The 57671-nt window shown below is 51.5% G+C and carries 55 protein-coding genes and 1 tRNA gene (1 of these 56 running past the window's edge); 36 read left to right on the top strand and 20 right to left on the bottom strand.

From position 1 onward, the window contains the following. The 4 genes from gnd to BLS94_RS07840 all read left to right on the top strand — a co-directional run. A protein-coding gene (gene gnd / locus BLS94_RS07855; protein WP_090959332.1) for a phosphogluconate dehydrogenase (NAD(+)-dependent, decarboxylating) crosses the window boundary here: on the top strand, positions 1–650 show its 3' portion. Its footprint begins 256 nt before the window's first position; the window shows 650 of its 906 coding nt (coding positions 257–906); the start codon falls outside the window, past its left edge; it ends in the stop codon at positions 648–650. 327 nt (positions 651–977) lie between these two features. Next, positions 978–1415 (top strand): hypothetical protein, encoded by a 438-nt coding sequence (locus tag BLS94_RS07850; RefSeq protein ID WP_090959330.1) that lies wholly within the window; start codon positions 978–980, stop codon positions 1413–1415. Positions 1416–2019: 604 nt separating this feature from the next. Continuing rightward, positions 2020–3558 (top strand): murein biosynthesis integral membrane protein MurJ, encoded by a 1539-nt coding sequence (murJ, locus tag BLS94_RS07845; protein ID WP_072767401.1) that lies wholly within the window; start codon positions 2020–2022, stop codon positions 3556–3558. 359 nt (positions 3559–3917) lie between these two features. Further along, the gene (locus tag BLS94_RS07840; RefSeq protein ID WP_256325336.1) at positions 3918–4841 is read left to right on the top strand and encodes an MlaA family lipoprotein; all 924 of its coding nucleotides are present in this window, start codon (positions 3918–3920) and stop codon (positions 4839–4841) included. 367 nt (positions 4842–5208) lie between these two features. Here BLS94_RS07840 and htpX read toward each other — a convergent pair whose 3' ends face one another. The 5 genes from htpX to xseA all read right to left on the bottom strand — a co-directional run bounded on the left by htpX (position 5209) and on the right by xseA (position 9909). Further along, positions 5209–6090: a protease HtpX gene (htpX, locus tag BLS94_RS07835; protein WP_090959327.1), complete on the bottom strand. Its 882-nt coding sequence runs from the start codon at positions 6088–6090 to the stop codon at positions 5209–5211. Between the two features lie 143 nt (positions 6091–6233). Continuing rightward, entirely contained in the window at positions 6234–6728 is a 495-nt protein-coding gene (locus BLS94_RS07830) for a disulfide bond formation protein B (RefSeq protein ID WP_072767399.1), read from the bottom strand. Between the two features lie 19 nt (positions 6729–6747). Further along, complete coding sequence (locus tag BLS94_RS07825) at positions 6748–7935, bottom strand: THUMP domain-containing class I SAM-dependent RNA methyltransferase (RefSeq protein WP_090959323.1); 1188 nt, start codon at positions 7933–7935, stop codon at positions 6748–6750. A gap of 45 nt (positions 7936–7980) precedes the next feature. After that, entirely contained in the window at positions 7981–8355 is a 375-nt protein-coding gene (locus tag BLS94_RS07820; RefSeq protein ID WP_072767397.1) for a DUF423 domain-containing protein, read from the bottom strand. Between the two features lie 210 nt (positions 8356–8565). Then, positions 8566–9909 carry an exodeoxyribonuclease VII large subunit gene (gene xseA, locus BLS94_RS07815; protein ID WP_090959319.1) on the bottom strand — a complete coding sequence of 448 codons (1344 nt, stop codon included), beginning with the start codon at positions 9907–9909 and terminating at the stop codon, positions 8566–8568. Between the two features lie 291 nt (positions 9910–10200). Between xseA and BLS94_RS07810 the strand changes: the two genes are divergently transcribed. From BLS94_RS07810 to BLS94_RS15230, 5 genes are all read left to right on the top strand, one after another. Then, positions 10201–10857 carry a MotA/TolQ/ExbB proton channel family protein gene (locus tag BLS94_RS07810; protein ID WP_090959316.1) on the top strand — a complete coding sequence of 219 codons (657 nt, stop codon included), beginning with the start codon at positions 10201–10203 and terminating at the stop codon, positions 10855–10857. A 150-nt stretch (positions 10858–11007) separates the two neighbouring features. Beyond that, complete coding sequence (locus tag BLS94_RS07805) at positions 11008–11424, top strand: ExbD/TolR family protein (protein WP_090959313.1); 417 nt, start codon at positions 11008–11010, stop codon at positions 11422–11424. 243 nt (positions 11425–11667) lie between these two features. Next, positions 11668–11847, top strand: coding sequence for a Trm112 family protein (locus BLS94_RS07800; RefSeq protein ID WP_072767393.1), 180 nt, complete (start codon positions 11668–11670; stop codon positions 11845–11847). 74 nt (positions 11848–11921) lie between these two features. Then, a complete protein-coding gene (locus tag BLS94_RS07795) occupies positions 11922–12689 on the top strand; it encodes an ADP-ribosylglycohydrolase family protein (RefSeq protein ID WP_256325335.1) in 768 nt (255 codons plus the stop codon). Next, on the top strand, positions 12637–12876 hold the full coding sequence (locus BLS94_RS15230) for an ADP-ribosylglycohydrolase family protein (protein WP_256325338.1): 240 nt from the start codon (positions 12637–12639) through the stop codon (positions 12874–12876). Before BLS94_RS07795 ends, BLS94_RS15230 begins: the two co-directional genes overlap by 53 nt. A 251-nt stretch (positions 12877–13127) precedes the next feature. Here the strand turns inward: BLS94_RS15230 and BLS94_RS07790 are convergent, their stop codons facing one another. Beyond that, positions 13128–13355, bottom strand: a complete 228-nt coding sequence (locus BLS94_RS07790) for a sulfurtransferase TusA family protein (RefSeq protein ID WP_072767391.1) — start codon at positions 13353–13355, stop codon at positions 13128–13130. Between the two features lie 339 nt (positions 13356–13694). Between BLS94_RS07790 and argJ the strand changes: the two genes are divergently transcribed. Further along, positions 13695–14939 carry a bifunctional glutamate N-acetyltransferase/amino-acid acetyltransferase ArgJ gene (gene argJ, locus BLS94_RS07785; RefSeq protein ID WP_090959310.1) on the top strand — a complete coding sequence of 415 codons (1245 nt, stop codon included), beginning with the start codon at positions 13695–13697 and terminating at the stop codon, positions 14937–14939. A 224-nt stretch (positions 14940–15163) separates the two neighbouring features. Here argJ and BLS94_RS07780 read toward each other — a convergent pair whose 3' ends face one another. Then, positions 15164–15754, bottom strand: coding sequence for a CREC-EF hand family protein (locus BLS94_RS07780; RefSeq protein WP_256325334.1), 591 nt, complete (start codon positions 15752–15754; stop codon positions 15164–15166). 416 nt (positions 15755–16170) lie between these two features. Here BLS94_RS07780 and BLS94_RS07775 point away from each other — a divergent pair, with 416 nt between their 5' ends. Further along, entirely contained in the window at positions 16171–17034 is an 864-nt protein-coding gene (locus tag BLS94_RS07775) for an ATP-binding protein (RefSeq protein WP_090959307.1), read from the top strand. A gap of 21 nt (positions 17035–17055) precedes the next feature. After that, entirely contained in the window at positions 17056–18006 is a 951-nt protein-coding gene (locus tag BLS94_RS07770) for a Nudix family hydrolase (protein WP_090959303.1), read from the top strand. 170 nt (positions 18007–18176) lie between these two features. Here the strand turns inward: BLS94_RS07770 and yacG are convergent, their stop codons facing one another. Beyond that, complete coding sequence (gene yacG / locus BLS94_RS07765; RefSeq protein WP_090959300.1) at positions 18177–18386, bottom strand: DNA gyrase inhibitor YacG; 210 nt, start codon at positions 18384–18386, stop codon at positions 18177–18179. Between the two features lie 408 nt (positions 18387–18794). Here yacG and petA point away from each other — a divergent pair, with 408 nt between their 5' ends. The 10 genes from petA (at position 18795) to BLS94_RS15220 (ending at position 26685) form a co-directional block, all read left to right on the top strand. Next, entirely contained in the window at positions 18795–19400 is a 606-nt protein-coding gene (gene petA / locus BLS94_RS07760; RefSeq protein ID WP_090959297.1) for a ubiquinol-cytochrome c reductase iron-sulfur subunit, read from the top strand. Further along, complete coding sequence (locus tag BLS94_RS07755; protein ID WP_090959294.1) at positions 19401–20648, top strand: cytochrome b; 1248 nt, start codon at positions 19401–19403, stop codon at positions 20646–20648. It begins immediately after the preceding gene. Then, positions 20645–21382 (top strand): cytochrome c1, encoded by a 738-nt coding sequence (locus BLS94_RS07750; RefSeq protein ID WP_090959291.1) that lies wholly within the window; start codon positions 20645–20647, stop codon positions 21380–21382. Before BLS94_RS07755 ends, BLS94_RS07750 begins: the two co-directional genes overlap by 4 nt. A 56-nt stretch (positions 21383–21438) precedes the next feature. Beyond that, positions 21439–22038, top strand: coding sequence for a glutathione S-transferase N-terminal domain-containing protein (locus BLS94_RS07745; RefSeq protein WP_072767381.1), 600 nt, complete (start codon positions 21439–21441; stop codon positions 22036–22038). Then, a complete protein-coding gene (locus tag BLS94_RS07740; RefSeq protein ID WP_090959288.1) occupies positions 22035–22460 on the top strand; it encodes a ClpXP protease specificity-enhancing factor in 426 nt (141 codons plus the stop codon). Before BLS94_RS07745 ends, BLS94_RS07740 begins: the two co-directional genes overlap by 4 nt. Before the next feature lie 65 nt (positions 22461–22525). Beyond that, positions 22526–22601 (top strand) — tRNA-Thr (locus tag BLS94_RS07735). Positions 22602–23023: 422 nt separating this feature from the next. After that, positions 23024–23446 (top strand): hypothetical protein, encoded by a 423-nt coding sequence (locus BLS94_RS07730; protein WP_090959285.1) that lies wholly within the window; start codon positions 23024–23026, stop codon positions 23444–23446. After that, positions 23439–24893 carry an ATPase domain-containing protein gene (locus tag BLS94_RS07725; protein ID WP_090959281.1) on the top strand — a complete coding sequence of 485 codons (1455 nt, stop codon included), beginning with the start codon at positions 23439–23441 and terminating at the stop codon, positions 24891–24893. Before BLS94_RS07730 ends, BLS94_RS07725 begins: the two co-directional genes overlap by 8 nt. A 23-nt stretch (positions 24894–24916) precedes the next feature. After that, on the top strand, positions 24917–25708 hold the full coding sequence (locus tag BLS94_RS15225) for a GGDEF domain-containing protein (RefSeq protein WP_256325333.1): 792 nt from the start codon (positions 24917–24919) through the stop codon (positions 25706–25708). Then, a complete protein-coding gene (locus BLS94_RS15220; RefSeq protein ID WP_256325332.1) occupies positions 25591–26685 on the top strand; it encodes a putative bifunctional diguanylate cyclase/phosphodiesterase in 1095 nt (364 codons plus the stop codon). The genes BLS94_RS15225 and BLS94_RS15220 overlap by 118 nt, the downstream gene beginning before the upstream one ends. A 457-nt stretch (positions 26686–27142) precedes the next feature. On the opposite strand, the gene BLS94_RS15215 is transcribed toward BLS94_RS15220, so the two are convergent. From BLS94_RS15215 to ppsA, 5 genes are all read right to left on the bottom strand, one after another. Then, entirely contained in the window at positions 27143–27760 is a 618-nt protein-coding gene (locus tag BLS94_RS15215) for a PEP-CTERM sorting domain-containing protein (protein WP_090959278.1), read from the bottom strand. 492 nt (positions 27761–28252) lie between these two features. Next, positions 28253–28660 (bottom strand): hypothetical protein, encoded by a 408-nt coding sequence (locus tag BLS94_RS07710; RefSeq protein WP_090959275.1) that lies wholly within the window; start codon positions 28658–28660, stop codon positions 28253–28255. Between the two features lie 295 nt (positions 28661–28955). Continuing rightward, a complete protein-coding gene (locus tag BLS94_RS07705; protein ID WP_072767372.1) occupies positions 28956–29135 on the bottom strand; it encodes a hypothetical protein in 180 nt (59 codons plus the stop codon). 59 nt (positions 29136–29194) lie between these two features. Next, positions 29195–29809, bottom strand: coding sequence for an undecaprenyl diphosphate synthase family protein (locus tag BLS94_RS07700; RefSeq protein WP_072767371.1), 615 nt, complete (start codon positions 29807–29809; stop codon positions 29195–29197). A 51-nt stretch (positions 29810–29860) separates the two neighbouring features. Then, on the bottom strand, positions 29861–32251 hold the full coding sequence (ppsA, locus tag BLS94_RS07695) for a phosphoenolpyruvate synthase (RefSeq protein WP_090959272.1): 2391 nt from the start codon (positions 32249–32251) through the stop codon (positions 29861–29863). 120 nt (positions 32252–32371) lie between these two features. On the opposite strand from ppsA, the gene BLS94_RS07690 reads away from it, so the two are divergent. After that, complete coding sequence (locus tag BLS94_RS07690) at positions 32372–33211, top strand: pyruvate, water dikinase regulatory protein (protein WP_090959269.1); 840 nt, start codon at positions 32372–32374, stop codon at positions 33209–33211. A gap of 397 nt (positions 33212–33608) precedes the next feature. Here the strand turns inward: BLS94_RS07690 and BLS94_RS07685 are convergent, their stop codons facing one another. The 4 genes from BLS94_RS07685 to BLS94_RS07670 form a co-directional block, all read right to left on the bottom strand. After that, on the bottom strand, positions 33609–34523 hold the full coding sequence (locus BLS94_RS07685) for a sensor histidine kinase (protein ID WP_256325331.1): 915 nt from the start codon (positions 34521–34523) through the stop codon (positions 33609–33611). 503 nt (positions 34524–35026) lie between these two features. Continuing rightward, complete coding sequence (locus BLS94_RS07680; protein WP_090959266.1) at positions 35027–35659, bottom strand: hypothetical protein; 633 nt, start codon at positions 35657–35659, stop codon at positions 35027–35029. Between the two features lie 85 nt (positions 35660–35744). Next, positions 35745–38135, bottom strand: coding sequence for a phosphoketolase family protein (locus BLS94_RS07675; RefSeq protein ID WP_072767367.1), 2391 nt, complete (start codon positions 38133–38135; stop codon positions 35745–35747). A gap of 149 nt (positions 38136–38284) precedes the next feature. Further along, a complete protein-coding gene (locus BLS94_RS07670) occupies positions 38285–39385 on the bottom strand; it encodes an acetate/propionate family kinase (RefSeq protein WP_090959263.1) in 1101 nt (366 codons plus the stop codon). A gap of 486 nt (positions 39386–39871) precedes the next feature. Here BLS94_RS07670 and BLS94_RS07665 point away from each other — a divergent pair, with 486 nt between their 5' ends. The 9 genes from BLS94_RS07665 (at position 39872) to BLS94_RS07625 (ending at position 48318) form a co-directional block, all read left to right on the top strand. Then, on the top strand, positions 39872–40750 hold the full coding sequence (locus BLS94_RS07665; protein ID WP_090959258.1) for a Tim44 domain-containing protein: 879 nt from the start codon (positions 39872–39874) through the stop codon (positions 40748–40750). 11 nt (positions 40751–40761) lie between these two features. After that, the gene (locus tag BLS94_RS07660; protein ID WP_090959255.1) at positions 40762–41334 is read left to right on the top strand and encodes a ubiquinone biosynthesis accessory factor UbiJ; all 573 of its coding nucleotides are present in this window, start codon (positions 40762–40764) and stop codon (positions 41332–41334) included. 63 nt (positions 41335–41397) lie between these two features. Continuing rightward, positions 41398–42912, top strand: coding sequence for a ubiquinone biosynthesis regulatory protein kinase UbiB (gene ubiB, locus BLS94_RS07655; protein ID WP_090959252.1), 1515 nt, complete (start codon positions 41398–41400; stop codon positions 42910–42912). Positions 42913–43169: 257 nt separating this feature from the next. Then, a complete protein-coding gene (locus tag BLS94_RS07650) occupies positions 43170–44255 on the top strand; it encodes an ABC transporter ATP-binding protein (RefSeq protein ID WP_072767362.1) in 1086 nt (361 codons plus the stop codon). Next, positions 44248–45162 carry an ABC transporter permease gene (locus BLS94_RS07645; RefSeq protein ID WP_072767361.1) on the top strand — a complete coding sequence of 305 codons (915 nt, stop codon included), beginning with the start codon at positions 44248–44250 and terminating at the stop codon, positions 45160–45162. The genes BLS94_RS07650 and BLS94_RS07645 overlap by 8 nt, the downstream gene beginning before the upstream one ends. A gap of 1 nt (position 45163) precedes the next feature. Then, complete coding sequence (locus BLS94_RS07640) at positions 45164–45964, top strand: ABC transporter permease (protein WP_072767360.1); 801 nt, start codon at positions 45164–45166, stop codon at positions 45962–45964. Then, positions 45961–47091 (top strand): ABC transporter substrate-binding protein, encoded by a 1131-nt coding sequence (locus BLS94_RS07635; RefSeq protein ID WP_371130248.1) that lies wholly within the window; start codon positions 45961–45963, stop codon positions 47089–47091. Before BLS94_RS07640 ends, BLS94_RS07635 begins: the two co-directional genes overlap by 4 nt. Before the next feature lie 202 nt (positions 47092–47293). After that, complete coding sequence (locus tag BLS94_RS07630) at positions 47294–47605, top strand: (2Fe-2S) ferredoxin domain-containing protein (protein WP_072767359.1); 312 nt, start codon at positions 47294–47296, stop codon at positions 47603–47605. 44 nt (positions 47606–47649) lie between these two features. Continuing rightward, positions 47650–48318: an alpha/beta hydrolase gene (locus BLS94_RS07625; RefSeq protein WP_090959383.1), complete on the top strand. Its 669-nt coding sequence runs from the start codon at positions 47650–47652 to the stop codon at positions 48316–48318. Between the two features lie 111 nt (positions 48319–48429). Here BLS94_RS07625 and BLS94_RS07620 read toward each other — a convergent pair whose 3' ends face one another. Further along, positions 48430–48960 (bottom strand): beta/gamma crystallin domain-containing protein, encoded by a 531-nt coding sequence (locus tag BLS94_RS07620; protein WP_090959246.1) that lies wholly within the window; start codon positions 48958–48960, stop codon positions 48430–48432. 405 nt (positions 48961–49365) lie between these two features. Next, the gene (locus BLS94_RS07615; protein ID WP_090959242.1) at positions 49366–50685 is read right to left on the bottom strand and encodes a glucoamylase family protein; all 1320 of its coding nucleotides are present in this window, start codon (positions 50683–50685) and stop codon (positions 49366–49368) included. A gap of 474 nt (positions 50686–51159) precedes the next feature. Here BLS94_RS07615 and BLS94_RS07605 point away from each other — a divergent pair, with 474 nt between their 5' ends. Further along, entirely contained in the window at positions 51160–51363 is a 204-nt protein-coding gene (locus BLS94_RS07605; RefSeq protein ID WP_072767355.1) for a DUF2905 domain-containing protein, read from the top strand. 180 nt (positions 51364–51543) lie between these two features. Here BLS94_RS07605 and BLS94_RS07600 read toward each other — a convergent pair whose 3' ends face one another. After that, positions 51544–54645, bottom strand: a complete 3102-nt coding sequence (locus BLS94_RS07600) for a transglycosylase domain-containing protein (RefSeq protein WP_256325330.1) — start codon at positions 54643–54645, stop codon at positions 51544–51546. Between the two features lie 604 nt (positions 54646–55249). Here BLS94_RS07600 and BLS94_RS07595 point away from each other — a divergent pair. The 3 genes from BLS94_RS07595 to BLS94_RS07585 all read left to right on the top strand — a co-directional run bounded on the left by BLS94_RS07595 (position 55250) and on the right by BLS94_RS07585 (position 57414). Continuing rightward, positions 55250–56068 carry a carotenoid biosynthesis protein gene (locus tag BLS94_RS07595; protein WP_090959379.1) on the top strand — a complete coding sequence of 273 codons (819 nt, stop codon included), beginning with the start codon at positions 55250–55252 and terminating at the stop codon, positions 56066–56068. Between the two features lie 321 nt (positions 56069–56389). Further along, the gene (locus BLS94_RS07590; protein ID WP_072767354.1) at positions 56390–56695 is read left to right on the top strand and encodes a c-type cytochrome; all 306 of its coding nucleotides are present in this window, start codon (positions 56390–56392) and stop codon (positions 56693–56695) included. A 230-nt stretch (positions 56696–56925) separates the two neighbouring features. Further along, positions 56926–57414 (top strand): DUF1499 domain-containing protein, encoded by a 489-nt coding sequence (locus BLS94_RS07585; protein ID WP_090959233.1) that lies wholly within the window; start codon positions 56926–56928, stop codon positions 57412–57414. Positions 57415–57671: the final 257 nt, after the last annotated feature.

Below are 57671 nucleotides of genomic sequence, written 5' to 3'. Positions count from 1 at the left end.
CCGATGACGTCATTATCGATGGTGGCAATTCGAATTATAAGGATACCCAACGCCGCGCCCGGATGCTGAAGACGAGCCGGATCCACTATGTGGATGTCGGCACCAGTGGCGGTGTATGGGGCCTGGAAAACGGCTACAGCATCATGGTAGGTGGCGATGACGAGGTCGTCGCCCAGTTGCGTCCTATTTTCGAGACGCTTGCTCCGGCACCTGATAAAGGCTGGGGGCACGTCGGCCCGAGTGGCGCCGGGCACTTCACCAAGATGGTTCACAACGGCATCGAGTATGGCCTGATGCAGGCCTATGGTGAAGGGTTTGCCCTTATGAACAGCAAGACAGAATTCAATCTGGACTTGCATCAGGTGGCGGAGATATGGCGCGACGGCAGCGTCGTCCGGTCATGGCTGCTCGACCTGACCGCCGCGGCGCTTGCAAAAAATCCGGATCTTGAAGGCATCGCCGCATATGTGCCTGACTCTGGCGAGGGACGCTGGACCGTCGCTGAGGCAATCGATCTCGATGTCGCTGCACCGGTAATCACGCTGGCATTATTGCAGCGGCTGCAGTCGCGCGATCCTGAATCGTTCTCCAACAAATTGCTGTCCGCGTTGCGCAACCAGTTCGGTGGACACGATATAAAAAAAGGATAATTGCGCAATCCTCAATGCGTCCCTGTTTGCGCCTCCATTGGCTTACGCTGCGCTAATCCAAGTAGGTCGGGCTCTGCCCGACGTTAACTTTACGATCGTTGGGCAAAGCCCGACCTACTTCTCAATTGTAAAAAGGCGGGCTTAAGCGCCCTGCGCGACTTTGGCCCCAAAGACTTTGCGCGTTATCAAGCTGGAAGTTGACAGGGATCAATCCTAATGTTACTTTTAACATAAATAAGTTGACAAAGACCTATTCCTCACATATTCTTCACACCATAAACGTGAAAAATTAGCACACGCTTTGCAACGCGAAGAATAGGAGGTGTAATGATGAATGCGAAACAAATTGTTACTACTTTATCGCTACTCAGCCTTTTTTCCCTGTTGAGCCCTGCCGCATCCGCCGTAGAGGATATTGATATCACTGCTGCTGCTCAAAATGCCACAACTCGAAGTGACCATGAGGCTGTGGCAGCCTATTACGAAGAATCAGCCCGGGAAATACAGGCAAAAGTGGAAGAACAAAAACAATTGCTTGAAGAATATGAAAGCAAAAGCTACCTATACGGTAGGCAGACCCAGGATCTGCAATCCCATGCCTATGCGCTGGTGCGCAAGTATGAGAAAGAAGCAAAAACCAATATAAAAGAAGCCGCCCTGCATCGGCAGATGGCAGCGAGTGCTGAAGAGAACGGGTACTCCGTCCCTCAATTGGAAAAATTTAGCATTGCGCACGGACTTCATCCGGCTACCGTTTCTGAATAATAGCGGTAAAAGTAATATATTAAAAACGTAGCAATATCAAATTACCGTCGTCTTAAATTGCATTTCGACTTTCTCGGCTTTTCATGGGGAGCTTTGCTACCGTAACGTAGTCTCGAAGCTGCCCCATAAACTCCTTCTTCCCGAAGCTCCCGCTACGATATCTGTATCTGTTGATCCCCACGCTATCGAGCTGCTCTACCGGCCTTCACACCGGCGCCCTTGTAACTGGGACGCCATGAGACTCGCCATACACTCCTGAACTTGTCAACTGGGACGCGACCGTTCCTACGAATCGTTGTGCTGCTTTACCCCATGGGTAGAGCTGGCCCTGTGGATTTGTTGCTCGATCGCGGCGGGTGAAACCCGCTCTGATGATCGTTGCTTCATCCTGAGCCGCCAATGCCAGCAAGGTCGTATTTCCAGTGAAACCCACCCTCGGACGTTGCTTTGTCCTGGCGGGTAAATCCTACACTGCCGATTGTTGCTGATGGGGCGGGTAAAACCCGGAATATTTTTGTTAAGAGGGCTTACTCATGCGTAACTTTTTCGGTTGTTCACCTACCGAACCGAACCCGAGGAAGGATTCGGGTTAACATACTCATCCATGAATCTGCTTAAAGCCCTCGCTACCGTCAGCGGAATGACGATGATATCCCGTATCTTGGGATTCGTTCGGGATGTGCTCATTGCCCGTATTTTTGGTGCGGGCGTTGCAACTGATGCTTTTTTTGTAGCCTTTCGCATTCCCAACCTGCTGCGCCGATTATTTGCTGAGGGCGCGTTTTCACAGGCATTCGTGCCAATACTCGCAGAATACAAAAACCGCCGCACACCCGAGGAGACACGTGAGCTAATCAATCAAGTTGCGACACTGTTGTCCATCGCTTTGTTTTTAGTCACGACCATAGGCGTCATTGCTGCGCCCCTCATAATTTATGTGAGCGCACCAGGCTTTAGCGCCAGTCCGCAGAAATTCGCATTAACAGTGGAACTGCTGCGTATCACGTTTCCGTACATTCTGTTCATCTCGCTTGTATCACTGGCAGGGGGCATCCTCAATACCTTCGGACGGTTTTCCGTACCGGCGTTAACCCCGGCATTGCTCAACCTGTCGTTCATTGGCTGTTCACTGTGGCTGGTTCCGCTAGTGGACCCGCCGGTACTGGCGCTCGCATGGGCAGTATTCATTGGTGGGGTACTCCAGTTAGCCTTCCAGGTACCGTTTCTCATGCGTATCAAATTATTGCCACGTCCGCGCCTCAGGTCGAGAGACAACGGCGCATGGCGCGTCATCAAGCAAATGGGGCCAGCCGTGTTCGGCGTATCGATCGGCCAGATCAGCCTGTTGATCAATACGATATTCGCTTCTTTTCTTGTCACCGGCAGCGTTTCCTGGCTCTACTATGCCGATCGTTTGATGGAATTTCCCGCAGGCCTACTAGGGGTGGCGCTTGGAACGATATTACTGCCGTCGTTGTCGCGGCACTATGCGGATAATAGCACTGAAGAATATAGTCGCCTGCTGGATTGGGGCCTACGCTTGACCGTGCTTTTAACGCTGCCGGCGGCGTTGGCATTGGCACTGCTTGCAACGCCGCTCATCACCACCCTTTTTTATCACGGGGAATTTTCTGCCAATGACGTATGGATGACGCGCAATGCATTGGTGGCCTACAGTTCAGGGTTGCTGGGGCTGATTTTGGTAAAAGTGCTGGCTCCGGGGTTTTACGCCCGGCAGAATATTCGCACACCGGTGAAAATTGCCGTCATCACACTTGTTGTTACCCAATTAATGAACCTCGCATTCATTATACCGCTGCGTCATGCCGGACTGGCGTTGGCTATCGGGCTAGGCGCGTGTCTTAATGCCGGATTGCTCTACTACAAATTGCGCAGCCATCAAATCTACCAACCTCAACCGGGATGGGCAATGTTCATGGCGAAAATATCGATAGCGCTAACGATGATGGGCGGCACGCTTTGGTTCGCCTCGGGCAGCGATGCGTCGTGGCTGCTCGGTTCTACTTTGGAGCGTGCAGCACGACTGGCATGGGTGGTGCCGATCGGCGCAATCAGTTACTTTTTGACATTATGGCTGCTCGGTTTCCGTCTCAAAAACTTCTCACGGCAGGGTGCAGCATAAACATGAACCTGATATCGGAACATAAGCGTTAAAACAAGGCCTGTTCAAGGATCAGAGGCCAGGTATGAATTAAGGCCGTTCTCCCTTTATTTTCCGGTGTCTTTTGTCTTTTGCCGATCAGCTCGAGCAAACCCCTCTATAAACAGGTCTATCCTTGCTTAGGGTCATTTCTTTCGACTGGCGTATGTTCAGCGAAAAAAAACACACGAAGGACCCTTTTTTTTGTTGGAAAAAATTTGCCCGTCCCGCCTGGATTAACCATATAATGGGTAGGTTTTTCAACCCCCATCAATGGCAGAACATTCTATCTCCCGACTATGACTCATTTCGTCAGATATTCCACCTTATCAATGGTGCTTTTGGGGTTTTTCCTTAGTGGTTGCGCCACAACCAACAAGAGCACCACAGCCGATAAAATCACCGATACGAATACCACCACCTCGGCCAATATAAACTCAAGCGCTTCGGATGATACAGGGGTCCTGCTCAACACGAGCACGAGCGCTTCGCCTGATACGAACGCGTCGGTTAAGGATATTGCTCCAACAACTGATAACCTGAAAAAAGAACAGCGGGAAGCGTATGAAGGTCCAGTATTTAAAAATGCCGCCCCTCCGGCGACTTATCCGGGTTTTAGCAAAAGAGACCCTTGGGAACCGATGAATCGCGCGGTATTCAGGTTCAATGAATCCGCTGACGATTATGTGTTCAGGCCGGTGGCCAAAGGTTATAGATGGCTGATGCCCGACCCGCTGCAAACTGCGGTAGGAAATGTTTTTTCGAATATCAACGACATACCGGTGACGCTGAATAACCTTCTGCAACTGAAATTCGGCAACGCGGCGACTAGCGGGATGCGGCTGATCGTCAACACCACTTTTGGCCTCGTGGGAATATTTGATCTGGCGAGCGATGTCGGCCTGGAAAAGCATGACGAGGACTTTGGGCAAACCCTGGGTTACCACGGGGTGGCAAGCGGTCCTTATCTGGTGCTTCCTTTTTTCGGTCCCAGCTCGATCCGTGACGCGGGCGGGCGCTTGATCGATGCAGCTTCCGATCCTGTTTTCGTCGGCAGCTTCTTCGTTGCTCCTTTTATAGGTCCGGTAGTGGGGGCAAGCAGAGCCACTGATACTCGTTCCAACTTGCTTAAATCCGAGAAGACGCTGGATGAGGCTGCGCTGGATAAATACGAGTTCATGCGTGAAGCCTACCTCCAGCGGCGGCGCAATTTGGTGCATGACGGAAATCCCCCTCCGCAAAAAGAGGATGAAGATAATGATTAATTTTGAATTTTTAAATTAAAATCTTCTGAATTCCTCCTGCTTCCTTATAAAAAGGATTTAAGATAATTCACCGTTCCCTGCTCGCAAAAGCAATGCAATCCATAGTCGTAGCAGGTAAAGGATTGCATTGCCGCTAATTTAGCGCCTGCCTGTCCACAGCGCAATTCCTGCGGTTATAACCCTTAGCTTCCCTAAGCACTAGTACGCGTCAGTTTGGCCTTTCGGACTTATGGCTACGCTTGACGACTTGCCGAACGCTCCCGTTTCTGCGTGAGCCAATCTACTTCCTGCTGGACAGTCGAGGGGCAAGAAAAAACGGCGGTGGCCATATCAGCCTACCGCCGTTTTATCTCAAACGATGAACCACTCAGGACATTGCACGTAGCGCTGCAATGCGCACTTCAAGTGGCGGATGCGACATAAATAAACTCTTGAGGCCGCCCTCTCCTCCCGAAATACCAAATGCCGCCAGTCGTTCTGGCAATTGTGTCGGTTCATGCCGCTGTTTCAAGCGCTCCAGCGCCGCGATCATTTTATTACGTCCTGCGAGACGCGCACCACCTGCGTCTGCGCGGAATTCCCGCTGGCGGCTAAACCACATGACTATCATGCTTGCAAGTATTCCCAGCACCATTTGTGCCACGATGGTTGTAATCAGAAAAGCCGGGCCGTGATCCCTTTCGGTTTTGAATATAACCCTGTCTACGAAATGGCCGATTATTCTTGACAGGAAAATTACGAATGTATTAACCACGCCCTGGATCAATGCGAGTGTAACCATGTCGCCATTGGCGACGTGGCTTATTTCATGCGCCAATACGCCTTCGATTTCATCTTTATGCATGCTCTGAAGCAGGCCAGAGCTCACCGCCACCAATGCATCGTTGCGGTTCATGCCGGTAGCGAATGCATTGACATCCGGCGCGTCATAGATCGCCACCTCCGGCATGCCGATACCGACAAGTTCGGCCTGGCGCCGGACTGTCTCAACCAGCCAGCGCTCGGTCGGGTCAGAAGGCTGCTCAATGACAACTGCTCCGGTCATGCGTTTTGCAGACCACTTGGACATTGCGAGCGAAATCAACGAACCGCCAAAACCTATCACTCCGGACATGATAAGCAATGAATTGAAGTCTATACCGCCACCCTCGGCATCCAGCATGCGGTCGACGCCCAATATCCGCAGCGTAATGCTTAGCACCAGTAACACTGCCAGGTTGGTGATAACAAAAAGAAAAATTCGTTTCATAAAGTGTGTTCCGTTTCCAATTGTAGAAGACACATTGTAAATAGGGGCACAAGCCGAGATTTCAAGGCCGTTATTATTAGAATATGTTGGTATCCGCTTGGGTTAAATAACGCTTAGTGGCGCGCTTTTTCCCATTCATCTCATCAATGGCGGTTGCGCGTGGCACGTAAAATATATACCGCCAAACTGCCAAAGATTATGAAAAAAATTGCGGACCAGTCCGGAAGCGTAAGTAATGCAAACTTCCAGGTGACATCGGCACAGTCCCCGTTCGCTTCAAACATGCTGGGCCACCATTGTGCTAACGGCAACGCGTTCAAGAACTTTTCTTCAGGACTGATACCGCATTCGAATGCCTCGGGAAAGCGCACCAGCCAGGCCTGACGCAAAGCAACTGCCGCTCCGGAAAACGCAAAGGCCGCCGTCAAGCCGCTATAAATTCCCAACCCTTTTGCGCGGGGAGAGTGGAGAAATGCCAATAGCGCGATTAATCCCACCAGCCAGTAGGCAACGCGCTGAACAACGCAAAGCGGGCAAGGCAACAGGCTCTTTACCAGCTGTAAATAAAGGGCATAACTGACCAGGCTGGCGCAACCGAGAAATATCAGTAGAAAAATTACTCTTATTCCTGGCTTCATGCGGCTCACATGACCCGGCTTACAGGATTTGATCGGGCTGCTGGTTGACGTCCGTTTTCTTCACCCTTCGCATGCCCCCCAGTACCATTTTATATTCCAGCAAACGGCATTCCAGCGCCCCGTTGAACAAAGGCACACGGCGCGAAGGTGTTAAACGTATGAGCTTTGGCAGAAGCGGGTCGGCGGTAAAAATATAAGCATTCCATCCACTGAATTTTTTCTTCAGTACGTCTCCCAGTTTCGGATAAAACTCCGCGAGCTCTTGCTGCTCACTTAAACGTACCCCATAAGGGGGATTGGTTACAAGAAATCCGGAAGCCGCGGGCGCGGAAATTTCCAGCAGGTTCGCCTGCTTTAGCGTCACCACTTCAGAGAAACCCGCAGCAGATAGATTTGCGCGCGCGACGGAAACGACATCCCCATACAAATCACTGCCGAAAATCGGCTGGAGCGTTCTCGGCTTCTGCCGTGCCAGCGCTGCTTCTTTAATCTCTTCCCATCGCTTTCTGTCAAAGCTCGTCAGCTTTTCAAAAGCGAAGCTCCGCCCCAGCCCCGGCGCGATATTCAATGCAATCTGCACTGCTTCGAGCAGGAATGTGCCGCTGCCACACATCGGATCGAGCAATGGAATTCCTGGCTGCCAACCCGCCAGGGCTAGAATTCCAGCGGCAAGGTTTTCTCTTATGGGCGCTTCAACCGTATTTTTTCTAAGGCCGCGCTTGAATAAGGCATCGCCGGACGTGTCAAGATATAAAGTAAATTCCCGGGCATCCAAAAAGCTGTGAATGCGAATATCCGGCTGCACTGTATCGACACTGGGACGACAGCCAACCGTACTGCGGAATTTATCGCAGACCGCATCCTTGATCTTGAGCGTGACAAAATCCAGGCTGCGTAGCGGACACTTGATGGCAGCCACGTTGACGCGAATCGTTGCAGCCGGGGAAAACCATTCATTCCAAGGTAATGCGTGAGCTGTTTCGTACACATCGGCTTCGCTGACATAGGCATTGCGCGCGACCCGCCAAAGAATGCGGCTGGCAATGCGGCTTTCCATATTAACCCGATAGCAGATGTGCCAGTCGCCCTGAAACTGGACCCCGCCGTCGCGCGCTACGGCAAAAGAGGCGCCAAGCTGCTCCAACTCGGTTACGAGTGCCGGTTCCAGTCCTCGCGGACAGGGCGCGAAAAAATAGTAGAGCGTCACGATAAAGCCGGGAGCACAACAATTAGCATGGCGACTTCGTACTGTTTATTTCGCAGTCCACGCCCCATAGCCAAGCATCGCCCACGCGCTCAAGAACGCGACGCCGCCAAATGGCGTGATGATACCGAGCCCGCGTATTCCCGTCAGACTCAGGACATACAGACTGACGGAAAAAAGAATAATTCCGGCAAGCATCAGCCAACCCGACAATGTGAGCAGTCTGGATGCAGGAAGATGCAGCAGTATGAGGCCGACGGCGATAAGGCCCAGCGCGTGATAAAAATGATACTGCACGCCCGTCTGGTATACGGCAAGCATGTCTGTAGAAAGCCGTTGTTTCAAGCCATGCGCACCGAAAGCGCCCAAGGCGACGCATAAAAATGCATTGACAGCACCCAGGGTGAGAAAAACTCTTGACATCGGAGACCTATTTTCTGAATGAGAAGACTAAAGAATGTGCTGATAGGACACAGGCCCCAGCACATATATCTTTTTACGCGCAAAGACAGCCGAGGCGCTGAAGGATAGATAATCGATACAGATATTTAAAACATTCGTAGTCTGCATCACCCCTGCCAAAATGTCTACACCGATCGTAAATTTCAAACATTGGTCAGTAGTTACTCTTAGTTACTCATTTTTCTCTGTCACGCGTGCCTTGCTCCCCCCTTTGGCAAACTCCACCCGAATGGTATCGCCAACGTCGATCTCATCACTACTTCTCACCACTGCACCGCCGGGGCCATAAACAATACTGTAGCCACGCTCCAACACCGACTCGGGGTTAAGATGGGCAAGATTCTCCTGCTGGCGCTGCAAGCTCATTACAAGCGTTTCGATGCGAACGGCAATGGCCCGGCGCATGCGCAGCCCGAGGTCGCGCTGGCGTTCAACCAAACGGGGAATATCGGGGCTGGCGATCAGGAGACGCTGGTCAAGCTCACGCAAACGCCAATAGTAGCGTGCCAGATCCTGGTGCCATGAGCGAGCCTGGCGTTCGCGCAAATGCTGAAGATGCCCAAGCTGATCATTGATCCGTTTTCCGGGATGCACCAGGCGGCATTCGAGCATATCGATATGCTGCATCCGACTTTCAATGCAACGCTGCATTGCTCGCTGCAGGCGTCCGTGCAAGATTTCTCCATGCCGTATTAATTCCTTGCGGTCCGGGCAGACGAGCTGGGAGGCGCCGGTAGGCGTCGGAGCGCGAACGTCAGCCACAAAATCAGCAATGGTGAAATCAGTCTCATGACCTACGCCACTCACGATAGGAATGGGACAGGCGGCGATTGCGCGTGCTACTGCCTCCTCATTGAATGCCCACAGATCTTCGATACTACCCCCGCCGCGGCAGAGGATAAGCACGTCGCACTCGGCACGATTTCCCGCATTTCGAATGGCTGCCGCTATTTTGGCTGAAGCACCGGCTCCCTGCACCGGCGTGCCATAAATGATCAGGGGCACGAAAGACATACGCCGCTTCAGCGTGGACAGTACGTCGTGCAATGCGGCAGCTGCCGGAGAGGTGATGATACCAATCTGCCTCGGGAATAGCGGTAGCGGTTTCTTGCGGTCGGCATCAAACAACCCCTCCTTTCCCAGTCTGGCCTTGAGTCGCTCGAAAGCTTCGAATAGCGAGCCAAGTCCGGCGCGTCGAATAGTCTCGACGTTTAATTGAAAATCTCCCCGGGATTGGTACAGCGTCACCAGTGCGCGCACCTCTACACGCATACCATCGCTGGGCTGCCAGTCCAGATACTGATTCTTATCGCGAAACATAACGCAACGTATCTGGGCATCCGCATCCTTGAGTGAAAAATACCAATGGCCCGACCCGTAGCGCTTGATGTTCGAAATTTCGCCCCCTACCCATAACAATGGGAAAGCCTGCTCAAGCAAGTCCTTGGCGCTACGGTTCAATTCGCTCACGCTCAAGACGGGGCGAGCGATCTCCATTTCCATAATGAAATTCATCTTGACATTCTACAATAATCCCCACCTGTCACGAAAATTGCGTAATTGTGCCGGCAAACCCGCATGGGTACTGAAGCATACTCATAAGTCATTGTTTTTTATCAATATTGAGAAGTACAAAAATTAATCTAATCAGAAAAAGTCGTTATGGCAGGGCGACTTAATGCTCCTATTTGCAGATTACCCACAAACTTATCCACAGCAATTGTGGACAAGAAAAAAACGCGTCCTTGCCGAAATCACAGGGGCAAGATACATTACAACTCTGATTTTGGCACTGGAGGTGACTGCGTGTTCGCTTTGATTCAAGCTGCGGGTTGGCCGATTTGGCCGCTCATTTTAGCGTCTATCGTTGCCATGGGCATTATCGGTGAACGCATGTGGGCCTTGCGTCTGAGCATGGTTACACCGAGAGATCTGCTGCCCAAAGTGGTACACGAGTACCGTAACAGCGGCGTGAACGCCGATATGATCACGCGCCTTCAAAAACATTCTCCGCTTGGGCAGATTTTTGCCACAGGATTGAGAAACGACAGAAGCACGCGCGAAGTCATGAAAGAATCCATTGAAGAAGCCGGCCGCGCTGTCTCCCACGACCTCGAACGTTATCTCACTACTTTAGGAACTATTGCATCCGTGAGCCCCCTCATGGGCTTGTTCGGAACCCTGGTCGGCATGATCGAAATTTTTGGCGTGAATTCTCCTACTGGCGGTAGTGATCCGGCACAACTCGCCCATGGTATTTCCGTTGCACTCTACAATGCCGCATTCGGCATCCTGGTAGCCATTCCCAGCATGATGTTTTATCGTTATTTCCGCGCTAAAGTGGATGCGCTGGTGATTGAAATGGAATTGCAGGCATTGAAGCTGGTAGAGATCGTTCATGGCGAACGCCAGGATGATTCTTCGGCGAGACAAGGAATAGTACAACCGCTGGCCGGTTCCTGAGGAATGACTTATAAATACCCTGCCGAGCGCGACAAGGCAGAGAAATAGTAAACCGGGAAATCGGCGCACAACTGATGAAATCAGCTGTCGATTTTCAGGTATGACCCGCTTTTCTGACTACCGTTCACCTACGGGAATATAGCAAAAACAATGAATTTTCAACGCGGCAGACAAAAAGAAGACCCGGAAATCAACCTGGTGCCAATGATCGACGTATTGCTGGTGATTCTTATTTTCCTGATGATCACCACCACTTATTCAAGGTTTTCCGAACTCGAAATCAGTCTGCCACAAGCAAATTCGGACAAGTCCGCTGTTCACCCAAATGTTATCGATATTTCAGTAAACGCCAGGGGGGACTATACCGTCAACCGTACCCCCGTTAAAGATTCCAGTATGGAGCGGCTAAGCGAGGAATTGCGCGTGGCAGCGGCTGATCGGCCGGACCCGGTGATTGTTATCAATGCAGACGCCGACGCTACACATCAGTCCGTTATAACGGTGATGGAAGCCGCGCGTTTGGCGGGATATAACCATATCACTTTCACCACAGAAAACACCAGATAGGGCTCCCCTCAATGGTGAAACACGCCTTTCCGGCGCGGCGGACAATTATAGTAAAGTATTTAGCGTTGTGAGGGGGAACATAACAATTCAACCGGATGATGGCGTATGCAGCGCGTCGGAAGAATGCGCTGCAATGTAGCGCTTTCACGAACTGAAGTTTCCGTTACATAACCGCCGTCTTTCACAGAGTATAATCGGTCTGATTGACGTAACCCCTTTAAAGTTGAGGAAGCTGAGGAAATTATGGACTTAAAATTATTGGATATCCTGGTTTGTCCGCTGTGCAAGGGACCGCTGCTCTACAGAAAAGCCGAAAATGAACTGATCTGCAAAGGAGATCGGCTGGCTTTTGCCATCAAGGATGGCATTCCCGTAATGCTGGAAGACGAAGCACGAAGACTACCTGTAGAAGAAGAAATTTAGTTCGCGGAAATGTCCTGGACCTTTGAATAGGTTCTGATGGAACGCATTGCCTGAGTGGGAGCCGAATATAAACGATGAAAAATGCGAATAGCGCTGCCATTCTGGGCGCGCTTGTTGCTGATTCCGCCGCGCTTGGCCTGCACTGGCTTTATGATCCAGCGCGCATTGCAGAGATTGAGGCAGCAAGGGGACTTGTGTTTCTTCAACCGGAGGCAACAGACTATGCCGACGCAAAGGGCTACTTCGCACACGGTCGGAAGGTATTCGGCGAGTCGAGCGGCTACGGTGAGGTCTGCTTATTGATGCTGAAACATCTGGCGAAGCACGGCGCCTTCAGCCGTAATGAATATCAGGCTGAATACCGCGCGTATTTTGGGCCCGGCGGCGAATTCGTCGGTTATATCGATTCCCCGACCCGCCTGACGTTACGCACTTTGTTATCCCTTGAACCAGCGGAATTTCCCGCTGCATCCGGCGCAGATGATGATCAGCATCCGGCGCTGGCAGCGCTGCCGGCATTGATTGCGACCCACTCCGGAACGCTGGAAGATCTCATGAAGCGCGTCGAGAAGGTGGTACGCGTAACAAATAATAATGAACTGGCGCTCGCCGCAGCGCGGTGCTCCTCGGTAGCATTGTTCAAGCTGTTGCATGGGGCGCAGATTTCGCAGGCTCTGGCGGATGCTCTACCGTTTGCAGGTCCGATCCTCGAACCATTACTCGAACAGGCGCTTGCCATACCGAAACTGGATAGCATTGCGGTGACGGAGCGATTTGGCCGGGCGTGCCATGTCGCGGAAGGGCCTGCCAGTCATTTTTCATATTGCGCAACGCGCGGCTGACTATCGTACTGCAATAGAATCCAACATTCGCGCCGGCGGAGACAGTTGCGGCCGCTCGATCATGCTTGGCGCCCTGGCCGCAGCGCATGCAGCGATGCAAAACGATTCTGCATTTCCCATTCCACTGCCTTGGCTGGCGCGATATCGAAAACTTGCCGAGGCTGCCGATGCGTGTGCAGCGCTTTGAATGCAAGTATTCAGCGGGACGACGCAGAAAACCCGATGGTGCAGTTTATAAAAGCTTCGATCGCATCCATGCGGATGATTGCAAGAGCCCGAATTCGGTTTCTCCTCATATAAACCTAAATCCGGTAGTTGACCGCCTATTCAATAGCTCAGTGTTATGATTAATAACAATATTTTATATTATTTAGCGCCCACCTTCCGGGTGAGGCCGCTACCGGGTCCAACTACCGGATTCAGGATAAATCCTCGTCGTCATTTCTTTCTCATATAAAAGATAAATTCCCCCGCTATTTCCGACAAGGACAGCAACTCGTTGCCCGTCTGATCGGCGAAGACCTGGAAATCAATTACTGAGCCAGGATCGGTTGCGGTTATTTTTAACACTTGGCCGGTAGTCATATCCACCAGGGATTTTTTTGTGCGCAGGATAGGCAACGGGCAGTTCAGGCCGCACACATCCAGCTCTTTATCGCAATTCATGCATTTCTCCTCGATCCCTGGTTACGGAATAGTCGCCTGCCCATGGAATGTAATAAGTGATCTGCCAAAATTATTTTCATGACTGCGAGAAATTCAAGAAAAAAAAAGGATAAGCGATTATTTATGGTGCAACTGGAATTTCTGTTTGTTACGCTGATATTGATAATCATTAGAAGCCAAAAAAACGAAAATATGAAAGAAGAGTTAAAGATGAGTTAGCATATGCGAGAACGATCTTTTTTTCGAGCCTGAAGACAAGGGCCGAAGATAATACCACCTTGTTGTTTTGATCGAGACTCGACAACACGTCACTTCCCGCGAATTACCGATAGCGTCATTATGCCAGTCAACTTTACCCCTTCACTACCCGAACATCTGCTCCCCATTAAAGGCGTAACGTTGGGCATCGCCGAAGCACGGATCAAAAAACCCGGTCGCAAAGACCTGCTTGTCATCGTTTTGGCGGAAGGCGCAAAGGTGGCCGGTGTATTTACGCAAAACCGGTTTTGCGCGGCCCCTGTGACAGTCGCTAAAGAACATCTTTTGAATCTGGGCTCCACTTCCGCCTGCCCGATCCGCGCACTGATTATTAATACCGGCAACGCAAATGCTGGCACAGGTGAAGGCGGCGTTGCGGATGCCCGCGCCACCTGCGTTGAACTCGCCAACTTGCTCGATTGCGAGAGTCGGCAAGTGCTGCCATTTTCTACCGGTGTAATTATGGAGCCTCTGCCGTTGGAAAGAATTATTACCGGGTTGCCCGCGGCGGTGGCCGACCTTAAGGCGAACAATTGGTTTGCTGCCGCCCAGGCAATCATGACGACAGATATCGTGCCCAAGGCGGTATCGAAACAGATTTCTCTCGACGGCACAACCGTGACGATCACGGGTATTGCCAAGGGTTCGGGCATGATTCATCCAAACATGGCGACAATGCTGAGTTACATTGCGACTGATGCGGCGCTGAGTCAGCCACTGCTGGAACAAATCGTGCGACATGTCGCGGAGAATACATTTAACCGCATCACCGTGGATGGAGATACTTCAACTAATGACGCACTCGTCCTGATAGCAACCAGCCAGGCGGGCAATTCGGTCATTTCAGATAATGAAAGTGCCCAATTCACCCAAGTGCGAAACGCGATAACCGAGGTTGCAGCGTCGCTTGCGCAGGCTATCGTACGCGACGGTGAGGGAGCAACCAAGTTTATTACCGTCCAGGTGGAGGGTGGGAAGACACTGGACGAATGCAGCAAGGCTGCCTATGCCATTGCTCATTCTCCGCTGGTTAAAACCGCTTTTTTCGCATCTGATCCAAATCTGGGCCGAATTCTGGCGGCAATAGGTTATGCGGGTATAGAAAATCTTGACGTCAATATACTGCAACTCTATCTCGATGACATTCTGGTTGCAGAAAATGGTGGCCGGGCGCGCAGCTACCGTGAAGCAGATGGTCAAAAAGTGATGAAGCAATCCGAAATCACCGTGCGTGTCGTGCTTAATAGAGGACGAGCTTCGACCACCATCTGGACCTGCGATCTATCTTATGATTATGTAAAGATCAATGCGGATTATCGCAGCTAGCAGCCGGTCGGGCTTAAAGGAAATCGGCTGCGATTTTTTAAGGCCGACAGGCTGCTAACAGACAATTAGCATTTGCGTTGTGCCCGACAACGTCGTAAGGAAACAATCGCTGGTTGCTCGGTGCGCAACGGCCAGGCGCAACGAGCAACCAGCGAAGCTTCACCTCATGGCCAGGCTCCTGCTACCATGACCTTTGGCGAGAGCTGACGTAACTGAACATCTTCTTAGTCACCCATGGGCTTCATATGTGGGAAGTCGCGATTGTATCTTTGGCCCGATCCATATACGCGATCACGGGTTATTTCCACGCCGTCCCCGTCGCTGGACCCGTACCCGTCACCGGAGGATTTCTGGTCATAACCCTGGCCATGATGGCCGTGGTGGCGCTTTTTCTTCATTGCGCTGGCTTCATCCTTATCGATGTACCCGTCCTTGTTGGTATCCATTCTGTCGAACATTATTTCAGCATGGCGGGCATGCTCGTCCCTGCTCACTCGGCCATCATTGTCGGTATCGGCCATGGACATACCACATCGACCCTCTCCACGCTTCTTGTCACCATACCCATCCTTCCTGTCGCCGTAGTCGTCCTTCTTGTCGCCATATCCATCTTTCTTGTCGCCGTAGTCGTCCCTCTTGTCGCCATCTTTCCTGTCACCGTAGTCAGACTGGGCGACCATGTAGCCGTTATTGAGGGATTGCATGGCGAAAGGGTTTTCGGCCGCAGACGCAACGGATGCGGTACCCAGCGTGGCGGCCAGCGCGGAGCCCAAAGCAAGAGAAATAATTGATTTTTTACTCGGCATATTATTCATGATGTTTTTCTCCTAAATATTTTGTTTGATTTAAAGGAAGCTTTCGGGAGAGCATGCAATATAAGTGCTGCATCTCATCAGTGATTCCACCTTATTTGTTTCCGTTATTTACAGTCTGTTACGATAGATACCTTAACCGCGGCACCTTGCATACGCTGGACGTAACACACCAGATCATGGCCTTCTTAGCTGAGCGGTTCCGTTCGATAGCACACATATGAATTTCGTCTGAATCTCCGGCTTATATTATTCAGGCGCCCACTTTCCACTCGGGACGGTCTGAAAAAATTGCAACCTGCAAAAAGCGAAAACCATATTTACCCCGTTACATGAGATATTCCTAATGACAGGCGAAAATGATTCTCCTGTAAGGTGCGATTGTTATAATTTGAAATTAACGGTTGATTTGGAAACTTATGAAAGGTTGGGACAAGCTGTACGATCGGGCCGAAGCGCTGCTTTCCCGTCTTGAAGGGCTGCTGCCGGCTGGGCAGGTAGACCCCAACTGGAATTCGGCCATTGCATTTCGCTGGAGAAAGTGCGGTCGTACCGGCTCCATTCAACCTGTGAACCACCCTCACCACGTAACGTTCGATGCTTTGCAAGGCATAGAACGACAAAAAAATCTCATAGATCAAAATACACGCCAGTTCGTACAGGGACGTCCCGCCAATAACGTATTGCTTACGGGCGCGCGCGGCACAGGCAAGTCATCGCTGGTAAAAGCGATGCTGAATAAATATGCTGCCCTGGGGTTACGTTTAATTGAAGTAGAAAAGCATGACCTTACCGATCTGCACGACATCGTCGAGCAGATATGCCATCGCCCTGAACGCTTCCTTCTGTATTGCGACGACCTGTCATTCGAGGCGGGTGACCCCGGCTATAAGGCCTTGAAAGTCGTACTCGATGGTTCTATCGCCACGGCATCCGAGAACGTTCTGGTCTACGCGACTTCCAACCGCCGCCACTTGATGCCCGATTTCATGCGGGACAATATGGATACCCGGCATTTAGGGGAAGAAATCCATCCGAGTGAATCAGTCGAAGAGAAGATTTCTTTATCGGAGCGTTTTGGGCTATGCGTATCCTTCTACCCGTTTAACCAGGAGCAGTACCTGGATATTGCCGGACATTGGCTCAACCATTTCGGTATCGAAGAAATGACTCCCCCTATACGTGAAGCGGCCCTGCAATGGGCACTGGGGCGCGGCTCACGAAGTGGACGTGTAGCATGGCAATTTGCACGCGACTGCGCGGGCAAGCAGAATCTGCCATGATATTCAAAAAATCTCCTCACCATGTCCTCTCCCACTCATATCACTGAAGTAGCCGTTGCGGTCATCACTGCCCCTGATGGCCGTTTTCTTCTCGCGCGCAGGCCCGAGGGCAAGCCTTATGCAGGTTACTGGGAATTTCCTGGCGGTAAGGTGAAACCCGATGAGCCACTATTGCATGCATTAAGGCGCGAATTACTGGAAGAGCTAGGTATATTTGCCGAGCATGCCTACCCCTGGATCACCCGCACCTTTAACTACAGTCATGCCAGTGTCCGCCTCTACTTTTACCGCGTAGTGAAATGGCATGGAAAGCCGCAGCCCCGCGAAAATCAGGAATTGGCCTGGCAATCCGCGGAAGATATCAGCGTTGAACCGATGCTGCCGGCAAATACACCGGTATTGCGGATGCTGGGTTTGCCGGCAATCTATGCAATAACCAATGCTGCGGAATTGGGGATAGATATTGCTCTAACCCGGATCGAACACGCACTGCAAGGAGGTGTACGACTGTTGCAGGTACGCGAGAAAGCCATGCCGGAGGAGGCATTCAATGCTTTTATCGGCGCTGTGATTGCACTCGGTCATCGTCATGGCGCCAGAGTATTGATAAACGGCAGCATAGACAACGTCGATTTTTATCGGAAAACCGGAGCGGACGGGCTACATCTTGCGTCAAAACAACTGATGGACGTCATGAAGCGTCCGGATGTCGAATGGTGCGGCGCGTCTTGCCACAATGCGGAAGAGCTTTTTCGAGCTGAACAATTGGGTATGGATTTTGCAGTGCTTGCGCCGGTACTGCCGACGTTGAGTCACCCCGGATCTGCGACGCTAGGCTGGCAAGGATTTGCCGCGCTCATCCGGGATTGCTCGATACCCGTTTATGCCCTAGGCGGGCTGCGCCGGGAAGATTTAACCACGGCATGGGAACATGGCGGACATGGAATGGCCATGATGCGGGGTATTGGCTAAAGGTTCAGCCCTGCAGAGCAAATCCGGGAAGGTTTGCCAACTGAAGGACCCCGGTGAAGGATACGGCTCAACAGCCTGAGGCTGAGGTAATGCCGGGTAATATTCGGATTATTCGTTCTGATTATTGGTGTTGAGATAGCGCCAATTCTTCGAACTCCAGCGCCAGATCGTTATTGCTCATCTTTAAACACATCTTCTTTCTGTTTTTCCGTGCCCGAATCCGTATCCGTTTCCGCATCCGGAATTCGATAAGACTCCGAAGCCCATTGCCCCAGGTCGATCATCTTGCAGCGCTCCGAACAAAAAGGCCGATAACGGTTGGTCGTATCCCAGACGATAATCTTGCCGCAATGTGGGCAATTGACAATGGGTTGCTTCATAGTCGTGAACCTGAAAACATCTTATCCGTTGAAACATCACCAGACCACCTGACTATTATGACTTGATTGTTTTAATCAAGCCAGCTGGACAGTATTCTGGACCGCCTGCTCCACTGGGAATATTATGTCAAATGAATGTCACAACCTTGCAGATATCCCGATGTTGCGCGGTAACCGGTTTTTGTATCAAATCAAACTCAAGCCGGATGTCGGCGGAAAGAACGCATGTAGACGCAAGTACCCGCTCACAACCTGTTGATCAATAAAAACCATCAGGTACGGTTTTCTACCATCCAATCAATAGTTTTTATAATGCATATTTATTTTTCGATACGTATTATGGTAAAATGGTTAAGTTTTTTATGAGTTTTTTTAGAAGGTCCGAAATTAAAAACGGGACTGCAAAATATGGCAGATATTGAGAAAAAACAGGAAATGAACAGCAGGAGACGTTTTCTCATCGCCGCAACTTCGATTGCGGGCGGGATCGCAGGCGTTGCCGTGGCAACCCCTTTCATGATGAGCATGATGCCCAGCGAACGTGCAAAAGCGGCGGGCGCCCCGGTTGAGGTGGACATCAGCAAGGTTGAACCAGGCATGCTGCTGTTGGTGGAATGGCGCGGCAAGGTGGTATGGGTATTGAATCGCACCCCTGAAATGCTGGCTGATCTGAAGAAGCTTGACGGGCAGGTATCCGATCCAAAATCGGAAAAAGACCAGCAACCCAAGTATGCGCAGAATGAAACACGCTCCATCAAACCGGCGATTCTGGTAGTCGAAGGGGTCTGTACCCATCTGGGATGTTCTCCCGTATACCGCAAAGATATTGCGCCTGCGGACCTCGGTGCCGACTGGCTGGGCGGTTTTTTCTGCCCCTGCCACGGCTCCAAGTTCGATCTCGCGGGTCGCGTCTACAAAAGCGTGCCTGCACCTACCAACCTTGTCGTCCCCCCTCACCTGTATTTAAGCGATACCACCCTGTTGATCGGGTCTGATCGTAAGGAGTCCGCATAAATGAGCAAGCGATTAGCGTCCTTGGTCGACTGGATAGACGCACGTTTTCCCCTGACTTCCAACTGGAAGGCTCATCTCACCGAATACTACGCGCCGAAGAATTTCAATTTCTGGTATTACTTCGGCTCGCTAGCCATGCTCGTGCTGGTGAATCAGCTTCTTACCGGCATTTTCCTCACCATGAACTACAAGCCGGACGCCACCATGGCATTCGCCTCGGTGGAATATATCATGCGGGACGTGGATTTCGGCTGGCTGATCCGTTACATGCACTCCACGGGCGCATCCATGTTCTTCGTGGTGGTCTACCTGCATATGTTCCGCGGGATGATGTACGGCTCGTACCGCAAGCCGCGCGAGCTTCTCTGGCTGATCGGCATGGGAATATTCTTCATGCTGATGATGCTGGCGTTTACCGGATATATCCTCCCATGGGGGCAAATGTCCTATTGGGGCGCACAGGTGATCGTGAGCATGATCGGCGCGATCCCGGTAATAGGCGAAACACTCTCGAACTGGCTTCTGGGTGACTTCATGCTCTCGGATGCTGCGCTCAACCGTTTCTTTGCCTATCACGTCGTGACTCTACCCGTTTTACTTGTGACGCTGGTAGTGGTTCATATATTGGCGCTGCATGAGGTCGGCTCGAGCAACCCGGACGGGATTGAAATCAAAAAATATAAAGATCCCGTAACACACATTCCCGTCGATGGTATCCCCTTCCACCCGTATTACACGGTCAAGGATATTTTCGGCGTCATCGTGTTCCTGATCGTGTTCTGCGCGATCATATTTTTCGCCCCTGAAATGGGTGGCTACTTCCTTGAGTACAACAATTTCGTTCCTGCCAATACGTTGCAAACGCCTGACCATATCGCACCGGTATGGTACTTCACTCCGTACTACTCGATGCTGAGGGCGGTCACCATCAATTTCCTGTGGATAGACGCCAAGCTTTGGGGCATCGTGCTGATGGGCGGATCGGTCGCGATCTTCGCGCTGTTACCTTGGCTGGACCGTAGTCCCGTAAAGTCTATTCGCTATAAAGGCCCTATTTTCAAGTTTGCCCTCACGCTCTTTGTCATTAGCGTCTTCGTACTTGGCTACCTTGGCACCAAATCACCCACCCCGCTGTTCACGACACTTGCGCAAATATTCACGGTAATCTACTTTGCCTTCTTTATCCTTATGCCGTGGTACAGCAAGATAGATAAAACCAAGCCTGAACCGACCAGGGTGAAAGAATGAGAAAAATAACAACTATTTTAGCTATTTTATGCTTGGCTCCGCTTGTCGCATTTGCCAGCGAGTCAACCGTAAAGCTGGATCAGGCGCCAATCCGGTCGGGCGATAAGCTCTCGCTGCAACGCGGCGCCAAGACTTTCGTCAACTACTGTCTGTCGTGCCACAGTGCTGAATACATGCGCTACAACCGACTACGGGATCTCGGCCTGAGCGAGAACCAGATCAGCGACAATCTTATATTTACCGGGCAGAAAGTGGGTGAACTCATGACTGTCGCCATGAAAACCAAAGAAGCCAAACAGTGGTTCGGTGTCGCCCCGCCTGATCTATCGGTAATCGCTCGTTCTCGTGGTGCTGATTGGCTCTATACGTATCTCCGAAAGTTTTATCGTGATGACTCCACCGCTACGGGCTGGAATAACCTTGTATTCGATAAAGCCGCCATGCCTCATGTACTCTATCAGTTGCAGGGCGAGCAATCGCTGGTGACGAACTCCGTCGACGATGGTCACGGTGGTACGCATGAGGTAAAGGAACTGAAGCTGGATAAACCAGGCACGCTCTCGAAAACAGAATATGAAGCCTATGTGGCCGACCTGGTGAACTTCCTGGTTTACCTAGGTGAACCGGCTGCAACCAAGCGAGTGCAAATAGGAATTATTGTGATGCTTTTCCTGTTTGGCATGCTGGCGCTGACCTATGCGCTAAAACATGAATATTGGAAGGACATTCATTGATTATTTCCCCTTTACGAAAGATGTACCCAAATCGTTTGCGCTGAGAGTAACCAAATATGATGACGTTATACTCAGCAACCACCTGTCCGTTCAGTCACCGCTGCCGTATTGTGCTGTACGAGAAAGGTATGGATTTTCAGATCATCGATGTCGACCTGCATAACAAGCCGGAAGATCTGGCGATAATGACGCCCTACAGCCGGGTTCCCGTGCTGGTAGAGCGTGATCTTATCCTGTACGAATCCAACATCATCAATGAATATATTGATGACCGGTTTCCTCATCCACAACTAATGCCCGCCGACCCGGTTATGCGGGCTCGTGCGCGCTTGTTCCTGTATCGCTTTGAGCAGGAACTTTTTTGTCATATTGACGCGGTCGAGCATGGAAATCCGAAAACCGCGGACAAAGCACGCGCGGCGATTCGCGATAACCTGACCGTGATTGCGCCCGTATTCGCCAAGCAGAAACACATGCTGGGGGATGATTTTTCCATGCTGGATGTGGCGATCGCGCCACTGCTGTGGCGATTGGATCACTATGGCATTCAGCTACCCAAGCAGGCTGCACCGTTGTTGAAATACGCAGAACGGCTGTTTAGCAGGCCAGCATTCATTGACGCGCTCACGGCATCCGAGAAGGCAATGCGAAAGTGAAAGAGCTGTCGACCAAGCCCTATTTGATTCGTGCTATCTACGAATGGTGCTCCGATAGCGGGCTCACGCCTTATCTGTCAGTTAAAGTAGATGCCCAGACTCGCGTACCGGATAATTTTGTGAAAGACGGTGAAATCATACTTAACATCAGCTCCGATGCCGCACATCATCTTACTCTGGGTAATGACTTGATCCAGTTCTCCGCCCGGTTTAGCGGTGTCTCACGCGAAATTTCAGTTCCGGTTGGCGCGGTTCAGGGAATATTTGCCAAAGAGACCTCGCAGGGCGTTCTTTTCACCCTTGAGGGCGACGTCAGTACAACACCGGCTGACGCTGGTATTGAAGAACTGGCCAAGTCACCCTTATCCAAAGGTACGTCACCCTCTACGGGTGACAAGCGACGCTTTCAGATCGTAAAATAGTCGCATTATTTGTTAGTTCGTTGAGGGTTTGCTACCCTGCCCCCCAGTATCTATAATTGCACCGCGCCGGCATAGCTCAGTTGGTAGAGCAGCTGATTTGTAATCAGAAGGTCCCGAGTTCGACTCTTGGTGTCGGCACCAATAAAAACAAAAGCTTAGCTTTCCCTTCAATCTGAGATGTGTATGATGTGGCGCGCGCTCACTCTTACCATCGGTTTCATACCTGTAACATATTACAGCTATCCCGAGATGTCGCTGCATGATCTAATCGTGCTGCCCTCTCAACTGGTGAATTTTCTCTTTTGGCACGGATAAAGTCGTTTCTGGCGTTGGCAGAAGGGAACCAGAAATGCTCATATTTTTGCTATCGAATGGCTTTATCTTAGGTTGCGCTGAATGCGCGTGCTAATAGAGTCATGCTGTTATGATATAGCCGTTTCGTAACGGCATACCAACCAGATATCGGCCTGTGCCCGAAGCCGATTCAATGTACAGACTCACAATCCAATCACAAAACCCGGGACTCCCTAACCTGGTCAGCTGAACCGCATTGATATTTTCTTATGGAAACTCGTGACCTGCCGCGACATCAGTTAATTAAAAGTCTGATGGCAAAGCAAACGGAGAAAGTTGCGGATGCCATAATTATATTATGGGCACAATTGGCGACCCAAATCATTTCGATTGTAGGTGAAGATGGTTTCAATGCCCTTTACGTGAGAAGCATATTCCTGAGCCGGTCAACATTTCCTGAGCTCCCAGCGATTACCTTGTCGCCACAGAAAAATCACCGGTTCGCAGAATTAAAAATAAGCTTTGAAGGACAATCGCCTGTGCAGGTCCGCGAAGCAAACAGCCTGTTATTGATCACTTTAACCGACATCCTGGCCTCGTTAATCGGCGAGCAGTTAATCAACCGTATTCTACATTTGGCTTGGGCTGCGGAAATTCCGAACGAGACCGGCAAGGAGTTCAAAAATGAGTGAAAAGCTGAGCATACGTCGCCTGGCAACGGGCGTACCGGGCCTGGACAGCCTGTTGGGTGGAGGCCTGCCGGAATTTTCGTTTAACCTGATAGCAGGTTCGCCGGGAAGTGGAAAAACGACCCTCGCTCATCAAATCATGTTTTCGTTGACAACGCCGAATAATCGAGCGCTGTTCTTCACGGTACTCGGCGAACCCGCTTTAAAGATGCTTCGTTATCAACAGCAGTTTCCGTTTTTTGAAGTTGATAAAATTGCGGAATCCATTCGCTTCATCAACCTGTCTGTCGACCTCATGGAGGGAAATTTTGACCGCGTATTAGCGCGCATTGCGGAAGAAGTAAAAGACTTTACTCCCAGCTTCGTATTTGTCGATTCGTTTCGATCAGTGGTACAGGCAGCGAAGCAGGGGGAACAGAGCGAGTTCGAACTGCAGCGGTTTGTCCAGCAACTGGGCATGCAAATGACGACCTGGCAGGCAACGACATTTTTAATCGGCGAATACATGGCGCCGGAATCAGAGTCAAGCCCCGTCTTTACAGTGGCGGACGGCATTCTGTGGCTTTCACAGAATATGCATCGGAATTCAATGGTGCGCAAGATGCAAGTGATCAAAATGCGCGGTCAAGCTCAGGCACTGGGTTTGCATACGTTTCGTATCAGTGATAAAGGAATCGAAGTTTTTCCCCGTGCGATTATCGAACAAGGCACAGAGGTTGAGTCGGTATCCATCGGCGAGGAACGCATTTCCTTGGGAATACCTGGCCTCGATAAAATGCTGGGTGGCGGCTTGCCAGCGGGATATTCGCTACTCGTGGTCGGGCCATCCGGCTCTGGAAAAACAATATTGGCGACGGAATTTCTCAGCGAAGGTGCGCGCAGAGGGGAGCCAGGTGTAATTGCGGCGTTTGAGAAGAGCCCAAGCCAATTGTTGAGCAACAAACTGTCTGCCTTGGTGAAGAATGGGCAGGTTGGTTTGATTAACACACGTTCCCTGGATTTGTCGATTGACGAAACCTTGCAGGATTTGATTGGAATGATTAATCAAATGCAGGCGAAGCGGCTCGTCATTGACTCCTTATCCGGGTTTGAGCTGGCACTGGCGCCCGAGTTTAGCGAAGATTTTCGCGGATCGCTGTACAGAATGATTGCCCAGCTTACTAACATGGGCGTGACCATATTGATGACCTCTGAACTGGAAGATCGTTACACTGATTTGCGCTTCAGTCCGTTTGGAAGTGCTTTTCTCGCCGACGCAATTATCGTGCAGCGCTATGTCGAACTCGAAGGCCAGCTCAAGCGCGTCTTCTCGGTCGTTAAAGTTCGTAGCAGCGATCACAGCAAGGACGTTCGATTGTTCGATATTACAGACGAAGGCATCATTATCGGTGAGGCCTTGTCCGGTTATGCCGGTATCCTGTCGGGCAAGCCAACCATCAGCCCTGGTTAGGGATCAGGTGATTAAAGGTGGCAATGAGCAGAAATGACAATGGCGGCGCTTCTGACCCCGACGAATCGGATCCACCGCGCTTTTCAAGCCAGCATAAGGATAGGTTGACAGCTTCTCCGGAAAAGGATATCCCACGCGGGGGAAGTGCTGTCTTTGACGATGAGGCGGCTGTTTTGCGGCGCGAAAAATCCGCCACCGCACGGGAAGACGCCGCGCATATGCGTGAAAAAGCGGCCGACTTACGCGAAAATGCTGCGCATCTGCGCGAGGGAGCGGCACAGATACGGGAAGGGGAAGCCCATGCACGAGAAGGCGAAGCCACCTTGCGTGAGGGGGTAATTCGCGCCGCAGATGTGGTACAGGCAAAAAGATCCGAAGATCGCCTGAGGATGATGCAGGACGCGAACGCACAGCTGGTCATCTCTGGAATTGAAGCCCATAAAATGACCCAGCAAGTCGAAACCGCTAAAGCTCAGCTGGATCATCTGGCCCACCATGATGTTCTAACCGGTTTACCTAATCGAATGCTCCTGCAGGACAGGCTTAGCCACGCGATTGAGCTGGCCCGCCGCCAGGGTCGGCAATTTGCTATGCTGTTCATGGATCTGGATCGATTTAAACACATCAACGATTCCCTGGGGCATGCCGTTGGCGACCAGCTGCTACACAGTCGGTTGCACGCCGCCTGGTGCGTTGTATGCGTCATTCGGATACCGTCAGTCGGCAGGGTGGCGACGAATTCGTGGTGCTGCTTTCTTCTATCAAGCATCCGGACGACGCGGCTATCAGTGCGCAAAAAATACTTACTGCGCTAGCTGTTCCACACCACATCGGTGAGCTTGAGCTCCACGTGTCGGTAAGTATCGGCATCAGCATTTACCCGGACGACGGGCGGGATGCCGAAGCCCTGACCAAAAGTGCGGACACGGCGATGTACCACGCCAAGGAAAATGGACGCGATAGTTACAAATTCTTTGAGCAGGCCATGAATATTCGGGCCGTTCAGCGTCAGTCGATCGAGGTCGGTCTGCGCCGAGCACTGGAACGGCGCGAATTCGTGCTGCATTATCAGCCGAAAATAAATCTTCACAGCAACTTGATTGTCGGTGTCGAGGCGCTTATTCGCTGGCAGCATCCGGAACGAGGGCTGATGCCGCCATTGCAGTTCTTACCCATCGCCGAAGACTGCGGGCTGATCCTGCCCATTGGCCGATGGGTTCTGCGCGAAGCCTGTCTTCAGGCCCAAGCCTGGATACGGATTGGCTTGCGGCCGATCACCATTGCAGTCAATACCTCTGCCCTCGAGTTCAACGCCACGGATTTTCTGGAAAATATACGCGCGACGCTTAACAATACAGGCTTGGAACCGCGCTATCTGGAGCTCGAACTGACGGAAAGCGTCCTTATGCGAGATGCCGAGTTTACTGATTCCATACTGCATGGACTTGCAGACCTGGGCGTCAAGCTCGCGATCGATGACTTTGGCACGGGCTATTCCAGCCTCAGCTATTTGAGGCAGTTTCCGATTGATACCCTGAAGATCGACCAGTCGTTCGTGAGCCGAATTACCAGCAGCCCGGACGATGCCACCATTGTCAGCGCCGTAATCAACATGGGCAAAAGCCTCAAGCTTCGCGTCATCGCGGAAGGTGTGGAAACACCGGAACAGCGCACATTTCTTCTGGCTAAACATTGCGATGTGGGCCAAGGCTACTATTTCAGCCATCCGATAACGGCAGAGGCACTCGCCACCTTGCTGCAAACCGGGATAAAACCTGCCTCTCACATTTAACAACCAAAACTTTTCGCTTCTGATTCATAGCTGGGCATGTTGTATTTAGATGCCAACGGCGCGGATCACCCACCCCTTTGAGAATCTATAGGGCCGAAACCCGTTATTTCATGATCAACCGAGTCTGACCCCGTTGATTCGTTCCCGTTTTGGGTGAACATGCACGTCAAGGAAGCCACGATCCAGCACGATAGGTTATTAATTAGCTCAAGCAGTTCGCCGCTCGGCGCAGCCTGTACAACAGCAGCAGACGGGTCAGGTCTTGTTTCTTGTCAGCCATTGCTATTTCACAATGTGACTCACACGGGAGTAATGTAATCCCAAATGACCTGATCCCCTTCAAACGGTGATCACCGCTGGCATAAGCATCGAAGTCCGCGTCATCTCGTCCAGGTGCCTCGGCGATCTGGGTGAACGTTCTACTTTTAGTAAGTGGTAGTTCAGTCTTCTTCCTCGACTATGAAACTTGTCTGTGCGACCTGCGTCGCGCCATGAAACCCATCAGACCTAAGCCTGCCAGAAACATCGCGTAGGTTTCGGGTTCCGGAACTGGAATAACATTTAGTCCCTGCACATTGACAACATCAAATCCTGGAGATCCTCCGTTGGTATCAAGTCCCATAACCTTGACGTAATTTACCTGACCAGTAAACCCAATTGATGAAAGGTCGAGACCCGTTTGTACGCCCCCTTGCGCAAGGCCGAGGAAGGTAAACATGTTTCCGTCGGAACTGACGTATACATTCGCAACTTCACCCGCGGCGGCGTCCTCTTGGATAAAAATATCGGAACCCGCTCCATTTTTCACTATCTCGTCAGTAAAGCGAACGGTAACGTAGGAGTCGGTCGGTAAAGACAGGAAAGTCTCGCTGCCCACAACGTCGTTTCCTAGAACAACACTGGTAGGTACTGGAATTGGAAACGACCCTCCCAACCCTCCATAGGGACCGGCAATCGGACCGGCGCCTGAGTCAAAGTAATCGACCACTTCGTCTGCATATCCAACGATTGCAGATGCCGGCGCCGAGGCCACTGATGCAATTCCAAATCCAATCCCACATAGCAATTTTTTCATTTTTATTTCTCCTCGGGGGAATTTCAATAATAAGTAGAGTCTTCAAAATGGACAATAACCTGACAGAATTAATTCTTCTGTATTCTCGGTCAGACAAGTTAAACCGCCTCGAATGAAGGCGACACTTTTAGTAGGATTTGGAGCTGAGCATTGAATGCGACTTGTTGAAATATCGCCACGATCTCAGTGCTATAATTTAAAACTAACACATTTTTCGACGATGCGTCATAAAGCCCATCAAACCCATCCATCTAAAATGGAGCGCCGAGTCCGCTCTTGGTGTCGGTGCCATAAACAAAAATGACTTAGAAGATTTCCTCTAAGTCATTTTTATCGTTTATAGACATAGCGCGGACCCCTACCGTCTTCCAAGCCCACATCTCAACCCGAAGCCGCTTTCCTACCGCTAACTAGGATTTATTCAGTTAATGGGACTGTGCCTCATGGATGTGCCAAATGCAATGCTGCCGCACTTCTCGCGGATCCGAATTTTTATATGGCCAGCACAAAACCAATGATAACTCCCACTACGATTTTTGCCATTATGTTGTCTTTTAGCCAGACCTCGACCTTTTGGGTGAAAACGGAACGATTTTTTTCAGACAGGACTGAATCAAGCACCTTGCCTGGCCATGCTATATCCTCGGGCTGGCAGTTGCTTTCCTCTGGTTTCCCGAAACTCCGCACTAAATATACTGCCAACCGCTCGGCAATCCAGCTCGACGCATATAATGCAGACGCAACAAGAAAAAAGTAAGGAAGTGCGATAAAAAACTTGACGGACTTGTCCGTATATTGTTCCATCAAGGGATAACCAAAACTATTTAGCGAAACGAAGATCACCCATAACATCGGGAGAAATAAACAAATCATCAGAACATGAAAAAAAGCCTGTTTCATAGCTTCCCCCTTCTCTTTTGGACTCTAAACAAGTATCAAAGAATTGTTACCTCAGGAATAGCCTAGTAAGTCAGCCGAATTCATCAATTAGGTACCCGTCTCATAGCTGTATGTTACGTCTCGTACAGTTATGAGCCGTACAGGCAGCCTTGCGGTTCACATATGTTATGCACTAGACTGCCATAAGACATGTGAAGAAGACGTCACATAAATGTGATTAAGTTGTTAACAATTGAAATTAGTTGCAAGTGGACGACATGACTGTCCGGGATGCAGGCTGATTTTTCGCAGCCTGTTAATCGCGCTTGGCTAGCGCTTGCTTGATTTGCTCTAAATCCTGCTGAATTTGTTCCACTGACGCAGCCAGATAGATAAGGCCAAGGTAAAGATTATATTTTTCCGGCTGGGCTTGCTCGTCACCATACAAATTAAGATTTTCCACGAACATTCTTTTCGCATCTGAGGCAACTGACATGTTGGACCTCCCTACTAGAAATAGTTCAGATTTGACTTCAATTCGGGACCTGCAATAGCTCACCCGCCAAATGACCTGTCCTGCCGCTTGAACCAGGACAGTGCATTATCAAAATGCTGAGGCTGGAAATCCGGCCAGTATTCGTCCCGAATATAGAAATCGGCATAAACCGATTGCACCGGCAGAAAGCCGCTCAGGCGGCGCCCCCCTCCCCATCTTACAATAAGGTCCAGGCGCGATACGTCGTTTGAACGCAGGCTGCCGTCCTTAAGACCTCTCAAGTCCCATTCCCAGCCATAGTTAATAAGTAAATTGACTTTCATGCCCGTGCCTTGGCGCGTCCTGAACTCTTCCAGCACGGTGGGAAACTGCGCCGAAGTCTCATCGCCTACAACAAGCAGGGCGGCTCCCCTGCGCGCAATCTCGAAAGCAAATGCCACGGACGCATCGGTAAAAGCAAGTTTCTGAGCTTTGGGCCGTTTGGTGTTGTCTTGCGTAAAACAATAAATAGACGCTTCATCTATTCCGCGATCCTTGCATATTTCGTATAAGGATAGCCCCGGGTCAATGCCGCGGCCATACCCATCCTCTTTAGGCAGGCCATGGTGCTGGGCCCAGCGCCGGTTACCATCGGGAATAAAGCCGATATGTCGGGGAATACCGTTTTTCGCCATTTATATCCTCATACAAAACATATTCGAGATCGCGCGGCAAGCCCGCTGAAATTATATCTTTTCTTTTGCTTCTTCCGCCAGATACAGCCAGGTATCGACCACCGTATCAGGATTGAGCGACAGGCTTTCGATTCCTTCTTCCATCAACCATCGCGCCAAATCCGGGTGATCGGATGGGCCTTGGCCGCATATCCCCACGTATTTGTTCACTCTACGGCATGCCTGAATAGCCATCCGCAGTAGCGCCTTCACCGCCGGGTCACGCTCGTCGAAGGATTCGGCGATGAGGCTGGAATCGCGGTCCAACCCAAGAGTAAGTTGTGTAAGATCATTGGACCCAATGGAAAAACCATCGAAGTACGCCAAAAATTGATCCGCCAGCAGCGCATTGGAGGGAATTTCACACATCATGATGAGCCGCAACCCGTTTTCGCCGCGCTTCAATCCGTTCTCTTCAAGTAGCTCCATCACTCGCCTGGCTTCGGTCAACGTCCGCACGAAGGGAACCATGATTTCCAGATTGGTAAGACCCATTTCAATTCGCGCTTTTTTCAATGCCCGGCATTCCAGTTCGAAACAATCACGAAAATCTGTCGCTACATAGCGTGAAGCGCCGCGAAAGCCCATCATGGGGTTTTCTTCAGTAGGCTCATACTGTTGCCCGCCAATAAGGCTGGAATATTCATTGGACTTAAAGTCAGAAAGACGAACAATGACAGGTTTGGGGAAAAACGCGGCGCCCAGCATGGCGACGCCCTCTGTCAATTTCTCCACATAAAAGCTGACCGGATCGGGGTAACCTGCGCTTTGGCTTTCCACTTGCTGTTTCAAGTCTTGAGGAAGATCGGGATAATGCAGCACAGCTTTGGGATGTATACCGATCATGCGAGCGATGATGAATTCCAGCCGCGCGAGCCCTACGCCATCATTTGGCAACCGCTGAAATCCAAACGCCAGTTCCGGGTTGCCTACATTCAGGGTTATCTTCACTGGTGGCTTCGGCATGCTTTTGAGCGCGAGATCGGTCACTTCAATTTCCAGGACACCCCGATAGATATGGCCGGTGTCGCCCTCCGTGCAGGATACCGTGACCATCTCGTTTTCTGTCAATAACCCGGTCGCGTTACCACAACCCACCACCGCCGGAATGCCCAACTCACGCGCAATGATTGCGGCATGGCAGGTTCGGCCGCCACGATTGGTCACAATGGCCGAAGCGCGCTTCATTACAGGCTCCCAATCGGGATCGGTCATGTCGGTCACCAGAACGTCACCTTCCTGCACTCGCGACATTTCGCTGGCGTTCAAGATCAGGCGCACCGGTCCGCTGCCTATCTTTTGGCCAATGGCGCGCCCTGAAGCCAACACATCCGACTTTCCCTTCAAGCGATAGCGCCGCAGCGTATCCACCCCGGCCAGCGCCTGCACTGTCTCGGGCCGAGCTTGCAATATATAGAGCTTGCCGTCCAGGCCGTCCTTGCCCCATTCGATATCCATCGGCCTCTGATAATGCCGCTCAATAACGACTGCGTGACGGGCCAACTCGTCCACCTCCGCATCGGTAATCGAAAACTTCACGCGATCGGCCTCTTCCACATCCAGGGTTTCCACCGAATGACCAGTATCATTACTTGTTGCAAATTGCATCTTGATAAGCTTGGAACCAAGGTTGCGCCTTAGAATTGCGGGTTTCCCTTGCGCCAGCGTACGTTTATAAACATAGAATTCGTCCGGATTCACCGCACCTTTGACCACGGTTTCACCGAGTCCATAGGAGGACGTGATGAAAACCACTTTATCAAAACCGGATTCGGTATCCAGCGTGAACATCACGCCGGCGGCACCGATGTCGCTGCGAACCATCCGCTGCACACCGACGGATAGCGCCACTTCGGAATGGATAAAACCCTTGTGTACGCGATAAGAAATAGCACGGTCGTTGTAGAGTGACGCAAACACGTCCTTGACCGCCTTGAGCAAATTATCCAGTCCATGGATATTAAGAAAGGTTTCCTGCTGTCCTGCAAATGAAGCGTTTGCCAAATCCTCGGCGGTTGCCGAGGAACGCACCGCGACAGAGATTTCACTCCCCCCCGCATCGTGCAGCATTTTGTCGTAAGCAACGGAAATTTCTTTTTCCAGACGTGGGGGTATCGGTGTGTCGACTATCCAGCTCCGGACCTGCGCGCCAGCGGCTGACAGCGCTTTGATATCTCCGGTATCAAGCTCCGAAAGCCTCTTTTCGATACGCTGCGTCAGCCCGCCTTGATCCAGAAAATCGCGATAGGCATCAGCGGTTGTTGCAAAACCACCGGGAACCCGAACGCCTGCCTCGGCCAGTTGGCTGATCATTTCTCCCAGAGACGCATTCTTTCCCCCGACACTACTCACATCGGTCATGCGCAACTCATCAAACCATAACACGTATCGTGAATCGTTCAATTTCTGCTCCTGTTCGAGTGATCAAAATTGCGTGAATCGCGCCCGGATAACGGTTGTGTTATACGCTAAAAAGCGATATTTTGACCAGTCAAAATTATGGTCATTGATGAACGGTGATAAATGTCAACTGTAGCTTGGCCGCCCCAGCGAACCGCGTTTTTCCTTTCGGACCGAACGGGTATTTCTGTCGAAACGCTGGGGCATAGTCTTCTTAGACAGTTCGATAATGTGCAGTTTGAGGAAATTGCTCTACCCTATCTTGATACCCGAGAAAAAGTTGCGGCCGCTGCCGGGCAGAACAGTGCGCGGGCTAACGCTGATGGGGTGCGCCCGCTGGTATTCAGTACATTCGTAAATCCGGAATTCCGACTCATTCTTGGCTCTGTCAACGCGCTGCATCTGGATTGCTTCAGTATTTTTATCGGCCAGATGGAGGCTGAGCTCGGCGTACATTCGTCGCATACCGTGGGCCTTTCCCATCGGGTCGATAGCGCCGTCGACCACCTCCCGCGCATCGAGGCAATAAAATATACCCTTGAGCACGACGATGGCCTTTCCCAAAAGAATTGGCACAAAGCGGATATTACTCCGATAGGTGTTTCCCGTACCGGCAAAACCCCCACCTGCCTCTATCTCGCGCTGCAATATGGTATTTTTGCCGCCAATTACCCGCTCATCCCCGAGGACTTCAATTGCTTGGGGTTGCCAGCCCAGCTCAGGGATATTCGCCACACACTATACGGCTTTACCATCGATCCCGCGCGGCTGCACCGCATGCGTAGCGAGCGCAAACCCGACAGCGAGTACGCCTCTCTCAAGAATTGCCAATATGAAGTACGTGAAGCAGAAACGCTGATGCGACGGGAAGGAATTTCCTATCTCGATGCAACCAGCAAGTCCATCGAAGAACTCGCAACCGCGGTATTGCACCAGGCAAAATTGGAGCGGAAGATTTATTGAGGAATACTTTCGAACAAATTTCGGCCTTACCAACCGGCGCGACGGAAAATTTACTCAGAAATTTATCGGTAGAATATACGAATAGATTGGACAAGCATTCTCACGAGAAATAATCAAATGTTGTGTATGGCAGCTTAATCAGGCTGCGATTGGTTGATAATTTTCTAAGCGCGAATTTGGAGAATGACAATTACGATATGTGGGGATAACGCGGAGTTGTAAAAGCGGCTTACATATTTGTCTGTGTACCTAAGTCCAATAGGCAGAACTATAAAAACCCTTAAAATAAGGGAACCGGAGCCCAGCATAATTCTAGCTCCTACAATTTCAATAGATGAGACAAGAGGGAATGAAGTGAAGAACAAGAGAATGTTGGTTGCATTGCTGTCTGTCGCAGTTACGGCAGCAGCGGCAGTTGCACAATAAATGAAGCCCCTTTATTAATCCCTGGACTTTCTGCTCCGACCATTCCACCATGAAGTTCCACCAGCTGTTTGACGATAGCAAGGCCTAAGCCGAGTCCTTTGTACTGTCGCGCAAGTGAAGTTTCAGCCTGCAGGAAGCGCTCAAACACATAGGGCAGAAAGTCGGCTGATATTCCCAGACCCGAGTCATCGATTCTGATTTCAAAAAATGAGCCCGACTGCTTCATACCAATTTCTATTCTACCGCCCGAAGGCGTGAATTTTATTGCGTTGGAAAGAAGGTTCCAGAAAACCTGCTGCATCCTGTTAGCGTCACCCAATATCCACCCGGCTTCCCGATCAGTTGTTTCTTGGAGAATAATTCTTTTGGTTTCCGCGGTTGGCCTCATTGATTCAACCGTTGCGCTCACCAGACTGACTATATCCAGTTGCTGCATGTCAAGTCGTACCTTGCCAGAAATCATACTGCTCATTTCGAGAAGATCTTCAATGAGTTTGTTTTGGGCGCGAGCGCTACGCTCGATGGCTTGCATGCCTTTACGAATATCGTCTTGCTTTAGCTTTCCCCCCAGGATGAGTTGAGACCATCCCAGGATGACACTCAAGGGAGTTTTGAGTTCATGGGAGATCATCGCAAGAAACTCGTCCTTCAGCTGACTAGCTCGCCCAGCCTCAATTCCAGAGATGACCAGTTGTGCGTTCGCTTCCCGCATAAAAACCAGATGACCATCAGACGCTTCCCGTTCCGTATTCGCCGTGCAAATTATCTGCTCGCGCGAGACGGCAGCGTCTTCGCGTAGATGGACGGCATCTTCACGAAATCGCACTGTGTCTTCTCGTAGCGTAACCAATTTCTCACGGTTCTGAATAGGTTCCTCATCGTTCACGACAATGCTTTTCCTGCATGTAAGGCTCTGTTGCAAAAAAAGAATAAACCGGAACTGTATCCTTGATCTGATTGATTAAGCGCTGTAGATACCGGATTGTCTTTCAATGAGGCTTCCCATGGAAATGACGCCATTTGAAATCTGACCATTGACGATCTACGCTGAAAAACACAATAGTGCGCTACCCTTTTTATTTTTTTCAACAGAGCCCTTTTTATCGCCTGGAACCATGAACTCGTTAAAGCTGGCATCACGCTGGTTAAGTGTAACAGACTGTATTTGAAAAACGGCTCGACCTGCATTAAGCTCGCTCACATGCTGTCAGCGTACCTTAAACGTCGGACCATCCTCCCGCCAAGTTTGCGATGATCATAAATCCGCGTCGTCGCAATATTCGCATGCCCCAGCCACTACTGCATCCTGGTATGTCCGCCTGATGATCCAGCACATTAGTGGCCGCGGTCGCATGCCTGAAGTCCTTGACCAAGAGCTTGCATGGCGCTTCACGCCGCAGGGCGTGAGCCAGTTACTCCCATTCTTCCGTCATGACGATGCTTTGCCAGCAGCGACTTGACGTCCTCATCTTCCGACACCTCGTTTGCCGACACCTTCAGCGCGCGATCATCCGGGTACAAATCGGAAATCGCAACAATCGACATGGCGGCCAGTTCCCATTCTTCCCTCGCAAACTCGTTATCGCTACCGTCTCTGAAATCCGTATTGGCATATACCGATCTCGGCCTGTCCGCTCTGAGGCTCATTTGATAGAGAATATATCCCATGACAAACACGATAGTGCCGGCAACGAACAATTCCCTGAGAAAATATACGATGCCCAGGAAAAACGATGTCAGGTATAAAATCAAGCTGTTACGCTGCTTCTTCCCTGAAGTAGCGGGATGGGCGAAGGCCATCCAATACTTCACGATATAAGCGGTTAAATCCTCCGCGTTGTCCCACTTGTCAGCAAGAATTTTCGTTATCGCCGACGCCGGTATCTCGGGTCTGGCGATCAACGCCTGTGGCGCCACGACAATCGCATAAAGCGTCGGCAGGATGGCGCCCCAATAAACAGCATGTATCTGATTCAGCGAAAATGAAGCAAAAATTGCGATGGCATTGATGAGAAATATCATCAATCCTCCCTCTCCCAGGTAGTCAAACTTGTATTTATATTCGTTCCCGCTCGGTGACAAACCTATGACGATCGAGCTGATCTGATCAGGAGCTCCAGTTCCAGTCGCGGATCTCGGGCATATCCTCACCATACTGCCTGATATACGATTCGTGCTCGATCAGTTTATCCCGCATCAATTGCTTGAGATAGGCCCCCTTATAGCCTAGTGCGGGTACGCGGTCGACCACGTCCATTACCAGATGGAAACGGTCCAGGTCATTGAGCACGGTCATGTCAAACGGAGTCGTCGTTGTCCCCTCCTCCTTGTACCCGCGAACATGCAGATTTTCATGGTTGGTCCGGCGGTACGTCAGGCGGTGAATGAGCCACGGGTAGCCATGATAGGCAAAAATTATGGGCTTGCAGGTAGTGAACAGCGTGTCGAAATCGCGGCCGGATAGGCCATGCGGGTGCTCCTCTTTCGGCTGTAGCGTCATCAGGTCCACTACATTTATCACTCTTATCCTCAGCTCCGGAACCTGATGGCGCAGCAAGTCGACCGCTGCAAGGGTTTCCAGGGTCGGTACATCGCCTGCACAGGCCAGCACCACATCCGGCTCGCCATTCTGGTCGTTGCTCGCCCAGGCCCAGATACCGATACCGGCGGTACTGTGCGTGATTGCGGCGTCCATATCCAGCCACTGTAGCGCAGGTTGCTTCCCCGCTACGACAACGTTGATATAATTGCGCGAGCGCAGGCATTTATCGGCTATGACAAGCAATGTGTTGGCGTCCGGCGGGAGATAGACTCGAATGATATCCGCCTTCTTGTTTACCACGTGGTCGATAAAGCCGGGGTCCTGGTGAGAAAAACCGTTGTGATCCTGGCGCCATACATGCGATGTCAAAAGGTAATTAAGCGAGGCAATCGGCCTGCGCCAAGGGATTTCCTTGGTGACCTTGAGCCATTTGGCATGCTGATTGAACATGGAATCAATGATGTGAATGAATGCTTCATAGCATGAAAACAAGCCGTGCCGGCCAGTCAGCAGATAACCTTCGAGCCAGCCCTGGCATGTATGCTCTGAAAGAATTTCCATCACTCGCCCATCCGGGGAAAGATGCTCATCTTCCGGCAGGATTTGCGCCACCCAGGTTCGATCCGTTGCTTCGAACAAAGCACCAAGGCGATTTGAACTGGTTTCGTCCGGCCCCATCACGCGGAAGTTGCGGCTGTCCAGGTTGAGCTTCATGACATCGCGTAAAAGTTTTCCCATCTCCCGCGTGGCTTCGCCTACTACCGATCCTGGCGTGGGTACAGCAATGGCGTAATCGCGAAAATCCGGCATTTCCAGGTCTTTCAGCAGTAGGCCTCCATTAGCATGGGGATTTGCGCCCATCCGCCGCTTGCCTTGGGGCGCGAGCGCAGCCAACTCCGGTACCAATGTTCCCTTGTCATCGAATAACTCTTCCGGCTTGTAGCTTTTCATCCAGTCTTCGAGCAGCTTCAGGTGCCATGGCTTTGAACCGATCTCCGCAAACGGCACCTGGTGCGAGCGCCAAAAATCCTCGACTTTCTTGCCGTCAACCTCTTCCGGACCGGTCCACCCCTTGGGGCTGCGCAAAATAATCATCGGCCAGCGGGGATATGTGGATACGCCATTGCTACGCGCTTCCTGCTGGATTGCCCTGATCTTGCCGATCACGACATCCAGCGTAGCGGCCATTGCCTGATGCATGAGTTCGGGATCGGACCCCTCGACAAAATGTGGCTCATAACCATAGCCCGCGAATAGCATCTCCAACTCTTCGTGGCTGATGCGCGCGAATAGCGTTGGGCCTGCAATTTTATAGCCATTAAGATGCAGGATCGGCAACACCGCGCCGTCATGGGCTGGATTCAGAAATTTGTTGGAGTGCCAGGCGGCCGCAAGCGGTCCGGTTTCAGCTTCGCCATCCCCCACTACGCACGCCACGATCAGATCCGGGGTGTCGAAAGCCGCCCCAAAGGCATGCGACAGCGAATAACCCAATTCGCCGCCTTCGTTGATCGAGCCCGGGGTTTCCGGCGCCACATGGCTGGGAATACCGCCGGGAAACGAGAATTGTTTAAACAGCCGTTGCATGCCTATGGCATCCCAGGAAATGTGGGGATAGAATTCGCTGTAGCTACCCTCGAGCCATGTGTTCGCGACCATAGCCGGTCCCCCGTGGCCGGGCCCGGCTATATAGAACATATTCACGTCATATTTTTTTATAAGCCGGTTCAGATGTACATAAATAAAATTAAGCCCCGGTGTTGTGCCCCAATGGCCAAGTAATCGAGGTTTGATATGCTCAAGCGCGAGCGGCGCCTTGAGTAAAGGGTTGTCCAGCAGATAGATTTGTCCGACGGAGAGATAATTCGCCGCGCGCCAGTACGCGTCCATCTTGCGCAAATCATCTGCGGAGAGCGGCTTATTTTCGGGTGTGCTTATCGGCTTGGTTTCGCTCATATGGTCCTCCTGAAATCATTAATGCGCTTCTGGCGCCATTAAATTGGAATCCGCCAGTTGCCAGTTGTAAACTAAGAGCTATAACCGAAGAGGATTTTTGTACCCTGTGAGCTTCACCTTTTTTTGGTGGGCTCGCTACGGGGGCGGATTCAGGTTAAAACCTCCGCCTCGCGCGCCAAGATAACTGCCTCGTTTACGGGCGTAACCCAAACCTCGATCCGGCTGAAAGGACTGCTGATGCATGATATTCCCTTGGCCCTATAATTTTTTTGGGTATCCACTGCAATTCCACACCAGTCCATGCCGGTCAAGATCTTTTCCCTCACTTCCGGCACATTTTCGCCCACGCCTCCTCCAAAAACGATGGCATCGGCGCCACCCAATACCGCGAGATAAGCACCCACATATTTACGTGCCCGGTAACAGTATAAATCCACCGCCAGCCGCGCAAGCTCATCCGGAGTTCGTAACAACTCACTTATATCGGCGCTGATCCCGGAAACACCCAACAGGCCCGAGCGCGCATTGAGCAGTCGATCCAGTTGCTCCGGCGTGAGGCTTTCCTGACGCTGGAGAAATGTAGCGAGCCCCGGATCTATATCGCCTGATCGTGTCGCCATCACGAGCCCCTCCAAGGGTGAAAACCCCATTGAAGTATCTCGTGGCAATCCATTATCAATCGCCGTAATCGAGCAACCCGCGCCGAGTTGCATCGAAATTATTCTCGCACTTTGCAAAGAGTCCGGTTGAAGCGCCCGCCAGCTTTGCCACATTGACTTATGCGCCAGCCCATGAAAGCCATATCTGCGCAATCCATGCTTTTCAGCAAGCCCATGCGGAATAGCATACGCCCGCGCTGTTTCCGGTAGATCCGTAAAAAACGCGGTATCAAACACCGCGACCTGGACAATGTCCTTTAACACCTCGCGGGTTGCGCGTATCCACCGCAGCGCGACGGGGTTGTGAAGTGGTGCCAGCAGCGTCAACCGCTCGATCTCCTGCTCGACTTTCTGGTCGATCAGGCATGATGCGGCAAGATTCATACCGCCGTGAACCACACGATGCGCTGCCACCGTGATCCCTGTGAGCGCGTGCCTCCGCATGAATTCTTTCAGTATGACGCACGGTTCGCCGGCGGAAAGGTCATGCCGTATGCTCGCCAGCTCGGTGAACGTGTCGCCATCGCAAGTGAAGGCTCCCAGGCGAACTGATGAGCTGCCAGTATTAACGGTCAGTATGATTGTGGTCATGGATGCAGAAATGTATCGCCAATCACAGCCCACTCCCTAGTCATAGGGACTGGCCGAGACTGGACATCAAGTAAATCGATTCACTGATTAAACACGGTTCTGCATAAGAGTCTGTATGCCAGCCAACATATGACACTCTATTTCGATCTCCACCATCAGCGGCGCTTCAGATACAGCCGTTCAGGCTTCAGGTGAACACGGCTACCGGGTGATAAACCCACCTATCAAATAGTGGAATAATAAGCGGCAAGATTGCACTTAGTGCGGCGATGGCGGTCAGAATACAGATGCCAACAATCATCAATCACTCGCCAAAATCAGCTATATTTTTTTGTCTTGTTCCCTTATCCGGGCAGTGACATGACGAGATTGTGATTAACCTTGGGAAACGCTTTCAGGCAGGCGTATCCGATGCAATTTATGGAACATCCAGGTGAATCGATAATGCTATACTCTTTCCTTTCACCGTCCTCTCAGGAGACCATCATGAAGAAAATATTGACCCTGCTGACTCTGGCCATTTTAAGCTTCGGATTGGCCGCCTTTGATGCTGAAGCAAGGCGCTTCGGCGGCGGCAAGAGCATCGGCAAGCAACGTGAAGCCATCAGCCCGCAAACTCCTCCCAAATCGGCGCAAACAACCCCTGCTGCGTCGGCACCTGCCGCAGCAGGTAATAGGTGGATGGGCCCGCTGGCTGGATTGGCTGCGGGAGGATTGCTGGCGGCATTGTTCATGGGTGGCGCGTTTGAAGGCATCAATATGATGGATGTGCTGATGCTGGCTGCACTGATGGCTGCGGTTTTCTTCGTCGTGCGCATGCTGCGCAAGCCGCGGCAGGAACATTCGGCACGGCCAATGCAGTATTCGGGCATGGGAGCAGGCCCCGGCAGTAGCGCGACCGCGCCAGCAACAGAACCCACGGCGGCGCCGGCGGGGGAAAGCACCGCAACGCCAGCCCAGGCACAAGCTGTCACCAGCAAAACCGCAAATATTCCTGCGGACTTCCAGGTCGAGCCATTCCTGCGCAATGCAAAAACGTCATTTATCCGCTTGCAAGCGGCCAATGATGCACGGGACCTGAGCGATATCCGGGAATACACTACGCCGGAAATGTTTGCGGAGATCAGCATGCAGATCACCGAACGCGGCAATGAGCCTCAAAGAACCGAGGTAATGGGTATTAATGCGGAACTGCTTGAGGTGGTTACCGAAAATAACACGGCCATTGCCAGTGTCCGGTTCAACGGCCAATTACGGGAGTCTTCCAATCCACCGGAAGCGTTTGATGAAATCTGGCACGTGCAGAAGAATATAAAAGACCCTGAATCCGTCTGGCTGTTGGCAGGAATTCAGCAAGTTTCATAGATCTGCCTGCCATGCTGGCATCCGTTGCGATAGCCCCGCTTAACCACTTGTTGCGTGGAGAGAACTGGGCGCGCAAGCGGTTGCAGCTTCATGCAGGCAGGACGGCACGTTTTCGCCTCCCTCCCTTCCCTGACCTCACCCTGACCATCCAGGCCAGCGGTGAGGTATCGGCGGCGGTAAAGGGCGCTCTAGATGACGCCACCTTGACGATTATTCCAGGTTTATTACCGCGCTTGCTTGCTCATGACGAAGATGCATATCGCGAAGTCACAATTTCAGGTGATAGCGAGTTTGCGGAAGAAATTCTCCTTATCGGAAAAAACCTGCATTGGGATGTGGAGCAGGATATAAGCGGTGTAATGGGAGATATTCTCGCGCATCGGGTGGTGCAAGCTGGCGAAGGCCTGATGCACTGGCAAGCTGAAACCGCACGTAATTTATGGCAGACGCTGGTGGAATATCTGACAGAAGAGCAGCCATTACTTGCAAAATCCATGGATATGCATGAGCTTATTCGTGAAATAAACACATTACGGAGCCGTGCGGCAAGTCTGGAAGTACGCGTGAACGCGCTGGATCGCTAAAAAGTCGACTCCACGACAAACAAAACCGAGAAGATACAGACGTACTACCATTCCATGGAATAAATGCGTTTCTTTCGCCTTCTCAAAATACTCTCTGTAGCATTTCGTTTTGGCCTTGATGAATTTTTTCTGGGCCACGAGCGGCTGCGGTTGCTGCGGCCTGTTGTCAAGGCAGCGACGTTCTGGCGACGCCTGGATAGGGCGCGCGGTGAGCGCCTTCGCCTCGCGCTGGAAACTCTGGGCCCTATATTCGTCAAGTTTGGCCAGATGCTTTCGACTCGTCGAGATCTTCTGCCGCAGGATATCGCCGATGAACTGGCCAAACTGCAAGACCAGGTCCCGCCGTTTCCCTCCAGTCTCGCCATCAAAACGCTGGAGCAGATCTATGGAAAACCGGTTACTGAAGTCTTTCTGGTCTTCGATGCAGAACCGGTAGCCAGTGCATCCATCGCACAAGTTCATCTGGCGGTGCTGAATGACGGAACAGAAGTTGCAGTCAAAGTGCTGCGGCCGGGCATCGCGCCTATCATCGCGCATGATGTGGCATTGATGGATTCCGGCGCTTTGCTGGTCGAAGCACTGTGGCCCGACGGCAAGCGGCTCAAGCCACGCGAGGTCGTGACCGAATTTGCCCGCCACCTGGATGACGAACTGGATCTCATGCGCGAGGCATCGAACTGCAGCCAGTTGCGGCGTAATTTTCTGGATTCTCCATTACTGTTGGTGCCGGAAGTTTACTGGGATTATTGCTATTCCGGCGTTATGGTGATGCAACGCGTAAAAGGCACGCCCATCAGTCAGGTGGCGAAACTGCGCGAGCAGGGAGTCGATATTCCAAGGCTTGCCCGAGTCGGCGTGGAAATATTCTTTACCCAGGTATTCCGGGACGGTTATTTCCATGCCGATATGCATCCGGGCAATATTTTTGTCGGCCAGGACGGGCGTTACATCGCGGTCGATTTCGGCATAATGGGAACGCTCACTGACGAGGATAAAAATTATCTGGCGCAAAATTTCCTTGCATTTTTCCGGCGCGACTACAAGCGTGTGGCCGAAGCGCATGTCGAGGCGGGGTGGGCGCCAAAAAATACTCGTGTTAATGATTTCGAAACCGCAATCCGTGCCGTATGCGAACCCATCTTTGACAAACCGCTGAAAGAAATTTCCTTTGGCCGTGTACTGCTTCGTCTATTCCAGACCTCTCGCCAGTTCAACGTGGAAATCCAGCCGCAACTGGTAATGCTGCAAAAAACCCTACTGAATATCGAGGGGTTGGGACGCGACCTCGATCCTGATCTCGATCTGTGGACAACCGCGAAGCCGTACCTGGAAAACTGGATGGCCGAACAGCTTGGCTGGCGCGGGCTCAGCCGTCGGCTGCAGAAGGAAGCATCGAGCTGGGCGGTCATCATGCCGCAGTTTCCGCGCTTGATGCATCATGCCTTGACGGAAGTCCGTACAAGCGGGCTGGAAGAAAAGATGAATCAGTTTATCCTCGAAAAAAGGCGTCAGAACCGCTTGTTTTCCATCCTTATAGTATTGCTAACGGTGGCAATGCTGTGGCAGCTATGGCTATAAGGGCTGATAATCCTTTTTTTCGTTCTCTTCCGCCTGTACTGCTTCAGCTTTGGAATAACGACTAGCGAACGCATTTTACGCCCGCCCACTCTAGCGTCCATTCCGGCAACATCTGCATCTTCCTGACGAAACGATAAACCGGCAACCCATCTCCTTTTCCGCAGCGCCCAAGGCAATGTTCCAAACGATGGCGGTTCGTCAATCCATGGATAAACTTTGGTAAAATCCCCGTCTTTTGTCTTTTAATTGGCACGGCAATGGCGCTACTTGAAATCCGTAATGTCACGCGGCGCTTTGGCAGCTATACCGCGGTCGACAATGTCAGCATCAGTGTGGAGGCGGGGGAATTCTTCACGCTGCTGGGGCCGTCGGGCTGTGGTAAAACAACGCTCCTACGGATGATAGCCGGGTTTGATCTTCCCGATTCCGGCCAGATCCTGCTGGACGGACGAGATATGGTCGGCACACCCCCGGAAAAACGCCCCGTGCATACGGTATTTCAAACCTATGCGTTATTTCCGCACATGACGGTAGCGGACAACATTGCGTTTCCACTCAGGATGGCCGGCAAAAAAACACATGAAATACAAACCAGGGTAGCGGATGCACTGGACAGTGTCCGCCTGTCGAATTTCGGCAACCGTTTCCCCAACGAATTATCAGGCGGGCAGAAACAGCGAGTGGCGTTTGCGAGAGGATTAGTCAATCGCCCCCGATTGTTGCTGCTGGATGAACCATTGGGCGCACTCGATGCCAAATTGCGCGAGGAAATGCAGATGGAGTTGATCAATCTTCAGAAAGAGGTTGGGGTAACGTTCGTTTTTGTTACCCACGCCCAGAATGAGGCGCTGGCGCTGTCCCATCGCATCGCCGTGATGAACCGTGGCAATGTCGAGCAAATCGACGAACCTTCCAAAATCTATGGCTTTCCCAAAAATCGCTTTGTTGCGGATTTTATCGGCAAGATCAGCATGATGAACGCGCAAGTCCTGGAGGCTGCGCCTACCCATTTGAGACTTGATGTGGGCGAAGTGGGGGAAGTTACCACCGCTGGCAAGGAAGGCATCAAAGCGGGCGACAAAGGTACGATCGCGATACGCCCCGAACAGATATTGATTTCCCACCCATCCGAAGCGCGGCGGCTGAAAAACCATTTCCTCGGTAAAGTACGTGATTTTTTATATGTTGGAGATGTTACCACTTATATCGTTGAACTCCCCAATGGTGCCTTTATAGAGGCTTTGCTGCCTAATTCCGCACCTGGACGTGCAAAGTTTTTCGAGGTAGGGGATCAAGTAAGCATCTCGTGGCATCACGATGCGGGTATTTTTCTCAATGACTAAAGAAGAAGCCAATGCGCCTCGCGCTGCCCGATTTCTGGTAAGCGGACCGCCGCTATTGTTCCTGGTCGTGTTCTTTGTTGTCCCCAGCCTGATTATGATCCTCACCTCGTTCCGCTTTCCGGGCGAGTTCGGGGGCCTGGCGCCCATCACTGCGCCCGCGGGAGCAGTCGACGGCGAATACGGCCTTACTGCCGAAGCTTACCAGTTTTTTTTTAGCGACATTCTTTACGCTGAAATTTTTCTCAAATCCTTCGGCGTTGCGTCAGCAACTACCCTCATTTGTCTCGTTATGGCCTATCCGCTGGCAGTGCTGATCGCGCGCAGTGAAAAACGTTTCCGAAATCTGATGGTGCTGCTGGTGGTATTGCCATTTGCCAGTAATTTCCTTATCCGTATTTATGCCTGGATGATTATTCTTGGGCCGGAATCCGGACTCAGCCATTTCATCAATACTATTCTCGGAGCATTCGGGATTGCCCCTGTGACGTTGTTGTTCTCGCCGTTTGCCGTATTGATCGGCATGGTATATGTACACCTGCCGTTTATGGTGCTACCGCTTTATACCAACCTGGAAAAGCATGATCCCTCGCTTCTGGACGCGGCACAGGATCTGGGAGCCAACGGCTGGCAGCGCTTCTGGCGCGTAACCTGGCCGCTATCTCTCCCCGGCGTTTTTTCGGGCTCGGCACTCGTATTCATCCCGGTACTCGGCATGTTTGCCGTGCCGGACATACTCGGCGGCACGGGCGACATTCTCATCGGCAATCTGATCAAGGATCAATTCCTTGGCACCCGTGACTGGCCTTTTGGTTCAGCGCTATCAATCATGCTGACGCTGGCAGTGCTCTCCGTCGCCGGGCTGGCTACCTGGTTCGCACGCTCCGCCACCGGGCAGCGCGCGGCGTAGCATGAGCCGCACCAATATCTGGCTTTGGTCCGCAGCGGGCGTGATTTACGCCTTCCTGTACGTTCCGCTGGCTATCGTGGTTTTGTATTCGTTCAACGATTCGAAACTGAATGCCGAGTGGGTGGGATTTACATTGTCCTGGTATAAAACGCTGTTCCAGAATACGGAAATGCTCACCGCCGCGCGTAATTCGCTGTTTATCGCGCTCAGCGCAAGTTTTAGCGCAACATTGCTCGGCACGATGGCCGGTCTGGCGATACATCGGTATAAGCTCAAGGTCTTGCCCATATTGGTGTTCACGCCAGTCGCGATGCCCGAAATCCTCCTGGGGGTATCGCTGCTCCTATTCTTTTTGCAAGTGCTTAATTTAACGCTCGGCATGGTTTCTATTATTATCGCGCACACCACATTTTGTATCGGTTTCGTTGCCATCATCGTACGGGCGCGGCTCCAGGGCATGGACGAAAGTATTTTTGAAGCGGCGCGCGATCTCGGCGCCTCTCCCTGGCAGACTTTTCGTCTTGTCACCCTGCCGCTGATCATGCCCGCAGTGGTTGCAGGAGCCTTGATGTCGTTTACGTTGTCCATCGATGACTTCGTCATTACATTCTTCACCAAGGGAGTGGGCGAACCGATTCTGCCCATCCATATCTATACGATGATAAAGGTTGCGGTGACGCCGGAAGTGAATGCCATCTCCACATTGCTGATGCTGCTCACGCTGGTCATGATCATCATTGCAGCCAAGCTCGAATCGCACGCCTCATCAAGCGCAAACGCAACGTCGCGCAAGGCGAAATGATGATGAATACGCGGTGCACCTCCCCAGCGCCGACCGCATCGTTCGTGCTCCTGCTTGCATGGCTGGTTCTGTCCACCACGGGTTGCGCGAGACAGGATCAGGATATTGTCCTCTCCAGCAAGGAAAACGTTCTGCATTTATTCAATTGGAATAATTACATTGCGCCGGAAACGGTCAGACGCTTCGAGAAATTCTGCAATTGCAGGCTCTCCCAGGATTACTATTCCGATAATGAGGAAATGCTGGCGAAACTGTCGGCGGGCGCGACCGGCTACGATCTCATCATTCCCACCGGTAATGCAATGGACACCCTTATTCGCCAGGGCGCGCTGAAGCCGCTGGATAAATCCTTGTTGACCAATATCGGGAATATCAATCCTGCATACCTCCATACAACATTCGATCCCGGCAATAAATACTCCGTTCCATATGCCTATACGCTTACCCTGCTCGGCTTCAATCAGGAGAAAGTAAAGAGCCTTGGCCTCCCTACCGACACTTGGGCAATCATTTTTGAGCCGAAATACCTCGAAAAAATCAAAGGACGCGTAACCGTGCTCGACAGCCAGCGCGAACTGATGGCTGCGGCGCTAAAATATTTAGGCTATTCGGTTAATGATACCGATGAGAAGCACTGGAAAGAAGCCGCAAACCTGATCGTGCGCGCCAAGCCCTACTGGGCCGCCTTCAGCAATACCGGTTATATCAAGGAGTTGGCCGTTGGCAACTTGTGGGTGGCGCAAGGATATTCCAACGATATGTTCCAGGCGGCGCTTGATGCCAGAAATACCGGGCGCAAATTTACCATCGGCTACTCGACTCCGAAAGAAGGCGCGGTTCTGGCACTCGACAGCATGGTACTGCATCGAAGCGGAAGTCGTCCCGACCTCGCCCATCAATTCATCAACTTCATGCTGGAGGGGAGGAATTCCGCCGAGCTAACCAATCTCATAGGTTCCGGCAATCCCAATACGGATGCCATACAATATATCCAGGCAGAAATCGCAGACAATGAAGCCATATTCCCAGCCCCCGAAATGCTGAACCACCTTGAAATGCTGCGGGACCTGGACCGTAAACAACGCCGCGTGTTAAGCCGCCTGTGGACCGAAATTAAATTGAGATAGACCGCACAATCCGAAATAATAAAGAAGAAATCGCGAAAAACAGCAGCGGTTCGTTCCAGGTTCGTTGTTCGCGCTCCTCGAAAGTATCTGCGAGGCAAGCCATGCGGGGGCAATAACTCCAATTAACTCAGCAGTAGAAGAAGTAATCACTGTTCCGGTATAATAATTTTGATTCATTATTTCTCATCCCGTTGAATACATTATGAGCTACTACCTGCGGCATGTATTTTTCTGCGTAAACCAGCGTGAGCCGGGAGCCGTATGCTGTAACAATCATGGCGCCCAGGCCATGCGTGATTATGCCAAGGAGCGAATCAAGGCCCTCAAGCTCGACAGCAAGAGCAGAAGAATACGGATTAACAATGCGGGTTGTCTCGATCGCTGCAACGAAGGTCCGGTTATCGTTGTCTATCCCGAAGATGTCTGGTACACGTATGTGGACAAAGAAGATATTGACGAGATCATCGAAGAACATTTGAAAAACGGGCGTATCGTCGAGCGGTTGCGAATTTAGGGCAGGCAATAAACGTATTTTCATCCATATTGTCAAGCATACTGTTGAATTCACATATTCCACAGAAATTATTCATTAATGGCCCGGCAGGGAGGTTGGAAACGGTTCTGGCGGAGCCGGATTTCCGCTACCGCCGTGGCTTTGCCGTGGTTGCCCATCCCCATCCATTATATGGTGGGACAATGAATAACAAGGTGGTCCATACGCTGTTCAAGGCGTTTCTCGAGTTGGGATTTGTCACAGTCAAATTCAATTTTCGCGGCGTGGAACAAAGCGAAGGCGAACTTAACTCAGGCAAGGACAACGGGGCGGGTGAAACGGAAGACGTGCTTGCGGTGGTTGAAACCATAAGAAACGAATTCGCTGCCTCTTTTGATACCCCTCCACTATTACTACTGGCAGGCTTTTCCTTCGGGGGCGCGGTCCAGGCTTATGCGGCGCAACGCCTCAAGCCGCAAATAGTGGTATTGGTGGCTCCAGCCGTTCAGCGGCTCAGCGCGCCCCACCTCGCCAAACCCAATACTAAACACGACATTGAAAGCGCCCGCCAGGTCCTGATCATACAAGGTGATCAGGATGAGGTGGTTCCCCTTCAAACTGTCCTGGATTGGGCTGCTCCGCAGGAATTACCTGTGGTCGTCGTGCCCGGCGCAGAGCATTTTTTTCACCGCCGATTGCATATCCTCAAGCGCATCGTTCTCGATTCATGCTGATTCGGAAGGAAGCCGGAAGGCCGGCACAGGCGGCCATTGATTAATGGGCTGACGCCAGCGCCCAGAAAACGCCGGGATCGGCAAGCTAACGCCAGCTCTCTTTTTACCGGCTCATATGCAAGTGAGCATCATCGACCGGAAATCATCAAGAAATCCCATTTTTTTTGACATATTGGGGATTTTTTCACCTGCGTCGATAAATTTATCCTGGTCGCGGAAATTGCGATTGTCAAAAATGGTGAGATTGGCCTTGGGGCCGAGCTCGAGGCTGCGAACCTTATTTTCCCAGTTGAAGCCGAAGGGTCCGGTCATCACCGGCAACTCGACGGGGCCGACCATCAACAAGCTATCGCCGTTAAAGTCTTTCTTATCGTATAGCTTCACCCAGCACCCGCTATTCGCCGACGTATCGGTCGATACCTTCACCGGCACCATCATTAGCACCGGTACTTCAATGATGGTTCCTTCCTCCTTCTTTCCCGACTTTGAATATTGCTTGCTTTTTTCCGCATGCTTCGATTTATCGTTCACCCTTGATTTATCGGTCGAGTCTTGCGCATAAACACTTGACCCGGCACATAGCCCAAACACCGCCGCAATGGCGATCAGGAGATTGCGTGGGTTCTTTGTCAGAATATTCATATTATTCTCCTTAAAAGAATGGTTGAAAGATTGATACCCTACCGATATACGGTTGTATATCGCGCGGAAAGGACCGACCTGTTGCAAAGTACCGACACCCCATGTCGTTGGTCGGTTATTGCGAAACAGGATTTTAAGACCAGGGTACGGAGCCAATCCGTTCGCTGGCATACATACCTAAAGGCTAATGTATTACTCCGTTTGCTGCGCCTGTGAAATCAAAAAGATGCGGTTCTTTTAAATCACGTCGGGCGATGTGGAAACCAGGACCGGAAATTGAACACATAATGTAGATGCGCATTTCTGTCGAATTCAGCAGATCTTCACTGAGTATTGAACGTGCCAGGGATTCAGGTATTCAACGAGTCCTCGGATCGGATATATTTTCACCAGGCATTTTTTCCTTCAACTTTCCAGCCAGCCTCCACGGAATCCGGCACGACGCAAGCCAGTCAACAAGTAAGGGCATTGCCGCATCAGTGACCACAATAATCCGGACCGGTAGTTTTCTATCATTATTACGATCGGACCCTGGTTCAAACCAAAATGATATAGCGACACCCAGCCAAATTCGCGGTTGGGTTCAACGGGAAAGGTCGGATTGAATGTGGCTTTATAGCCGTACATCTGGGCTTTTCTCAGGCTCATGCGTTCGAAGTTTTCGATGGTCGGAAGCACAATCTCGGGTGCGAACGGGAGCGAAGCGACCACAGCCCATGGCGCCAGCGTACCGTCATCAGGGCCGTAAGGCGAACCGCGGGCGATATAGTCGTAGAAAACCCGGAGGATGCCCTTTACCTGCTCGGTGACAGGCCCCGGCCCATCGCTGGAAGTGATGCCCCAGCAATGCTCATTGTAATTCTCAAACTCAAGCGGATTTACCTTGGCGTATCGTTGCTGAACGAACGTCGCGCGCCTGGAATTTTCGAAGTAGTCCATATCGTGCTCGCGCATGAATGAATCTCGAATCCCCCGGAAGTCGATCCATGCATGCGACAATTGATGGACAAATAATGGTCCTGCGTAAAGCAGTTCGACGTCATACGTTTTTTTCCAGGTATAGGTCGAAGTCCACGCGGTGTAACTTTCTTTCGGCAACGGATGTGTGGGCGAACCGAGCCCCAGCAGGTATATGATCAGGGCTTCGTCATAGCCTTTCCATTGATAAGGCAAAAAACCTTTCTCCGGAGTCCAGCCGTGGCTTACCGCCGCCTTTCCATTTTGCATCCAATGCCAGTCAGCCCGCCGGTAGAGCGCATCGGCAAGCTTGCCGATCTCTTCCTCCTCTGCCGTTTCATGCCGAAAGTAAGCCTGTGCAACCAACATACCGGCGAGAAGAAAGGCAGTATCCACGCTGGAGAGTTCACAGTTCCAAACGCGCCTCCCTGTATTCATGTCAAGGAAGTGATAGTAAAACCCCTTGTAGCCGGTAGCATCGCTTCCAGGACCATGGGGCGCGTTGGTGAAAAATCTCAAAACGGCGAGTGTGCGTTTTACCGCTTCGTTGCGAGTCATGAAACCCCGTTCGACTCCCACCGGATATGCCGCGAGTGCCAAGCCTATAGCAGCAATGCTTGCCGGCCAATAAGGGCGCGATTTATCGCGGATGAGCCCGTTGGCGGGGTTGATTTCATGGATGAAATACGCGAACGACTCCTGCTGCAGGCTGCTTAGCAATTCATCTTGTTCAGATTGCTCAGACGCGATGAGCTCAGGTTCCGGCATGATCGATTTTTACGATAAAAAAGCTTTTTCAACCTCGTTTTCCAGGCCTTGACCTTCACTCCCCCCGTTGCCTTGCTGTATCCGATGTGATAGCACAGCCATTTATCTCGGCCGCTATTGCAGCATGTGACGTGAACAGCGCGGCAGATAGAACAAGGCGTAGGGTCATTTTTCCCCACTCAAAAAATCCAAAAAGGAATTCTATCGGAGGCTGTGCCGTATTTCGGTGTGTTAGCACACCAACAAAAAACGAATCAATGGAACGGCAAGCTGAGCTGCAAAAATATCCCTGAAGAAGTTGAAGCCGGCGAAGGCCGCGTGCCGACCTGATCTTGTGAATGTTGAGGCGGAGGCAGAAGCAGAAGGGGCAAATTGATCTTTCCGAAGAAAACGGTTTACACTAATCCGTAGATTTTTGTGTTCCTCGCCAAATTGTGCCGAAGAAGTTTCGCAAAAATCCTCGAGGAAATCCTTATGCAACGTCTACTCATCGTTCTCGGGATACTGCTGCTGGTCACGGGCGTCGCATGGCCGTGGTTATCGAAACTACCATTCGGACGGTTGCCGGGAGACATTATTATCGAGCGGGAAAACTTCAGGCTCTACTTTCCGCTGACGACAGGCTTGCTGGTGTCCTTGTTTCTGTCGTTACTGCTATGGTGGTGGTCCCGTAAATAGCTGTCTTTTTAGAAGGGCATGAACAATTGGATCTATATGAAGCGATGGTGTTCTGGTTCGTCAAGGAATTTGTAAAGGCCATCCTGGGCCTCGGGCTTGTGCTGGGCATTGTCGTCTTCTTATGGTGGATCAATACCGAGGACTAAACCATCGTATTCGTGTGTTTTCAGCGCACTTCGATTAATTGCGCGCCAGTTGATTCACCTCCAGTTTTTCATTTTCTTTTTTACTTCCCTTTTTACTTCCTTTTTTACTTCCTTTTTTGCTTTCTTCAGGTAGATCGCCCTTGATCGCATTTCTTGCCAGAACTTGCTCCGGCAACGGCTGAGCCCGGTCGAGAAGGGGCTTCAGGATGGGCAGGAGATGCTTCATGACTTGCGTGGAAAGCGCTGAGGTAAACGTATAGTTGGCGGCGTCCGCGCCGGGCACAAATGCGGTCATCGTCCCAAAAAAGCGGTCTCCGATGAAGAAGACAAAAGTGGCGGAGCGATTCACGGCGCGTGATTCCTTGATGACACCAGGCGAAGAAAACGTAATATGACGATGATCGCCCGTCCCTGTCTTGCCGCCAATTGAAATTTCAGCCCCATCCTCTTCCACCATGGCTCGCGCCAGCCGCGAAGCTGTACCTGTCTCCACCACGTCTGTCAGTACGCCACGCACTGCCGCGGCCAATTCGGGAGAAAACATTTTTTCGCCTTGAATGGGCGCTCGTTCGACCATCGTCTCAAAAGGGGTGTCGGCTCCGAAATGCAAGCGTTCGATTAGGACGGCAGGCAGTCGCACTCCATCATTCAGAACGATACCCATCAATTCCGCAAGCGCGGCAGGATGATCAGCGGAACTGCCGATAGCTGTGGCTAGTGAGGGCACCAGCGAATCGAACGGATAGCCGAGGCGTTTCCAACTACGGTGAATTTCGAGAAATGCTTCAAGTTCCAGAAGACCACGAATGCGTACATCCTGCGAATTCTTGTGTATGGTCTTGAACAACCAGTGGTAGACATCGATTCGCTCGTCCTTGCTCGCCGTGATCACGTCCTTGTACTGGGCAAGTGGATGGGAATTCAGGTAGCGTACCAACCATAATTCCAGCGGGTGGACGGTTACTACGTAGCCCTGATCGGCCAGCGAATATTTGCCGGGTGCATAAGCCTCATACAGGTCTTGAACCATTGTCGGGGTCACATTTTTGAAGCCGGGCAGATACGGCGCCATGAATTTCTCGAACTCTGCAAGGGTAGACTCCGGGTAAATATAACGGTGAGCGGCCGCCAAACGGCGTGGTGTGTGCCGGAAACTGGAGAAGAGCAGTTTGCTGATTGCACCCGGCTCCGTTGTTTTACCTTTGTACTTTAGATAAAAACGATTGATGAATTCCGTGCCTTCCTTGTCCGCGAAGCGTTTGAGATATTCCACGCGGCCCGAATTCCCGACATCCTTGAGTATCTTGGCCGATGAACCTCCTACCTGAAACATGTGATAACGCACGATATCGCGCATGAGGCGGATATAGACAAGGTTGACTGAATTCCTTGTCGCTTCGCGTACGCTCATGATCTTGCGGTCGTCTTCATGTTTGAAATTATGAAAGACGTGCGAGCCGCCGCCGGTAAAGAATCGTTCTTCGGGATTAGCCGAGTACTTGCGTTCGAGAGCGGCATCCAGCATGGACGCCAAACTCTTGTCGCTGCTTTGCAGGAGATAACCAATTGCCCAGCGGCTGAGAATATCGCCGGGGTCAACCTCTTGTCCATTAAGTACTTTCGGCGCCAGCGCCGCATATTTGTTATGCAGCGCCTCGACAATTTCAAGATAGGTCACCAACGTCCGCAATTTTGCGGTGGAACCTAAATCCAGCTTGGTCCCCTTGTTAATGTCCAGGGGTTGTTCAAAATTATCCGCCAGGATTCGAAACTTGGCGCCTTGCGGCGTCAATTCGGAAAGCGTGAAGCTGTAGATAATCTTTCCCGGATCTTCCGTGCCCAGCAGACGGTGTCCATAGAGCCCGGCAGCCTGCGCATGTCCCATATCCTTCAACTGGCGCAACATATCGGTGGTCTTTTTCTGTAGCTCCAAGTCAAGCGTGCTTTGCACCGACAAATCCAGGCGGTCCAGGTCATACATGCGTTGCAACCCGAGCTGCGAGGCGAGACGCACGCGAACAGCATTAACAGCCTTCTTCGACGCAAAATTCCTGCCTTCTTCCGGAGAACGTGCAACACGAAAATTCAGCGGCAGCTTGAGCGCCTCATCCCTGAGGCGATCCGGTATCACGCCAGCCTGAGCCAACACTCTTAGATAGCTGTCGGTAAGTTCACCCAGTTCTTTTCGCCCCGCTATCAGGTAATAGGAAGGTCTACGCTGGGCAATCATCAGGCTCAACACGTGTTTGTAGAGGAGCGCCGTTTCGGCAAGAGCGTCTCCTTGTACAAACCGCGAGTTAAGGATGTGATTGGTTTTGTCGAAATCCAGGCCATACCATGCCCACAGGCCGTCTCCTATCCCGTTCGTTTCTCCGAAACCTGCAGCTGCCGCAAGCGGGACTGTATTAAGGTAATCCACTACGATCTGTTTGCGCGCAGGCAGTGTGTACTCGCCCTGCAGATAAGTGCGCACGGACGCAGACGCAATCTGTTGAAGCTTATCCGTTGCATTCATCGTCATTCCGTTGGGGGAATGGCGGTATTTTTCAATTTGCGTTGCCAGCGTGCTGCCCCCTGATACATCGTGCTCGGGACGAAAAAGCTGAATCGCCTTATCCAGCACTGCCCTACCCAACCGGTTCCAATCGACAGCCGGATTTTTTTTCGGTTGGGTCAGGTCCAGTAATTCACGATTTTCGATGAACAGCAGGCTATTCGCCACCACAGACGGCACTGACTGGAAATTCTCGTAAACACGCGCCGGAAACGCAGCGCGATACAATGGCTCGCCATCATCGGCAGTTATTTGCAGACCAGCCTGGGATTTTTCGCGATAGGGAATAAACAGGCCCTGCTCTACAAGTTCCTCCATGCGTGCAGAAACCCGTGCCTGCGCATGAACCTGAAAGCCGTGCTTTGCCAGATGCTGAAGCAATTCCGGTAGGCGACTATAGCCCAGGCGAATATCATATGGCCCCGCCTGCGAGAAAGGCGGTTTGTCGCTCGGTCCACTTTTCATCTCCCAGCGCAGATCATCGGCCAAATTCCACAGTTGCCGCGCTTGATAGGAAGACGTTAGAACCTCCCGGTAAAGAAGGAGGGCTGCAATAGCAAGTGCGGCGAGAAGCAGAGTCAAAACTGCAAAGGCAAAAAATCTGAGAACGCGCCTCACGATAGAGTCATCAAAAATAATAAAACACTAAAGATCCATGGAAGACACCAAGTCACAAGGTTTACAAGTATAGGTAGGAGAAATCTTTCTCGCAGCCGCATTTGAGGGGTAAAACCCCGCCAAATCGAAGTAAAACGGCAACAAATCGATTATGACTCGAATACAACTGACGACAGCGCTTTCATAGAACAGGACCCGGGTCGCAATCAACAATGAGGATGATGACGGGGCATGATGCGCTGAGTTCACTGTTGCTCTCTGTTGCCCTCGAGTTGTTTGAGTTATTTGGTTTTATGCGAAAATTTGATTCTTGCCAGCCCTGCTCGCCCGGGAAAATCCGGCAGAGGTTCTGCTTGTTGCCTTATAGTTTCCGATTACCGAATATGAAGGATATAATCTCGTCCGCCGATGGGCGGCGTCATCGTCCGCCGATGGGCGGCGTCAAAACGCCAGGAAGATGCCCAGATAGTACAAAAATAAATGTATTGCGCTCCTTTGCTCCTGAAGACAAACCTCCAGGAGATCAACCTCCGGTAAGAGCCCATCTGCCGGACAAATGGAACATTCGATGGAATTCGTTAGTCTCCTGCTGAAGACAGTTATCCTTCGCCCCTATGTATTTGTGTTCCTGGCCGCGTTCCTCTTCTCCGCAAGCAGGCTGATCGGCTGGCGCAGGACAGCCTGCTTCATGGCTATTACATATATTGTGGCGCTTCTGTGCGAACTCTCTTCCACTCGCACCGGCGTTCCTTTCGGCTGGTATTACTATACCGGTTCAACCGTCGGGCAGGAATTGTATATCTCGGATGTCCCCGCGATGGATTCCCTTTCGTTTCCCTTTCTTCTCTATGCGAGCTATTGCATGGCTCTGGCTTTTCTCCTGCCTGCCACCGGCACAAGCCCCCGCCCTGGTATGAGTATGATCCCGATGGGATTCCCTCTCGCAACCAGAACCGGCTGGCCGGCAGTGGTACTTACCATTCTTTTTTTCATGTTCATCGACGCTGTCATCGATCCGGTCGCGCTCCGCGGGGACCGTTGGTTCCTCGGTCGGATATATTACTATCCTGATCCCGGCACGCATTTCGGCATCCCGATAGCTAATTATATTGGCTGGGCTGTCGTTGGCTTCCTCTCTCTTCGCGCCTATCTTCCTCTCGATCGCAAACTTCAGGCCGAAGCCAGCCTCTTCCCTGCCCCATCGGTGACCGGGCGCGTGTTGCTCGGTTGCGGCCTATATTATGGGGTATTGATCTTTAATCTCGTCATCACTTTCTGGATTGGAGAATCGCTTCTGGGGGTTACAGGCTTATTCATTTATATACCGATCACCGTACTGCTTGCTCTTCGACTCTTGGGTCACTTGCCGGCAACGGATAAGGCGTAAGGTCTTTCTTCATTTCTTCTTCATCGAATCCTGCCGTGCTCACCGCAATATGGACAATCGCGGCAATAACCCTCCGACAGTTGGACGGGGACGGGGTTGAGTAAGCTCACCAAAAAGGCGAAGCTCATGGGGTACGAAAAAGGGGTACGAAAAACCTCTTCGTATAGCGCTTAATTGACAAAGGAACTGGCAAATAAGCTGAAAAATAAGCTGTCGACCTACAGGATTCAGGATAATACCTGAACGATCCGTAAGGACGATATAATGCCGCTCATAGCAGCTTAAAGAAATGTTCATCTTATAAAAATTGGAGTGCAAAAAATGAAAAAAATGGCCTTATTGCTAACTGTTTCCGCATTGGTGAGTTTGGTGGGTTGCTCGAAGACGGATAATTACACGCCGGCCGAGAATATCAGCGGGGAGGACATATTTTATACAAACTGTACAAAATGCCATAAGCCGGAAAGCGGCAGCGTGATGGTTATAAGCACCGCAATGGCGAACAAGGATGCCATTATTCAGAAAGTTCAGAAAGGAAGCATGGGGATGACCGCATTTCCCAACATTAAAGGCGAACCGGCGCAACGTCTGGCAGAATTCGTCCTGGCAAATAGCAAAACCAAGTAGTTTGACCATTGGCTAGCCTTTTTTGACACTGATGACGCGGCCATGCCGGGCACAAACGGATGACATGGTGGATAAAGGAGCGGCATGGGCAAAGGAAAATATTTGACGCCGCCACTGCCGGCGAGATTACATGACGCTGTCGTTGCCGGCCACATTTGTGACCCCGCCGCTGCCTGCGGCCTAACAGTGCTTTCCTCGTCTATCACATTGGGGGGTCGCCAGGCATTGACATGGTTATTGTAAAGTGGGCGCTTGTTGTCATTGCCGTTGTCGTCATTACGGGGTTACTCGCCGGTCAACTCGGGCTGCTCAAAGGCGCGCCACCCACTGACCTGGGCGTACATGACGGCAGGCTCAAGCCTCCCTCGAAAACACCTAATAGCGTGTCGAGCCAGGCTTCGCTCTACCCCGATCATCCACAACGCACGTATGCCGAGATAGCACCGCTGCCGCTGAAAGGCGATCCGGACGCTACGCTGGACCACATCGCCGATGTTATCAGGGCAATGGATGGTGCCAAGATAGTCAAAAGAGAGCCAGGCTACCTCTATGCACAGTTCACTACCCGGCTCATGAAGTACGTGGACGATGCCGAGTTCTGGTTCGATCCCGCCGCCAGGGTGATTCAAGTTCGCTCGGCATCCCGCTTGGGAAAATCGGATCTCGGCGTGAACCGCGAGCGCATCGAATCCATTCGTCATAAACTGGGTTCCTCTTGATTGTTGAGCCGTTGCCCAAAATGGCTGGGGGTTCGCCATGCACCGCCCATCGGTGGGGAAAGCATGAATAAACCCGCTTCGCGCATTGCCCCAAGATAGAAATAACCCGTTTTCAATCGCTCTTCCTTAAACATGACTGCTGCGCTCCGCCCGATCTACCGGGCGAATTGCGCCGAATTAAATGTAACCGAAAGGTATTCTGAGAAATAACGTTGCGCCATATTGAAGGTTACCGAAAAGGAGACCTTGATATGGTA

It is taken from the genome of Nitrosospira sp. Nsp18 (assembly GCF_900103145.1).
Taxonomy (GTDB): Bacteria; Pseudomonadota; Gammaproteobacteria; order Burkholderiales; family Nitrosomonadaceae; genus Nitrosospira.
The sequence above is the reverse complement of the archived record's forward strand: the minus strand, read 5'-3'. Positions and strand labels throughout refer to the sequence as shown.

Coding starts and splice junctions, on each gene's coding strand:
- BLS94_RS15220 (WP_256325332.1), top strand. CDS start 25,591: ATGCGTCATTCGGATACCGTCAGTCGGCAGGGTGGCGACGAATTCGTG.
- petA (WP_090959297.1), top strand. CDS start 18,795: ATGGCAGATATTGAGAAAAAACAGGAAATGAACAGCAGGAGACGTTTT.
- yacG (WP_090959300.1), bottom strand. CDS start 18,386: ATGAAGCAACCCATTGTCAATTGCCCACATTGCGGCAAGATTATCGTC.
- BLS94_RS07605 (WP_072767355.1), top strand. CDS start 51,160: ATGCAACGTCTACTCATCGTTCTCGGGATACTGCTGCTGGTCACGGGC.
- BLS94_RS07635 (WP_371130248.1), top strand. CDS start 45,961: ATGATGATGAATACGCGGTGCACCTCCCCAGCGCCGACCGCATCGTTC.
- BLS94_RS07790 (WP_072767391.1), bottom strand. CDS start 13,355: ATGAATTGCGATAAAGAGCTGGATGTGTGCGGCCTGAACTGCCCGTTG.
- BLS94_RS07750 (WP_090959291.1), top strand. CDS start 20,645: ATGAGAAAAATAACAACTATTTTAGCTATTTTATGCTTGGCTCCGCTT.
- BLS94_RS07705 (WP_072767372.1), bottom strand. CDS start 29,135: ATGTCAGTTGCCTCAGATGCGAAAAGAATGTTCGTGGAAAATCTTAAT.
- BLS94_RS07805 (WP_090959313.1), top strand. CDS start 11,008: ATGAATTTTCAACGCGGCAGACAAAAAGAAGACCCGGAAATCAACCTG.
- BLS94_RS07755 (WP_090959294.1), top strand. CDS start 19,401: ATGAGCAAGCGATTAGCGTCCTTGGTCGACTGGATAGACGCACGTTTT.
- BLS94_RS07745 (WP_072767381.1), top strand. CDS start 21,439: ATGATGACGTTATACTCAGCAACCACCTGTCCGTTCAGTCACCGCTGC.
- BLS94_RS07615 (WP_090959242.1), bottom strand. CDS start 50,685: ATGCCGGAACCTGAGCTCATCGCGTCTGAGCAATCTGAACAAGATGAA.
- BLS94_RS15225 (WP_256325333.1), top strand. CDS start 24,917: ATGAGCAGAAATGACAATGGCGGCGCTTCTGACCCCGACGAATCGGAT.
- BLS94_RS07630 (WP_072767359.1), top strand. CDS start 47,294: ATGAGCTACTACCTGCGGCATGTATTTTTCTGCGTAAACCAGCGTGAG.
- BLS94_RS07725 (WP_090959281.1), top strand. CDS start 23,439: ATGAGTGAAAAGCTGAGCATACGTCGCCTGGCAACGGGCGTACCGGGC.
- htpX (WP_090959327.1), bottom strand. CDS start 6,090: ATGAAACGAATTTTTCTTTTTGTTATCACCAACCTGGCAGTGTTACTG.
- BLS94_RS07800 (WP_072767393.1), top strand. CDS start 11,668: ATGGACTTAAAATTATTGGATATCCTGGTTTGTCCGCTGTGCAAGGGA.
- BLS94_RS07680 (WP_090959266.1), bottom strand. CDS start 35,659: ATGATATTTCTCATCAATGCCATCGCAATTTTTGCTTCATTTTCGCTG.
- BLS94_RS07775 (WP_090959307.1), top strand. CDS start 16,171: ATGAAAGGTTGGGACAAGCTGTACGATCGGGCCGAAGCGCTGCTTTCC.
- BLS94_RS07665 (WP_090959258.1), top strand. CDS start 39,872: ATGAAGAAAATATTGACCCTGCTGACTCTGGCCATTTTAAGCTTCGGA.
- ubiB (WP_090959252.1), top strand. CDS start 41,398: ATGCGTTTCTTTCGCCTTCTCAAAATACTCTCTGTAGCATTTCGTTTT.
- BLS94_RS07645 (WP_072767361.1), top strand. CDS start 44,248: ATGACTAAAGAAGAAGCCAATGCGCCTCGCGCTGCCCGATTTCTGGTA.
- BLS94_RS07590 (WP_072767354.1), top strand. CDS start 56,390: ATGAAAAAAATGGCCTTATTGCTAACTGTTTCCGCATTGGTGAGTTTG.
- BLS94_RS07700 (WP_072767371.1), bottom strand. CDS start 29,809: ATGGCGAAAAACGGTATTCCCCGACATATCGGCTTTATTCCCGATGGT.
- BLS94_RS07650 (WP_072767362.1), top strand. CDS start 43,170: ATGGCGCTACTTGAAATCCGTAATGTCACGCGGCGCTTTGGCAGCTAT.
- BLS94_RS07770 (WP_090959303.1), top strand. CDS start 17,056: ATGTCCTCTCCCACTCATATCACTGAAGTAGCCGTTGCGGTCATCACT.
- BLS94_RS07660 (WP_090959255.1), top strand. CDS start 40,762: ATGCTGGCATCCGTTGCGATAGCCCCGCTTAACCACTTGTTGCGTGGA.
- BLS94_RS07795 (WP_256325335.1), top strand. CDS start 11,922: ATGAAAAATGCGAATAGCGCTGCCATTCTGGGCGCGCTTGTTGCTGAT.
- BLS94_RS07780 (WP_256325334.1), bottom strand. CDS start 15,754: ATGAATAATATGCCGAGTAAAAAATCAATTATTTCTCTTGCTTTGGGC.
- BLS94_RS07820 (WP_072767397.1), bottom strand. CDS start 8,355: ATGTCAAGAGTTTTTCTCACCCTGGGTGCTGTCAATGCATTTTTATGC.
- BLS94_RS07640 (WP_072767360.1), top strand. CDS start 45,164: ATGAGCCGCACCAATATCTGGCTTTGGTCCGCAGCGGGCGTGATTTAC.
- murJ (WP_072767401.1), top strand. CDS start 2,020: ATGAATCTGCTTAAAGCCCTCGCTACCGTCAGCGGAATGACGATGATA.
- BLS94_RS15230 (WP_256325338.1), top strand. CDS start 12,637: ATGTCGCGGAAGGGCCTGCCAGTCATTTTTCATATTGCGCAACGCGCG.
- xseA (WP_090959319.1), bottom strand. CDS start 9,909: ATGAATTTCATTATGGAAATGGAGATCGCTCGCCCCGTCTTGAGCGTG.
- argJ (WP_090959310.1), top strand. CDS start 13,695: ATGCCAGTCAACTTTACCCCTTCACTACCCGAACATCTGCTCCCCATT.
- BLS94_RS15215 (WP_090959278.1), bottom strand. CDS start 27,760: ATGAAAAAATTGCTATGTGGGATTGGATTTGGAATTGCATCAGTGGCC.
- BLS94_RS07730 (WP_090959285.1), top strand. CDS start 23,024: ATGGAAACTCGTGACCTGCCGCGACATCAGTTAATTAAAAGTCTGATG.
- BLS94_RS07675 (WP_072767367.1), bottom strand. CDS start 38,135: ATGAGCGAAACCAAGCCGATAAGCACACCCGAAAATAAGCCGCTCTCC.
- BLS94_RS07850 (WP_090959330.1), top strand. CDS start 978: ATGATGAATGCGAAACAAATTGTTACTACTTTATCGCTACTCAGCCTT.
- BLS94_RS07670 (WP_090959263.1), bottom strand. CDS start 39,385: ATGACCACAATCATACTGACCGTTAATACTGGCAGCTCATCAGTTCGC.
- BLS94_RS07595 (WP_090959379.1), top strand. CDS start 55,250: ATGGAATTCGTTAGTCTCCTGCTGAAGACAGTTATCCTTCGCCCCTAT.
- BLS94_RS07690 (WP_090959269.1), top strand. CDS start 32,372: ATGTCAACTGTAGCTTGGCCGCCCCAGCGAACCGCGTTTTTCCTTTCG.
- BLS94_RS07585 (WP_090959233.1), top strand. CDS start 56,926: ATGGTTATTGTAAAGTGGGCGCTTGTTGTCATTGCCGTTGTCGTCATT.
- BLS94_RS07830 (WP_072767399.1), bottom strand. CDS start 6,728: ATGAAGCCAGGAATAAGAGTAATTTTTCTACTGATATTTCTCGGTTGC.
- BLS94_RS07620 (WP_090959246.1), bottom strand. CDS start 48,960: ATGAATATTCTGACAAAGAACCCACGCAATCTCCTGATCGCCATTGCG.
- BLS94_RS07710 (WP_090959275.1), bottom strand. CDS start 28,660: ATGAAACAGGCTTTTTTTCATGTTCTGATGATTTGTTTATTTCTCCCG.